The organism is Pseudomonas sp. QD4 (genome assembly GCF_049199125.1).
Classification (GTDB): domain Bacteria; phylum Pseudomonadota; class Gammaproteobacteria; order Pseudomonadales; family Pseudomonadaceae; genus Aquipseudomonas.
On record NZ_JBLZOM010000001.1, the window covers coordinates 751,549 to 809,219 of the forward strand.

The following is a 57,671-nucleotide window of genomic DNA, read 5'->3' on the forward strand; positions in this document are numbered from 1 at the left end:
CCAGCGATGGCCCGAAAACCCTCAACGGCCTGGTCACCGAAGCCCTGGAAACCATCCCCGACAGCGCGCCGCCCGTCTCGATGCCTCAGGCGAGGACGATGCCCGCGCCGTTCAACTGCTCCAGGCCCACACCCACCAGGGTCACCGAAGCCTGGCCAAAGCTCAGCAGCGTGTCATTGCCCACCGCCGTGGCGTGGGCACGGTAGCTGTCGTTCGGCGCCACCCCGGCCACCCCCATGAACACCAGGCTGTCACTGGCCTGGTACCCCAGCAGCCGGTCATGGCCGAAGTCGCCACTGAAGACAAAGGTGTTGTGGCCGCCCCCCGCCTGCAGCAGGTCATCACCGGCGCCGCCGACAAACACGTGATGGCCGAGTTCGCCCAGCAGATGATCGTTGCCCCCCAGGCCGAACAGCCAGTCACCCACGCCGTCGGCCCGCACCTGGTTGGCGCCGGCGTCGCCACTGTGGGACTTGGCGTAGGCGGTCAGCACCGAGCCCGCCAGCAGGCCTTTGTCCGTGACCTGGTGGCTGACCTCATCCTTGAACAACCCCCACAACGCGCCTGACTCCTTGCTGGTCAAGGTGCCGATATCCCGGGTGATGCTGATACCGCCCTGGGCATCGCGGATGTACAGGCTGCCGGCGCCATCGTTGGCAAATTCCAGGTTGTGCACCGACTGCTGCAACTCCAGGGTGTTGTGCCCCTGGCCACCGAGCAGGATGTTGTAGCCGCCGCCATCACGGAACGTATCGTTGCCCGCGCCGCCCTCCAGGTAGTCATTGCCCTTGCCGCCCTGGATCAGGTCGTTACCGTCGCTGCCGATGATAAAAGTGCTGCCCTGGTGCGCCTCGGCATTGCGGTTGAGGTCCTGGACCCAGGTGCCGGCCCGTGCCGGGTCAGACAGGTTGGCGACGATGATGGTCGAGTCCTGGTGGGTGAAGTCATAGAACGCCGAGTTCAGCACCCGGGTCATGCCGGAGTCGTAGCCACTGGGCAGGTGGGACAGCCAGGTGGGCACATTGAGAATCGAGAACGGCAGCAGGTTCCAGGCGCTGGAGGCGTAGAAGTCGTTGAAGCTGACGATGTTGTTGGTCGCCGACTCATGAGGCGCATCGTGCACCCCGAGGGACGACAGGTTGAAGGTGGAACCGTCCAGGGCGCGAAACACCGGGTCGTTCTCATAGCCGATGTTCAGCACTTTGTCGCCGGCGCTCTGGGTCGGCGAAGCGTAGGCCAGGTACTGGGCATCCTTGAAAAACCCGTCCCAGCGCCCTTCGCTCAGGTCCGCCAGGCTATTGACCGCCAACCCGCCCAGGCTATGGCCGCTGACCACGATATCCGAGCCGCTCAGGCCATTGGCCCGGGCAAAGGCCGCGACATCGCCCAGCAGGCCGCCGAACGCTTCGCCGCTGTAGTTCTTGGCGTAGTCCTGGGGCCCCAGGGCCGCCAGCAGGTCGTTGAGCACATCGCCGATGGAGTCGCTGATCACCGATTCGCGCGGGCCGCTGGTGCCGCGAAAGGCAATGCCGATCGAGGTCAACTGGCCATTGGCGTCGTACTGGCCGAGGACTTCGGCCTGGGCCGTGGTGTAGCCGGCCTTTTCACCAAAAAAAGTGCCGCGCACATCGACCTTGCCGCCATACCCCAGTTGGGCGGCGCTGATCGGTGTCCAGCCGGCCTGGTGCAAGGCGTCGAGGGCGGCCTTTTCCGAGTCGGGGTTCCACGGCACGCCGGGAATCACCCCCTGGGAATCGCTGCTGCCGATCAGCGCGCTGACCAGGGTCGCCGGCAGGCCGAGGCCGAAGCCGTTGTGCTGATAGCCCACGGCAAAGCCGTTATCGAGGTTGTGGTAGGAATACAGGGTGATTGCCAGGGCATCGGCGAACAGCGCCTTGCTGCCTTCGCTGCCGAGGTTTTTGTAGTCATAGACCGCCATGATGGTGCCTCTCTTTTGGGAAAACCGGGCTGGAACCGGCGCCGCCAGCAAGCCGACGGCGCACGCTTGCACTGCCTGCTCAGGCGAAGACCAGCCCCGCGCCGACCAGGCTATCCGGGGCGATACCGACTAGGGTCACGGAGTAGTCGCCCACACTCAGCACCGTGTCCTGGCCGCTCTGCGTCAGGTGCTGGCTGTAGTCGTAGCCCTGCCCGGCACCTTCGACGCCGAGGAACACCAGCCTGTCGCTGCCCTGGTAGCCGTGCAGGGTGTCGAAGCCAAAGGCGCCGTTGAACAGGAAGGTGTTGCCGCCGCCGCTGGCGTACAGCTCATCGTTGCCGGCACCGCCGACGAAGGTCACCTGGCTGTGCTCGCTGCGCAGCAGGTCATCGCCGCCAAGGCCGAACAACCAGTCCCCCTCGCCGCTGGCCACCAGTGAATTGCCGTAGGCATCGCCGTTGAGCGAATGGTTGTAGGGCGTCAACTGGTCACCGGCCAACAGCCCGGCAGCGGTGACCTCGTGACTCACCTCTTTGCTGAACAGGCCCCAGGCAAAGCCCGGCTCCTTGCTGACCAGGGCACCGATGTCCCGGGTCAGGCTGATGCCGCCGTAGGCATCGCGCACATACAAGGTGCCGTCGCCATCGTTGGCCAGGGTGAAGTGATCGAGGGGCTGGCGCAGTTCGAACACGTTGTGCCCCTTGCCGCCGAGTATCACGTTGTAGCCGCCGTCATCGCGAAAACGGTCATCGCCATCGCGGCCTTCCAGGAAGTCATTGCCACGCCCGCCCTTGAGCAGGTCGTTGCCGTCACTGCCAATGATAAAGGTGCTGCCCGTATGCGCCTCGGCATTGCGATTGAGGTCTTCGACCCAGGTGTTGCAACGGCTGGACGACGACAGGTTGGAAATGACCAGGGTCGAATCCTTGCTCGTCAGCCCGTAGAAGCTTGAGTCGATCACCCGATTCAGCGCATCGGCATACCCGGCCGACCCGTGGGCCTGCCACGACTGCGGGTTGAGAATGCTTTGCGGCAGCAGGTTCTCCAGGGTGCTGGCGTAATGGTCGTTGAAGTTGACGATATTGTTGGTGGCCGAGGGCTGTGGCTGATCGTGGCTGCCCAGGGAGGTCACGCTGAAGCGGGTGCCGTCGAGCACCCGGAATACCGGGTCGTTTTCAAAACCGATGTTCAGCACCTGGGGCGTGGCCGGGCTCTGGGTCGGCGAGGCAAAGGCCACGTAGTTGGCCTGCTGATAAAACCCGCCCCAGTGCTCGCCACTCAGGGCCGCCAGGCTGTTGACCGCCAACCCGCCCAGGCTGTGGCCGCTGACCAGCACATCCTTGGCCCCAAGGCCCTGGGCCTGGGCGAAAGTCGCCACGTCCTGCAGCAGTTGGTTGAAGGCGTTCTGGGTGTAGTTCTGGGCGTAATCCACCGGACCGATCGCCGCCAGCAGGTTGTTCTTGATATCACCCAGGGTGTCGCTGAAACCCAGGCCACCGGTGCCGCGAAAGGCAATGCCGATCGAGGTCAGTTGGCCATTGGCATCGTATTGGCCAAGGACCTCGGCCTCGGCGCTGGTGAAGCCGGCCTGCTCCCCGAAAAACGTGCCCTGGGGACCGACCCGGCCCTGGTAACCCAGGGCCTCGGCGCCAATCGTCAGCCAACCGCCGGGCTGGGGTTGGCCGTCGGGGGCGTAGGCATAGAGCGCCAGGGTCATGGCGGCGCTGTACTGCGCCTTGGCCTCCTGCTCGGAGAACTGCTTGTAAGCAAAAATGCCCATGGGGGTTTCCTCTCGTGTGCTGATCGTGTCTGCCCGGAGCCCGTCAGTGCGAGCTGCGCGGCACAAAGGCCTCGTCGACCCGCGCCAGGTCCGCTTCGCGCAGAGTGCCGGCGTAGTAATGCAGCTTGGTCCAGGCCATCAGGTAGTCGTAGCGCGCCTGGGCCAGGTCGCGCCGGGTGCTGTAGAGCTGTTGCTCGGCGTTCAGCGCATCAAGGTTGACCCGTTCGCCGCCGAGGATGCTTTGCCGGGTGGAGACCACCAAGGCCTCGGCCGAGCTCAGGGCTTTCTGATAGGCCCGCAGTTTGTTGGCGCCCGACAGGCAGGCACTGAACTGGCGCCGCAGCTCGATCAGGGTTTCGCGGGTCTGTGAGTCCAGTTCGTACTCGGCCTGCTCCATGGAGCGGCTGGCCTGGCGGGTCGCCGCCGACACCCCGCCGCCGGCGTACAGCGGCACGCTGACCTCGATACCGATGGTGTTGGTGTCATAGCGCTGGTTGTAGGTATTGCCGCTTTCCGACTCGTTCTGGCGCACCGAGGCATAGGCGTTGAGCTTGGGCATATGCCCGGCGCGGTTGCGTTCCACCTCGTAACGCGCAACTTCCAGGCGCTGGCGACCGGAGGCCAGGTTCGGGTTGTTGCTCAGGGCCAGCTCATGCCAGGTGGCGAAATTGGCCGGGGTCAGGGCGAACACCTGGAACCCCTGGTCCAGCGGCTGCAAGTCGCCGATATCCACCGCCGGCACCCCGATCAGCGCCCCCAGTTCCCGTAGCGAGGCATCCTGTTCATCCCGGGCCTCGATCTCTTCGGCGGTGGCCAGCTCATAGCGTGACTCGGCTTCAAGGATGTCGGTGCGGGTGCCTTCGCCCTGCTGGAACATGTGCTGGTTCTGCTGGAACTGCTGCTCGAACGCGCGCTTCTTGGCCTGGGCAATGTCGATCTGGTCCTGGGCGAACAGGGCCTTGGTGTAATAGGTCAGCACCCGAACCAGCAGCTCCTGGCTCTTGCCGCGAAAGTTCTCATCGGCAAACAGCGCCTGGGCCACGCCCTTGCGGTAGGCAGCGTAGGCTTCGTAGTCGATCAGCGGCTGCTGCAGGGTGAAGGACGAGCCATAGCTGCTGTAGTTGCGGTCCTCGTGCTGGGTGCCGCGCACGGTGTCGAGGTAGGTCACCTTGGAGGTGTTGCGGCCCTTGTTGTAGCTGTAGCCCAGCTTGGGCAGCAAGCCGGCGCGGCCGATGGCGCGGTTTTCCAGGCCGGCGTCGCGTTCCTTCATGGCGCCGAGGAACACCGGGTCGTTGCGCAGCGCCTGCTCGTAAATCTGAAACGGTCCCATGGCCCGGGCATTGCCACAGGCCAGCAGCAGGACGGCAGCGAAGATGGAAAGCTTACTCATGCGACGCAACATCCTTATTCTTCGGTCAACGCGGAACCTGCCCGGTCGAGCAGTGGCTTGAACAGATAATTGAGCAGCGAACGCTCGCCGGTGCGCACGAACATCTCGGCCGGCATGCCGGGTTTGATCACCAGGCCATTGAGCGCTTCCAGCGCCTGTTCGCTGACGCTGCTGCGCAGCACGTAATAGGGCACGCCGGTTTTCTCATCGAGCATCTGGTCGGCGGAAATCAGGCTGACCTCCCCCGGCACCCGGGGCGTGCGGCTCTGGTTGAAGGCGGTGAACAGGATATCCACCGGCAAATGGCTGCCGACCTTGTCCACCAGGTTCACCGGCAAGCGCCCTTCCACCTCCAGCCGCGTGCCCTGGGGCACGATCTCCAGCAGGGTTTCGCCGGCACGCACCACCGCGCCTTCGGTGTGCACCCCGAGGTTGACGGCGATGCCAGCGGACGGGGCGACAATTTCGCTGTGCTGCAGGTCAAACCCGGCCGAGGCCAGTTGCTGCTCCAGGGTCAGGCTCTTGAGCTGGGCATCGGCCAACTGGCTGCGCACCTCCTTCTGGTACTCCTCGGCGTGCTGCTGCAACTTGAGCCGCGACTCGCGGATACCCTGCTCCACGCGTCCGCTTTCGCCGCTGTTCTGTGCCAGTTCCTGCTGCACTTGCGACAGTTGGCGCTGGTACTCCAGCAGGCGATTGCGCGGGATATAGCCGTTGTCGGCCAGGGGTTGCAGGTTGCCCAATTGCTGGCGCAGGGAGTCGGCCTGGTTGTTCAGGTCGTTGCGCGCGCGGCGCATGCCGGCCAGTTGCGCACTGGCGCCTTCGATATTGGCGCCGATGGCCGCCTGCTCGCGGGAGAATGCCTCGCGCCGGCTGCTGAACAATTGCCGCTGGCCTTCCAGCACCAGGCCCAGGCGCGGGTCGGCATCGCTGCTCAACTGCGGCGGGAAGTCGACCTGCTTGAGGTTGTCGCGCTCGCTCTGCCAGCGCGCCACGCTGGCCCAGGCCATGCGGTACTGAGCCTGGAGCGACTGCACATCGGCGCCGATCTGGGTCTGATCCAGGCGAAACAACGGCTGGCCCTGGCGCACCGCCTCCCCCTCGCGCACCAGGATCCGGCTGACCACCCCGCCGCTCATCGATTGCACCGCCTTGCGTTTGCCCGACACCACCACCGTGCCCTGCACCGGGATCCCCTGGTCCAGCGGTGCCAGGGCCGCCCAGGCAAAAAAGCTGCCGGCGCCGAACAGCGCCAAGGCCCAGCCCAGGCGTGCAAAAAACCGCGCGTCGCGCTCCGGGCGCGGTGCCGTGTAAGTGCTGTCATTGATCATCTGCTGGTCCTGGCTCATGGGCCGTTACTCCGGTTCGGCGCCTGGTATTGCCGGCTCATGCTCAAGCCGGCCGGGGTCGCGGCCGGTGCGGGATTGGGCGTGCGGGCCGCTTCCTGGGCACCGGCCAGGGCCTTGAGCACTTCCTGGCTCGGGCCAAAGGCCTGCAAGCGCCCTTCGTTGAGCACCAGCAACTTGTCAGCCTGGGCCAGGGCCGAGGAACGATGGGTCACCAGCACCACGCTGGTGCCCTGGGCCTTCATCTGGGCGATGGCGGCGGCCAGGGCGCTTTCGCCCACGGTGTCGAGGTTGGAGTTGGGCTCGTCGAGCACCACCAGGCTCGGCTTGCCATACAGCGCCCTGGCCAGGGCCACCCGTTGCTTCTGGCCACCGGACAAGCCGCTGCCCTCATCCCCCAGCAGCGTGTCGTAGCCCTGGGGCAGGCGCAGGATCATCTCGTGCACCCCGGCCTGCTGCGCCGCTGCCACCACTTGCTGCGGGTCGGCCTCGCGAAAGCGCGCGATGTTGTCGGCGATGCTGCCGCTGAACAGCTCGATGTCCTGGGGCAAGTAGCCGATATAGGGGCCCAGTTGCTCCCGGTCCCAGCGATGGATATCGGCGCCATCCAGGCGCACCGTGCCCGCCAGCGTCGGCCACACCCCGACCAGCACCCGGGCCAGGGTCGACTTGCCGGAGCCCGAGGCGCCGAGCACCCCCAGCACCTCGCCGGCCCCCAGGCTGAAGCTGACCTGTTGCAGGGTCGCCAGGCGTCGGCCCGGTGGCCCGGCGCTGACCTGCTCGAAGCTGACCTGGCCCTTGGGCGCCGGCAGCGCCATGGCCCTCTGGCGGCTGCCGAACTCCTGCAGCAGCGCGTCCAGGCGCTGATAGGCCAGCTTGGCGGTGCTCCACTGTTTCCACACCGCAATCAGTTGATCGATGGGGCTCAATACGCGCCCCATCAGGATCGAGCCGGCAATCATCATCCCCGCACTCATATCCCCCTTGATCACCAGCAAGGCCCCCAGCCCCAGCACCAACGATTGCAGGCACAGACGCAAGGTCTTGCTCAGGGAACTGATGACCGCGCCGGTATCGCTGGCCTGGTTCTGCAACCCGAGAAACCGCGAGTGCACCTCGAACCAGCGTTTGCGCAGTGCCCCGAGCATGCCCATGGCCTGGATGGTTTCGGCGTTGTGCAAATGGCTGCTGGCCAGTTGCGTGGAGCGTTGGGAATAGCCGCTGGCCTGGCCCAGGGGTTGCCGGGTCATGGTTTCATTGAGGCAGGCCAGACCGATCAGCAGCACGGCCCCGGCCGAAGCCAGTACACCCAGCCAGGTGTTGAACAGGAAAATCACCAGCAGGTAGATGGGAAACCAGGGGGCATCGAAGAAGGCGAACAGCGCCGGACCGGTGACGAACTGGCGAATCTGGGTCAAATCGCCCAGTGACTGGCCGGCATGGCCTTCACCACGCGCCAGGTTGCGTTCGAACGCCGCCTGATAGACCTGCAGGTTGAAGCGCCGCTCCAATTGGCTGCCGATGCGAATCACGATAAAGCTGCGCAGCACTTCAAGCAGGCCGATAAACGCAAAGAAGCCGACCACCATCAGGGTCAGCATCAGCAAGGTGGTCTGGTTCTGCGAGGTGAGAACCCGGTCATAAACCTGGAGCATGTAAATCGATGGCACCAGCATCAGTACATTGATCAACGCCGTGAAACACCCGACGCTGATCAAAATACCCTTGTAATCACCGAGCGCCTTGAATAAGGGTGCGGCTTGAGTGGTCTTCGCCATCTTGGTTGATCTTCCCTGAACTAATAACCTGAACCTTGCGGCGCAGGAAGACATGCATCGCCCGACGCAATACGGGCGCTGTTTATATATAAAGCGGGCACACAACAACAGGCTCTACTTGTAGACGAGTCAGTGTTGTCCTTATTTAGCAGTCAAGGGTCAATGACTGACAGCCTTGTATGACTTGCGCCATTGACGCGGGCTCTTTTGAACTAAGGCTAGTGCCCTGCGCGCTGCAGTACGATCACCAGTCCGGAACTCAAGGTGCTTTGATAAAGCCCCTCTTTCTGTCGACTCAGGAAGATGATCTTCGATCCTTCGGCGCCGGTGACGGCGATACCGTCGGGCTCGGGAAACCAGCCGATGGCGGCCGCACCCAGCCACTGGGTCAGGCAGTCGGCGCCCGCCCCTAGGGTGCCGTTGGGCAACAGTTCAAGGGCACATTGCTGCGCCGGTTGCGCCGGCTGTTGCAATTGCCACTTTCCGGCCAGTTCAGAGGGGTCGGCCAATCTCAGGCTGCTTGCCATGGTTACATCTCCAAAAAACATCATCAGCGTCGTGAACAGCCACGCGCGGGGCTTGCAGGTCAAGGCTTTGCGGGTCATCGGGGGCTCCATTCGCGGGCTAGCCTCGCTCAGGCGCCCGGCCATTGCAACAACAGAGGGCGACGCTTTCGCGCCTCCCTCCTTGCTGCTCAATTACGCAACGATATCGCTGAATGCCGCCTGGCCCACGGTGCTGACCAGGAAGTCCGCCACGCCGTGCCCGGAGAAGTCCACCGACAGGGTGCTGATGCCCCCCGAGGTGCTGAGCACGGCGTCGCCGGCAGCACCGGTGAAAGCGTTGACGAAGTGCAGGCCAGCGCCTTTGGTGATGCCCGTCAGGTCAATTTTGTCCAGGCCGCTGACAAAATCCATGATCTGGTCGGCGGCACCCGGCCTGGAATCGGAACTGGCGGCAAACACGAAGGTGTCGGAACCGGCCCCACCCCAGAGTTTGTCCGCGCCACCGGCGCCGTAGAGGATGTCGTTGCCGGCACCGCCACGCAGCTCGTTGGCCCCGTTGTTACCGATCAGCAGGTCATTGCCCGAACCGCCGATGGCGTTTTCGACACTGACACCCTTGGCGATGGAGACGTTGCCCACCAGGCCGCCAACGTCGGAGAACGAGGCTTCATTGAGGTTGATCTTCTGGTTCTGGGTGAAACCGGAGAAGTCCAGGGTGTCGTTGCCGCCCCCGTCCCAGACCGAGAACACCAGCTTGTCCGACGCCGAAGTGGCGCTGAGAAAGTCACGCCCGGTGTTGGAGTTGAAGCCATAGGTGGTATCGCCCGCACGGGTGCTGGTGTTGGCGCCGTAGAGCTTCTGGATCGCGGCAATATCATCCATCAGCGGGCCGGACGAATAGGCTTCGACCCCGCCCTTGCTGAAGTTCTGGTTGGTATTGCTTTCACTCCAGTAGCTCATGACGCTGTAGCCACGGGTGTCCTGGCCATAGGTCGCGTCGCTGTAGGACGGGTTGCCGTTGCCCGCGTTGTAGTCGCCGGGGTGCGCCAGGCCCAGGGTGTGGCCGATTTCGTGAGTCAGGGTCTGACGGCCGTAGTTGTTCAGCTCCGGGTTCTTGTTCTGGGTGTAACTGCTGTTGGTCAGGTACCAGGAGGTGCCGTCATAGCCGGCGCCGGTACCCGGCAGGTAGGCGAAGGCCGCCGCACCATCCTGGCCGCCGCTGTAGTTGCCGAAGGTCATGTGACCATCGCCGCCGGAGGCTTTTTCAGTGAAGGTGACATTCGCCACATCCGACCAGGACTGCATGGCCAGCGCGGCCTGGGCCTTTTGCTGGGCGCTGAACTGGCTGAACCCGGAGATCCCGTGCTTGTACAGCGTGCTCGAGGACGCCGACGTCAGGAAGGTGTAGGTCAGCTCGATCTTGCCGCTGCCGTTGAGGTCCTGGTAGGCAGCGCCATCGCGCAGCAACTGGGTCGCGGCCTGATCGACCGTGTAGGAGGGTTTGCCATTGACCGTCAAGTTACCGCCACGGTCATACTGATGGCTGAAGCTATTGATCTGGTTATACGCCGAACTTGCAGCAGCCAATGGCAGCAGCGCTTGTTCAGCAGCAGTAATAGCGTTGTCTTGTACTTTCGACATGAACACTTCCTTGTAATCAATGGAGCAGTTTTTTTCGATAGCAACAATCCCTGGCGAGATCGTCCTATCACTCGCCCAATGCAGGCGCAAGAAAACTGACACAATTTTAAACAAGACGTCTAGTACTTTTTTGGCGTCAAACTTTGCTGTCCAGACAAACTCCCGCAAACAATGATCGGGCCGGTAAAAGATTATTCTTAAAAGCCAGCCCGACAACTAATTGTCCGACAATCGACAATTTAATAATTAAATAATCGACACTAAATAGAGCACCCATCGGCAACTTGAGAGTTGCATTAAGTTGCTTTCCAGCCGCTGCATTGCAATGCCTCCAGCAGGGTTTGCGCGTGCAACGCCGGCACCAGGGTGCCACTGCGGGTGGTCATCGGCTCACCCGCCAGCAAGGCATTGATGATCGCCTCTTCCACCGCTTCCGCCGCTGCGCTGAACAAGGGTGAAATGTGATCGTTGTTGAGCATGGCCAGCGGCGTGCTCAGGGGCAGGTCCTTGCGCCCGTAGTCGGCGGCAGGCAGGTCCTGGTTGCCGGTGGCGAAGGCCAGGAAGATATCGCCGCTGGAATCTTCGGTGCCGCCCCCGGTGCGCGCGATGCCGATCGACGCACGCTGCGCCAGGCGTTGGCACTGATGGGGCAGCAAGGGCGCATCGGTGGCCAGGATCACCACGATCGACCCCATGCCCGGGGTGCCGCCCTCGTCGAAAGGTGAAGCGATGCCCATCAAGTGGCGCCCCACCGGATAACCGTCGACCCGCAACTCCTGGCGCTTGCCATGGTTGGCCTGCACCAGTGCACCCACGGTAAAGCCACCCTGCTCCGCCGGCAGCCGCCGTGAAGCGGTGCCGATACCGCCCTTGAACTCATGGCAGATCATCCCGGTGCCACCGCCCACCGCGCCCTCTGCGACCGGCCCCGACTCGGCCAGGGCCAAGGCCTCGCGCAGGTGTTGCGGGCCTATATGCTGGCCCCAGATATCGTTGAGCAGGCCGTCGTAGGTTTCCATCACCACCGGCATGCACCAGTACACCGCCGGGTCCGCCAAGCTGTCGCGCTCGGCGGCAATCAGGGCATCGCGGACCACGCCGACGCTGTGGGTATTGGTGATCGCCAGCGGCGTCGCCAGCAGTCCGGCCTCGCGGATCCACTCAAGCCCAGTGGCGTCGCCGTTGCCATTGAGTACGTGGCAGCCGGCGAAACAGGGTTGTTGGCGAGCGTGGCCGGCCCGCGGCTGGATCAGGGTCACGCCACTGCGCACCTGCTTGCCGTCGACCTCGGTCTTGAGCGTGCTGTGACCGACCCGCACCCCCGGAACATCGGTGATCGCATTGAACGGGCCAGGTGTGCCCAGGCCCAGGCTGATCCCCAATTGACGTGCGCGCATAACCACTCCTTACAGTTTTTGAAAGGCCGGACTGAACCGACCGTTGGTGCCATACAGAATCACCGACAGTGCCAGCAGGCCGATGATCACCATGATGTCCCTGAGCGACGCTTCAAGGAACAGACTGACCAGCAAGTAGCCGGCGCCCAGTACTGCCAGCAACGCCGGCAGCGGCCACAGCGGCATGCGGTACGGATGCTCGCGATCGCGCAGCAGCACCCGGCTGAGCAAGGCGCACAGCGCCACGATCAGGTACACCAGCATGATCAGCAGCACGCTGAATGACGTCAGGTCCGCCAGGTTGGAGCTGAAACTGAGAATCGCCGAGGGCACCGCCAGGAACAGCGTGGCCATCCACGGCGAGTCCCAGCGCGGATGAATGCGGGTGAACAGGCGATTGATGCTCGGGGTCCAGAGCGCATCGCGACCACTGCTGAACACCACCCGGCCAATCTGGATCACGATGGCGACAATGGCGTTGAACACGGAAAGGAAGATTCCGGCACTGACCACCCGCGACAGGGTTTCATTGCCATGGCTGGTCAGCAGATAGCCAATCGGGTCGGGGCTGGCGAGCATCGCAGTGAGAGACGGCGCACCGATCAACAGCGCGGTGAGCGGCACCAGTTCAATGATCACCACCAGCACCAGGGACCACAGCACCGCCTTGTGCACGCCACGGCCCTGGCATTTCATGTCTTCGGCCAGCAGCACTGCCGGACCGTAACCATTGTAGGAAAACAGGCCAATGCCCACGGCACCGATCACCAGGGCCCAGGGCGCCATATGCAAGACGCCGTTTTCGACGATTTGCGGATGCACCAGGATGCTCAATGGTTGTGTGGCGTTACCGAAGCCCAGGCACACGATCACCAGCAACGCGGCAATCTCCAGCAACAGACAGGTCCCGGTGATCCAGGCGTTGAGCTTGATATTGAGGATGCCCAACAAATAACTGCAGACCACAATGACCAGGGCGACGGTCTGGGAATCGTACTGGGTGCCCAGGGCATTGTTCAGGTAGGTGGCGGCACCGGTTGCCAGCACCGGCGGGATAAACAGCAACATCACCAGCACCGTGAGAAAGGTCGCGTAACCGGCCATGCCGCCGAACACCCGCTTGGCATAGACGTATTCACCGCCGGCGCTGTTGTGGGCGCGGCCCAGTTCGGCGTAGCAAAAGGCGAACATCAGGGCCAGTAACCCGGCCATCACGAAAGCCAGGAACACCCCGCTGCCCGCCTGGTGGATGGCAAAGGGCGCAATCACGAACACGGAACTGGCGGGGGTCACACCGGACACGGTAATGGCCACCACATCGAACACACTCAGGGTCGGTTTCAGTGCGCCATCGGGCGCAGCGGGAGAGCTCATATCGTTATCCTCGTGGTTATTTTTGGTCTGAGGCAGAAACGAAAATAAATCGGCTGGGTGCGTTCTGGGCCGCACTTGATGGACGCTACTCTAGAGCGCCCGGGTGGCCCGACCAATTCCCCTATTGGAGTACTCCCCCTTGACGCCGTGGCGCAAATGCCCGAAACCCTGCACCAACGTCCATCACCGCATCCCCTGAAGTGGAGCCACGTATTTGAGCACTCTGTTCCGCGAAGTCGGCATGCATGCCGCGCTGGGCCGTACCCTGACGCAGATCGGCACGCCTCGCTTCTGGAAGCAACTGATCCTGCTGCTGCACCAGGCCTCGCCGTTCGATAACGCCCTGGCGATTTTCTACCCCCGCGATGGCCTGCCCCAGGCCCTGGAGGAATACGACGCCGAGCCCACGAGCAAGCCCGCATCGATGCTCAGCTACCTCAATGGCTTGTACCTGCTGGACCCGTTTTTCCAGGCCTGTCGCGAGGGTTATCCCAGCGGCCTGTACCGCCTGGAGGAAGTCGCCCCCGATCACTTTCGCCAGAGCGAATACTTCCTCAACTACTTCCACGACAACGTGCTCGAAGACGAGCTGCAGTTGATCCTGCAGATCCCCGAGGGCGGCACCCTGTCGTTGTCCCTGGGCATGCAACGGCTGTTCAGCGCCGAAGAAGTCGGCCAATTGACCACGTTTGCGGCCTGGGTCCTGCCGCTGATGCAGCAGCACTGGCAGCAAAGCGCAGTGCGCGCCCTGCCCGCGCCCGCCGAGGAAATGGCCAGCCAGATCCGCGATGCGCTCAGTCATTTCGGTTGTGGAGTGTTGTCGGACCGGGAGCTGGAGATTGCGCGTCTGATCCTGCGCGGGTTTTCCTCAAAGGCCATGGCCGAGCGCCTTAAAATTTCCCCGGACACCATCAAGGTTCACCGGCGCCACCTGTACGCCAAGCTCGATATTTCCTCCCAGCCCGAGCTGTTTTCGCTGTTTATCCAATCTCTGGGGCATGACCTGGAAAACCCCTGAAGCCAGGGGTTTTCCGCAACAGCAGACACGGGCCAGAGGTCGACCTGGTGTCGGGAACCGCGCCTAGCCGTTCAATGAGTGGGCCCGGTAATCCCGTGGTGACTGGTCAAAGTGCTTTTTGAAGGTACGGCTGAAATGCGCCGAATCGGTAAAGCCCCACTTGAAGGCGATATCGGTGATCGACTCATTGCGCAGCCGCGGGTTGCTGAGGTCGGCAGCGCTGCGATTGAGCCGCGAACGCTGGATGAATCGGCAGACGCTGTCACCCTGCTCCTCAAACAGACGGTACAACTGGCGCACGGAAATATTCATCTGATTAGCCAGGGACACCGGGCTCAGGTTGGGCTCGTTCAGCGACTGCCGGATCAATTGCTGTGCCTGGCTGCACAGGCTGCCCCCGTGCAGGCTGTCGTAACCGTCCAGGCTGTGGCTGCTGGCATGGCGCAGCGTGGGGCCGAGCAAGGCAATCAAGGCTTCCTGCAACGCCTCGCCCTCCTGCTGGGCGGCGCAGCCTTGCAGCTCGCCGGCGCAGATCTGCTCCACCAGCATGCGCATCAGCCGGCCGCTGGCGCAGTTCTGCGACAGCTTGCCAAACTTGCGCTGATGGGCCGGAAGGTGGCGATACACCTCATCCCGGGACAGGTGGAACGAAGAGTGCTCAATCAGGCCGTGGGGCACGATTTCACAAGCGCCGGCCGAGTCCAGCAGCGCCATGTCTCCAGGCGCCAGCTCGATCGTCTCGCCGCCCTGGCGCAGCTGGGCATGGCCGCTGCGCTGCATGATCAGGAAGCAGTGGCGATCGTCGTCCTGATCGACACTGGTGCTCTTGCGCGAGATCAGCCCGGCATTGGTGCGGATCTGTGCGACTTCCAGGCCTGCGTAATCCAGCAGCCCGACCTCACCAATAAACAACGCCGAGTTCAGCGCCGGGCGTGCGTCAAAACGACCGCACACACCCTGCAGCGCGCCGACCCAGGAACCGAAACTATGCGAAGCAAGCATGTGCACCTCCAGAAGCCGGTTGAGACCGCCTTTGTTGTTATGGCGATATCATTAACATGTTATCTATTTGCCAGGCAAGGAGCCTTGGCACCATGGATAGTTTGTTATGGCTTAAGCACGGCGTATGCCAGCAGAGACGGTTATGGTTGTCAGAACTCTCCTAGAAGGCTGTACAACCGGGTGAAGGTGGCCAGCAACGCGGCGCGCTGCTCGTGGGTCAGACGGATGTAGCGACGAAACCCGGGCAGACGATTGACCACTTCACTGGCACCGAAGTGTTCCAGGCGTACCTGCCAGCCCTGTGCGTCGCGTTGCAGCTCCAGACGCTTGAAGTCCAGGGGCAGCAGCGCAGCGAGCAAGGGCGCATCGGCGTGCAAGCGCTCCAGCAGTGGTGCCATCGCCTGCGCAGAACCCTCCCTCAGCCGCGCAGCCACACCCTGGCGACGGATCGCCCCGGTGTGGCGCAGCACGATTTTCGTCGCCTCGGTCTGCTGGCTGGGCACCCGCAGCACGAACTCGCACACCACGATGTGCATCAGCAACTGGGCCTGGGCCCGCTCCTGCACCTCAAACTCCAGGCCGCCCGTACTGAATTGCATTCCAGTCGGGCTTGCGACCTCACATTCCAGACCTGTGAGATCACGCCGCAGTTGCCCCAGGGTAACGCCCGGGCGATAGCCGGAGGGCGGCCGGTCCCAGACATCAGAGAGGTTTTGCAGCCAGCTTGAACTGTTCATCAGGCATCGCTCCCGGCGCGTTGTGCACCTCTGATTGCAGGTTGAACGCTTTCTCCAGCACCTCTTCCACCGGCACCGGGCGGAATGGATTGACCTTTTGCACAAACACGGTCCAGACCAGGGCATAGACCGCCGTCAGGCCGAGCATGCTGCCAAATGGCACATAGATATCACGCGGATTCATGCCCGGCGGGGTGATAAACCAAATGCCCAGCAGAATGCCCACCGAAGAGACGATCTGCGGCAGCGGGAACCACGGCGACTTGTAGGCCCGTGGCAAGTCCGGCCGACGAATGCGCAACACCACCACCGACAGCGTGACCAGCAGGTAAGCCGTACTCCAGGCGCAAACCGCCGCCAGTACCAGGTGCATGATGTTGTCGGTACTGCCACCCAGCCACCAGGCGTGCAGGCACGGAATCAACACCGCCACGGCAATGCACAGCAACGGCGTCTTGAAGCGCGGATGCAGGTAGGTAAAGACTTTGGGCAAGGCGCCATCCAGGGCCATGCCGTAGAGAATCCGTGGCAGGCCGGCCATCAGGGTATTGATGGTCGCAGCACCGGCGAACAGCAGGCCGACACCCAACCAGATACGCCCGAAGGGCCCCATGATCTGCTCGGCGAACTGCGGGATGGCCATAGGCGTATCCAGCAGATGCACGCTGCCGTCTGCGGTAAGGGGGATATTGGCCACCTGGCGTTTCATCGCCGCGCCGTAGATGAACATGCACGTGGCCACACCCACCAGGCCCAGGGCCATGGCTCGTGGAATGGTCTTGGCCGCCTTGCGCACATCCGGGGTCAGGGGCGTGACGAACTCGCAGCCGACGAACATGAACATCGCCATGCCCACCAGTGACAGGATCGTCGGCAGGTCGGTGCCGACCATGGACTCGCCAAACCAGCCATTGAGTTCCACTGCCGGTGCCTTGATCACTCCAACCACGCCAAAGATGATCAGGGTGGTCCACATGCCGAAGGTCAGGATCACCTCGGCGCGGCTGAACGCGGTGATGCCCACGGCATTCAGCAAGCCGAAGAAAATCACCAGCCCGACCCCGACCAGCCAGGCGCTGCCGCTTTGCTCGAGCATGGTGTTGAGTGACTCGAAGTTGACCAGGGCCATGATGCCGCTGAGGATGGTTTCCGCCGTGCCGGCAAACACATGCACGATCAGGTAGGCGGAAATCGTCCCGGTGATGGCAAAAAACCGTCCCAGGCCACAGGCCAGGTAGTCATAGACCGAACCGTTGGTGGGTAGCAGGCACGCGGCTTCGGCGAAGGTGGTCGACTGGGCGAGCATCATCACCATGGCGATCACCATGGCCACGGCAAAGGCGCCGCCGCCCAGGCCGAAGCCGGTGGTGGCGGTGAGGATCACCGGGCTGGCCATGATCAGGCCGACCGCACTGGCCAGCGCCGTGGGGAAACCGACCACGCCCTGGTTCAGGTGTCGGGTGAGTTTGTCGTTGAATGACATGGTTCTGGACCTCGAAAGCATGCGTTAGTGATTGTTGTTTTAGGCATTTCAAGGGCGCACCCGAAGGTGCGCGAGTTGCTTTGCTGTCTGACGCAGCTTGAACGGAACCAGCTCGACTACCCGAGCAGGCACTGTCGTGCAACAGGGCCATCGACGTCTCCATCGTCGAACTGACGAGGCCTGCAGCCAATCAGTAGGCGATGCATACCGACTTGTTCTCGGTATACGCCTCGATCGCCGCATGGCCCATCTCGCGACCGATGCCCGATTGCTTGTAACCGCCGAACGGCATCGACGGATCGAGCATATTGTGGGTATTGACCCAGACCGTACCGGCCTTGATTCGCGGAATCAGCGCCATGACCTTAGCCAGGTCGTTGGACCAGATGCTCGCCCCCAGCCCGTATTGATTGTCGTTGGCCAACTCGACCACTTCATCCAGGCTGTCGAACGGGGTGGCCACCACCACCGGACCGAAGATCTCCTCACGCACCACCTGCATATCGGCAGTGACATCGGTGAGCACTGTCGGGCGCACGTAGAAGCCCTGCTCGCCATGGGCAACGCCACCACAAACCACCCGTGCGCCTTCGGCCACACCACGCTCGATCATGCCCAGCACGCGTTTTTGCTGTTTTGCCGAAATCAGCGGGTTGATCTGTGCCTGTTCATCCAGCCCCGGGCCAATGTTCAGCCCACCAGCGATGGTCGCCAGCCGCTCCAGCACCTGGTCGAAGATCGCGCGCTGGATATAGAGGCGCGACCCTGCGGTGCACACCTGGCCCTGATTGAAGAAGATGGCCCCTGCAGCGCTGGCGGCCGCCACCTCGGGAGAGCAATCATCGAGCACGATCACCGGGGATTTACCACCCAGCTCCAGGGAAAACCGAGTCATGTTGTCGACTGCGGCATGCCCGATGACCTTGCCGATCTGGGTCGAGCCAGTGAACGCCACTTTGTCGATCCCCGGGTGCCCGGCCAACGCGGCACCGGCGACGGCGCCAGTACCGGTCACCACGTTCACCACGCCTTCAGGGATGCCTGCTTCCAGGCACAGCTGCCCCAGGCGCAAGGCCGTCAACGGTGTTTCGTCCGCCGGCTTGAGCACCACCGTGCAGCCACAGGCCAATGCCGGGACGATCTTCCAGATCGCCATCAGCAACGGGAAATTCCACGGCACGATGGCCCCCACCACCCCCACCGGCTCCGGCACCGTATAGGCGCGGTACTTGGCTCCGGGCACCGCGGCGATCGAAACGTCCAGGCTCTTGCCCTCGATCTTGGTCGCCCAGCCCGCCATATAACGGGTGAATTCCGCTGCGGCGCCGACTTCCAGGGCGCGGGCAAGGTGGATCGACTGGCCGTTGTTGAGGGTTTCGAGCTGGGCCAGGTGTTCGCCATTGGCCTCTAGAAGGTCGGCCAGCTTCAGCAGCAGACGCTCACGGTCGGCCGGGCGTTGCGCTGCCCAACTGCCGCAGAAGGCCCGGCGCGCAGCGGCAACGGCGAGGTCGACATCCGCCGCGGCAGCCGCGGCCACCCGGGTCAGCTCCTCGCCGGTGGCGGGGTTGAAGACCGGCATCTGCGCACCGGATAGCGCTGGCTGGCTGTGACCGTCAATCAACAGTCCATGCTGACTGTCTATAAATGCAGCGACACGTGGGTCGATGGCAACGCTCATCTGGAATCCTCGGAAATAGACCTAGTTCGAGACAGACTCTGAGCGCAAAGCCGAACGTCGTCTTGATCCTGGCTGCCGGGAAACTTGGCACTGGCTGCCAGCCCATCGATGCCCTGCACAATCCGTCACCAATGATCGCTGCGCGCGGCGTCATGCCTTGCATCAGTCTGGCAGTGACGATCAAGAAGCCTGGCACACAGAGGCAAGCGCCAGGGGTATAAATGACGCACTAATAGACCCACGCTGTCCGTGCGTTATCAGGAGACTCAACGTGAGCGAACAAAGCCGCTTCTGGCACCCCATGCTGCACCCCAACGAAATGAAGCAACGCGAGCCGATTCGTATTGTCCGTGGCGATGGCTGCTATGTGTATGACGACAAGGGCCACCAACTGGTGGATGGCGTTGCCGGGTTGTGGAACGTCAACGTCGGCCACAACCGCAAGGAAGTGAAAGCGGCGATCACCGCGCAGCTGGATGAGCTGGAGTATTTCCAGTTGTTCGACGGCGTCAGCCACCCTCGTGCCGAAGAGCTGTCACGAGTGGTGATGAACCTGCTGGAGCCCGAAGGGATGCGCCGCGTGGCGTTCAGCAGTGGCGGTTCGGACGCCATCGAAACCGCCCTGAAGCTGGCCCGCCAGTACTGGAAACTCGAAGGTCAGGCCGATCGCACCAAATTCATCTCCCTGCGCCAGGGCTACCACGGCACCCACTTTGGTGGCGCCTCGGTCAATGGCAACACCGTGTTCCGTCGCAACTACGAGCCGCTGCTGCCAGGCTGCTTCCATGTCGACACCCCATGGCTGTACCGCAACCCCTACAGCCAGGACCCGGAAGAACTCGGCAAGATCTGCGCCGACATTCTCGAACGTGAAATCCAGTTCCAGAGCCCCGACACCGTCGCGGCCTTTATCGCCGAGCCGATCCAGGGCGCCGGCGGCGTCATCGTGCCGCCCGCCAACTACTGGCCGCTGATCCGTGAAGTGTGTGACAAGTACGGCGTGCTGCTGATCGCCGACGAGGTGGTGACCGGTTTCGGCCGCAGCGGCTCGATGTTCGGCAGCCGCCTGTGGGGCGTAAAACCCGACATTATGTGTTTGGCTAAGGGCATCACCTCGGGCTACATCCCCCTGGGCGCCACCGTGGTCAACGAACGGGTCGAAGCGGCGTTCGAGAAGAACAGCAACTTCACCGGCGCCATCATGCATGGCTACACCTACTCCGGGCACCCGGTGGCCTGTGCTGCGGCCCTGGCCTGCCTGGATATCGTGGTCAAGGATGATTTGCCGGCCAATGCCGCGAAAATGGGCGACTACATGCTCAAGCGCCTGCAGCCCTTTGCCGAACGCTTTGACAGTGTCGGCGAAGTACGCGGCAAGGGTCTGATGGTCGCCCTCGACCTGGTGGCCGATAAAACTACCCGCGAGCCAATCGACCCCATGAGTGGCTACGCCAACCAGGTGGCACAGATTGCCCGCGACAACGGCGTCATGGTGCGCCCGGTGGGGACCAAGATCATTCTCTCGCCACCTCTGGTGATCCAGCAGGAGCAGATCGACGTGATCGTCAATGCCCTGGAACTGGGCCTGTCCCAGGCGCGCCGCTGACGCTACCCAGCGGTTGCTGCGCTCGATAAGGCCCCTTCGGGCCTTATCGTCCCTTTGAGCGGTTGCCTCAATCCAAGGAGTCATCGATGAGCCAGTCACCCGCCCTGCCCGATGCCCTCGAACTCGGCCAGCGCTGTATCCGGGCATTTACCCAGGTCGTGCCGGCCACCCTCTGTGCGTTCTATCGCATTGACGAGCAACTGCAGGCCCAACACTTTTCGCTGCATCGCATGACCCCGCACATGCACGACGCTTACCTGCAACGCTACCGTCACTACGACCCGTTGCGGCCCCGCAACTGCGCCGCGGCAGGCCGCCCGGTGCTGTCGCTGCACATGGGCATGGCCCAACAGGGCCGTCACGAGACCGAGGTCTACCAGGGCTTTTTACAACGCAACGGGGTGTGCGATGTAGTGGAGATCCTGGCCAGCGACGGTCAGCGGCCGATTGCCGGCTTGTCGCTGCTGCGTGATGCCAGCCTCGGGCGTTTCAGCCCTGATGAGCTGACAACCCTGCACGCCCTGCAGGGGCTGCTGGAAATCGCCGCCCAGGCGCCCTACTCCCAATCCGACCAATGCCTGGCCGCACTCACCCCAAGGGAGCAGGAAATCGCCTGGCTGCTGCGCGAAGGCGCCAGCAACAAAGTCATTGCCCAGCACCTGGGCCTGGGCCTGCCGACCGTCAAGACTCACCTGATCAACCTGTTTCGCAAAGCCGCTGTCGGCAACCGCACCGAGCTGGTCAAGGCGCTATTCCTCTAGAACTCAACCATCCGGTTGATGGGCGACGCGGGTCGATGGGATGACTATGGATATCTTCCCTCAACCGACAAGACCCAGCCCATGACCACCCACACACAACCAGAATGGATCACCGTCGGCGCCCTGGCCGATGGCTTTGCCAGCGACAACCACATCCTTCCGGCACTCGATGACCTGAAGGGCCGTAGCCTCACGCTGCACTTCGCCAACGGCTGGTTGATCGAGCACCAATTCGGCGCCGAGACCCTGCACTGGCAAACCGCTGATAACGACGCCAGCGGCGATGCGCCCTATCGCGCCAGCTCAATCCGGCCGGGCATCTATCTGGTGGACTTTCTCAAGCAGGAAGACGGCCGGACCCACTCGGTCAGCCTGGTGCTGGACTTGATGCACAACCTATTCACCGCCGTGATCGGGCAAATGCCGACCCAGGCCGAAGCCGCAGTCGACCTGTTCAGCCGCGCGTTATCCGGCCGGGAGCTGACGGCGGTCAGCGCGCAGTTCCTGCATGGCAGCATCGACTCGCCCTTCACCCCCGATACCCCTCGACACGCGCCGACCCTGGAGCTGGTTGGCCTGCGCAACCAGTACATCTACAGCGCCACCGAAGCCTATGAACATGTGTACCTGAACTCGAACTTCTACAGCTGGCAGTGCCTGGAAGGCGTTGAACAGGGGCTGGCGGATACCGACCGCTGCCACTACTACAAGGTCGCCGATCAGCTCTACCTGTTTGTCTGGCGGGAAAAGATCGTCCCCACCCTGGGCCTGGTATTGATTGACCTGGCAGCCGGCAAGACCGACGGCAAGATCTTCGGCTACCAGGGCGACGACTTCAGCAGCGCCGCCAACTTCCCGGTGGGCGCCCTCGCCTACGTGCTCAATCGCACCGAATACCGTTAAGCCCCCTTTGAACTGGAGCGTTACCCATGACCCTCGGCCTTGATCTCGAACGTGTCGCCAGTTGCTACCAAACCGAGCTGCGACAATTCGCCGAACGCCATCCCCGTTCCGGCGAGTACTACCAGGAAAACCTCAAGCATTGGCTGTACGGCGCTCCCCTGCACTGGATGCAGCAATGGCCGGGGCTATATCCGATCCTGGTCGCCGATGCCCAGGGCGCGACCCTGACCGACTGCGACGGGCACACCTATGTCGACTTCGCCCTGGGCGATACCGGCGCCATGTTCGGTCACAGCCAACCGGCGGTCGCCAAAGCCATTGGCCATCAGGCGCTCCACGGCTCGACCCTGATGCTGCCCACTGCCGATAGCCTGTGGGTCGGCCAGGAACTGGTGCGCCGTTTCGGCCTGCCGTACTGGCAGGTCACGACATCGGCCACTGACGCCAATCGCTTCGTCCTGCGCCTGTGCCGGATGATCACCGGTCGCGAAAAGGTGCTGGTGTTCAACTGCAATTACCACGGCAGCGTCGACGAGTCCCAGGTGGAGTTCGACAGCGCCGGACAGATGATTCCTCGCGAAGGGGTGCACGCCAACGGAATCAAACATGACACCACCACGCGACTGGTGGAATTCAATGACCTGGCCGCCCTCGAAGCCGCCCTGGCCCAGGGTGACGTGGCCGTGGTACTGACCGAACCCTTCATGACCAACGTCGGCATGGTGCCGCCGGCCCCTGGCTTTCACGATGGCCTGCGAGCACTGACACGACGCTTCGATGTGCCGCTGATCATCGATGAAACCCACACCATCTCCTGCGGCCCTGGCGGCTACAGCGTCGAACACGGCTTGCAGGCGGACTTCTTTGTGCTCGGCAAATGCATCGCTGGCGGTATTCCCGCTGCGGTATGGGGCTGCAGCCAGGCCATGGCCGAGCGGATCTGGCGGGTGCTGCCGCATTTCCAGCCGGGACAGGCGATCAACCATTTCGGCTTCGGCGGCACCCTGGCCGGCAACGCCCTGCAAATGGCCGCCATGCGCGCGACCTTCAGCGACGTGATGACCGAGGCCAACTATGCCCACATGATCACGCTGGCCGAGCGGCTGCGTGAGGGGGTCCAGCGCATCATCGACACCCATCGCCTGCCCTGGCATGTGACTCGCATCGGCGCGCGGGTCGAATACCTGTTTATGGACCACGCCCCGCGCAATGGCGGCGAAGCCCATCACGCGCGCCATGGGTTGATCGAGGCCTACCTGCACCTGTACCTGCTGAACCGTGGGGTGTTGCTGACGCCCTTCCACAACATGGCCCTGATGTGCCCGGCCACCACCGCGCAGGACGTCGACCTGCACAATCGCTTGCTGGACCAGTGCCTGAGCCAGGTCCTTGCCCAGCCCAACCTTCCAGGAGCTGTTTCATGAGCCAGGACCTGACAGGACGTATCGCCCTGGTCACCGGTGCCGGCCAGGGCATTGGCCGGGCGATTGCTCAGGTGTTTGCAGCACAGGGGGCCAAGGTCATGCTGGCGACCCGCTCCCGGGACAGCGGTGAACAAACCCTGCGCCTGATACACGAGGCCGGGGGCCAGGCCGAGTTGCTGACGGTCGACCTCGGCAGTCGCAGCGCCGCCAATCGGGCGGTAGAGGCCACCCTTGAAACCTTTGGCGGACTGGACCTGCTGCTGCACAACGCCGGCGTGTTTCCGATGCAGAAGCTGATCGACCTGAGCGATGACACCCTGGAGCAGACCCTGGCGGTCAACCTCAAGAGCTGCTTCTGGCTGACCCAGGCCGCCTTGCCAACGCTGCGCCTCGCCCAGCACCCGCGCATCGTCATCACCTCCTCGGTCACCGGCCCACGCACGGCGATTCCCGGGCTGGCCCACTACGCCGCGTCCAAGGCCGGGGTCAACGGTTTTATCCGCAGCGCGGCGCTGGAACTGGCCGAATATGGAATCACGGTCAATGGGGTCGAGCCCGGCCTGATTGCCACCCAGGCCATGGCCAACCTCGGTGACTCTCCGGAGTTGGCCGAGCATATCCCGCTCAAGCGCCTGGGCAGCCCCGAGGACATTGCCTATGCCATGCTGTTTCTGGCGTCGCGCAACGCCGGCTATATCACCGGGCAAACCCTGGTTGTCGATGGTGGTGCGCTGTTGCCGGAGAATGCACAACTGAGCTGAGGCAGTCGCCGTCCGTGGTGCAAGCCCTGGAGTCGTTAGGGCGCTGCCGAGGGCCAGCGCAGCCTGCGGCAGCGGCTACAGAAGGTTGTAGCCGCTGCCGAGCCGCGCGTGGACGCCAGGATCCAAGGGCAGGTTCGGCACTCCTGCTCAACTCGCCCGCCGCCCTCAACTGCCGGTGCGGATCTTGTTCCACAGCCGGGTACGGATCCGGTCGATGTTCAGCGGCATGGCTTCCAGGGCAAACAGTTTGCCCATCATGTCCGGGCTCGGATAAACCTTGGTGTCGTTCTTGATTGCAGGGTCGATCAGGCTGTCTGCCTGCTGGTTACCGTTGGCGTAATGCACGTAGTTGCTGATAGCGGCCATGACGTCAGGGCGCAGCAAGTAGTTCATAAAGGCGTAACCCGCCTTCTCATCCGGAGCATCGGCCGGCATCGCCACCATGTCGAACCAGATGGCTGCGCCCTCCTTGGGAATCGAATAACCGATTTCCACGCCATTCTTGGCTTCTTTGGCCCGGCTTTCGGCCTGCAGGATGTCGCCGGAGAATCCCACCGCCACGCAGATGTCACCGTTAGCCAGGTCGCTGGTGTATTTGGAGGAGTGGAAGTAGCTGATGTAAGGCCGAACTTTCATCAGCAGTTCCTCGGCTTTTTTGTAATCCGCCGGGTTCTGGCTGTGGTGCGGCAACCCAAGGTAGTTCAAGGCTGCTGGGAGCAACTCGGGACCGTTATCGAGGATCGCCACCCCGCACTTCTGCAACTTCTGCATGTTTTCGGGCTTGAAGATCAGGTCCCAGGAGTCCACCGGCGCATTGTCGCCCAGCACCGCCTTGACCTTCGCCATGTTGTAGCCGATGCCGGTGCTGCCCCACAGGTAAGGAAACCCATGGGCGTTGCCCGGGTCGTTGGTTTGCAGGGCCTTGAGCAGTACCGGGTTGAGGTTCTTCCAGTTCGGCAACTGGTCCTTGTCGAGCTTTTTCAGGGCGCCACCCTGGATCTGCCTGGCCATGAAGTGGTTTGACGGAAACACCACGTCATACCCGGATTTGCCGGTCATCAACTTGCCGTCCAGGGTTTCGTTGCTGTCATAGACGTCGTAGCTGAAACCGATGGCGGTTTCCTTCTGGAAACTCTTCATCGTGTCCGGTGCGATGTAGTCCGACCAGTTGTAGATCTTCACCGTCTCGGCGGCCTGGCCGAGTGCAGCGACAAGCAGCAGGGGAGCGAACAGCAGCGAAGCTGGGGTCATGCGGGTCATGGGGCGATTCCTGGGTATGGGCTATTTTTATTGGCAGGCAATCAAGGGATCAGGGATCAAAGGATCAGAAAATCAATACATAGCTCTTGCGCACGGTTTCCTGGATATCCCAGATTCCGGTGCTGTTGGCCGGCAACATCAGGGCATCGCCGGCTTCTATGGTCAGGGTTTCACCGTTGTCTGGAGTAAAGGTGCAGCGGCCTTGAATAAAGTGGCAGAACTCCTGGGCCACGATCTGCCGCCGCCAGCGCCCCGGCGTGCACTCCCAGATGCCGGTCTCGACCCCGTCGTTACGCTCGACGCAGGTCACCGACGTGACGGCGACCGGGCTGCCCAGGGGCACGGCGACCGGGCTCGATTGATCGAGGACAGCCGTGGCGGTGTTCTTGAATTGAGTGATGCTCATGGTTCTACCTATGGGTTGGAAATCGCACAGTCAGTGCATGAAACCTTCCATGAAACCGGCCACGCGACTGGCCAACTTGCGCCGCCACGGTGGGCTGGCCGGGTTGGCCAGGGTCTGGTCTTCATGGACAAAACTGCGAATGATCGCGTTGTAGCCCAGCCAGCGACAGGGTTCAGGCTCCCAGGGGCGCAAGCCATCCACACGACCCTCGGCCATGACCCAGGGCTGGCGCACCAGCGGGCTGTCGCGTTCAAGAATCAGATCGGCCAGGGTGCGGCCGCCGAGGTTGCTGGCTCCAACCCCTTCGCCACCGTAGCCACCGGCCAGGGCAATGCCATGGCGCCGGTCGCAGAGCATATGGGGCTTGAAGTGGCGGGACATGCCCAGGTTGCCGCCCCAGGAGTGGGTGATGCGCACATTCTTCAGCTGTGGGAACAGCTCGCCGAACAGATACCGGCGCAACCCGACTTCGTTGTAGCTCAAGGTGAAGTCATGCCGCAGCTTGCCGGCAAAGCGGTATCCGCCACGGGCACCGAACACCAGGCGGTTATCCAGGGTGCGCTGGCCGTAGGTGACCTGACGGCTGCTTTCACTGAACGCTTGCCCGTGCTCCAGGCCGATCTCGTCCCACAGTGCCTGGGACAGCGGCTCGGTGGCCACCAACAGGCTCTGCACCGGCATCTGATAACGGCCCAGGGGCGGCAAGGTCACCGAATAGCCTTCTACCGCCGGTACCGTCCAACGGCTACGCACTTGGGCCTTGACCGTTTGCAGCCCGCCAGACTGCCAATGGGTGACCGGGCTGTTTTCGTAGATCTGCACGCCCATGCCTTCAACCACCCGCGCCAGGCCACGTACCAGTTTGGCGGGATGGATGGTCGCGCAATGAGGGGAATAGATAGCGCCGTAGGCATTGGCGATACGCACCTGCTGGCCCAGTTGCTCAGGGCTGAGCCAGTGGTAGTCGGCATCGGTAAGGCCCTGGGCATGCAGCTTGGCCAGGTATTGACGCAGGCTGGTTTCCTGTTCGGGATAGCGCGCCGCGCAGTACAACACCCCGCTCTTGCGGTAATCACAGTCGATGGCTTCACGTTCGATGACGTTTGCCACTTCATCCGGAATGCTGTGGAGCAGATCAAAGGACGCCCGACGCTCTTCGCTCGACAACCCGGCCAGCAACCTGTCCTCCCCCAACAGATTGCCCATCAGCCAGCCACCATTGCGCCCTGAGGCACCGAAGCCGGCGGTCTGGGCCTCGACAATGGCGATGCGCAACTGCGGCGCCTGGCGCTTGAGGTAGTAAGCCGTCCACAGCCCGGTGTAACCGGCACCGATGATGGCTACGTCAACATCCAGATCCTGCTCAAGAGACGGCCGCGCCAGCAGCGGCTCGTCGAGCTGGTCCATCCACAAACTGATAGTGCGCCATGCTGGCATGCAACAACTCCGCAACCGAGTTTTCGATAGCGGCGATCCTAGTGGCTGGGGTCAGGCGTTGTCTTGCGCGCGTGCACGCAAAGAAATTTGCTTGGCGTAAGCCTTGGGCGACTGGCCGGTGTGCTGGCGAAAACAGCTGTAGAACGCCGACAGCGAATTGAAGCCGGCGGCAAAGGCCAACTCATCGACACGCAGCGGAGGCGTCGCCTGGTCCAACGCCAGCAGCAGATGCTGCAAGCGCGCCTGATTCACGTAGCGGTAGAAGCTCTGGCCCAGCACTTGGTTGAGCAGGTAAGAAATCTGATTGCGGCTGTAACCGCACTCCTTCGCCACCCGTTGCAAATCCAGCTCAGGATCCAGATACGGCTGTTGCCGCTCGAAATACTGCTGCAAGTCCTCGGCCATGAAGCTCAGTTGGCGCGGCGACAATCCCAGGCGGCTCGCAGCTGGGCGCATGCTGTGGCGCGCTTTGTCGGGCAGGGTCTCGTGCACCAAAGAGGCGTATTCATTGACGCGCCAGATCAGACCGTCACGCACGGTAATCGCCTCGCTGGCGCGAAATGACACCAGGCCGCGGCCGCCACGCAACGTGACCTGGTACTGGATAAACGCAGTATTGCCATCCACCCGGATGCGATCGCTGTGCTCCAGGGCTTCGTCCGCGTCGCGGGGCATGCTGCTGGCCACGTACTCACGCAATTGATCCAGGCCCAGGGTGCGGTTCTGGAAAAAGTCGTTGTATTGAATCTCGGGATGGTAAAGCGCCATCACGCCATCCAGATCCCGGTGCTTCCAGCACAGGTGATAGCGCATCACGGTTTCGGCGGTGGCCTGGGTTTGCTGCGGGCCGTCATCAAAGGCGGACATAGGGCACTCGTCAAAATAAAAACCGAGCTTGCCGAAGTTGGCAGGCGGCTTCAATGGGCAATCCCGGTCGCGCGAATACTGGCATTGTGCCCAAAAATCGCGAGGACATGATCTGCATCAAAATTCTGCAAGGCAATCGCCAAACGGCCTGAAAAAAAACCGCGGACTGTCACAAGCGGGTGCTATTTTTACAAGCTCCACAGGAAGGACCATCGACGGTCCATCCTTACCTACCGCGAGCAAAAGGAAGCGCTCAATGATCCAGGTGGGCATCTCATGAATAGAGTTTCCGTCAGCAAGGTCACCTTTCCCAACGCATGTCAGTTGATGCGCTGGCATTTTCACCCCATGGGTTTCGAGGCCAGCATGGATGCGCCCGGCAGCATGATCGCCCGGCTCTTCGATCGCGTCAGTGGCGAAACCATGATCGCCATAGCCGGCATCCCCTGCGCCACCGTGATGAACGCCACCGACGTCGAGCGAATAATCGAGGCGGTGGAAGATGAACTTGAGTCCTTCACGCCCCCTTTGGCACTCAAGGCCTGACTACCCAACCTTTTGAACCAAAGCCCGCTTATGCAGCGGGCTTTTTCATGCACGCAAATCGTTGAAAAACGCTTTGCCCCGCGCAACCCGATCAGACGCCTTGGGTGCATTGGCAGCCGCAGATTCCTGCCCATCGACGTACCAGTAGCAGTGCTTCACCGCACGGGTGATACCGACATAGGCCAGGCGCAGGATTTCATCCTTCTGTGCGCTGTCGTAGGGCTCGGCGTCGCCGTCCTTGCCCAGGCCGGCCATGCGATAGACCTGATTCTTGTAGGGCGAGCTGGTCAAGTGTTGACAATCACCCAGCAGGAACACGGCATCCGCCTGCAAGCCCTTGGAGCTGTGATAGGTCAGTTGCTTAAGCCTGCGGGCTTCGATCGGCAACCTAGAATCAACATTAACTATTTGATTAATATGCTCCTCAATCAATAACTTATCGCTACTTTTTCGAAAGAGCATCAAGATTGAATCGCCCTTCTGATAGTGCTCGGCCAGGCGCTTGCCCAGACCTGCGTCATCGCGGTCCAGCACCTGCACCGGGCGCAACTCCTGCTCGGCCCCACTGGCCTTGGCTTTTTTCCCGCTGATCGCCGGCGCCGCCCGGACAATGTGTTCAGCGGCGTCAATGATGTGCTGGTGGCTGCGGTAATTCTCGCTGAGCATGACCCGGGTGGTGCTGGGCGACGGGAACTCCTTGTTGAACTCCATGAAGTATTTCGGCGAACTGCCACGCCAGCCATAGATCGACTGCCAGTCGTCGCCCACACAGAGCAGGGACGACCGCTGGGCGCCGCGCCCTACGTGCATGGCCGGGCCGCGACTGCGGATTTCCCGCAGGCAAGCGCGAAGCCAGGAGACGATCTGCGGCGAAACATCCTGGAATTCGTCGATCATCAGATGTGATAAAGGGCGCAGGCGCTCATTGCTCAACAGCTTGAGGTTCTCCGGCGAATGCTCGCTGAATAAGGCGAACATGCGGTTGTAACTCATGATCGGCGGCGACTGGTCCAGCAAATGGTCTTCCAGGGCCCGCCAGAACAGGCTGAGCGCTTCGAAGAAATACCGATCCGGGTCATCCTTGACAAAGCTCATGCGCCCAACCGCATCGCACACATCCAGCCCGAGGTTCTCGATAAAGCCTGCGGCACCGACAAAACAATCCAGTAATGGCGCCGAAGCCAGCTCACCCTTGACCTTGTAGTCGAAACCCGGCCCCGCGCTGGCATCTCCGGCCAATGACGACAGGACGCGCTTTGCTGAATCATAAGAATCAAGCCATATCAAAGGCTTATGGCAAAAAGCTTGAAACAGGGTGCGTTTGACCGCCCATTCCGCGCGCACTGTGAGCTTGGCCCCGGGACGGCCGACCTGGGGGTTTTCCCGCGGGTCGAAGCCCAGCACCACCCAAGCATCCAGCTCGGCCGCATAACCATGGCAATGGAAGCGCGAGCCGTTGATTTCGATGCTTTGTCGATTGGGCTCGATACCCTTGATCGGCCAGGCGCCAGCTCGAAACCACAGGTCTTCCAGGGTGTCGCACAGCTCTTCGTCGCGCTTGGCGGCCAATTCGGTGACCGCCATGCGCTTTTGCACATCAGGGTGATCGCGCTCCAGCTCCTTGAGCTGCAAGGCATGGCGCAACAGCGGCTTGATCGCCTGGCGAAAGCGCCCATCGCGGCCATGCAAGACGTGGTAGCAGGCATTCAGGTGACGGCGTTGGGCGTCGTTGATGCGCAGGTCGAACGGATTGCTCTCCACCTCCTCGTCCGCGCCCGGCCCACGCTCACTGAGGTTTTCAAACGCCTGCAGGCGTTCGAACCCCGGCAGGCTGCGCACCATCGGCAGGATCCGCGAGTGAAAGGTGCGCACCACTTCCCGCGCGTCGCGCAAGCCCAGACTAAGGCCCCAGAGGCTGAACACCTGGATCAGTTTCTGGATAAAGTCCTTGCGCGACTCACGGGTAAAGGTCACCACCGTCAAGGAGTCGAGCTCAAAGCCCAGGTAGTGATGCAGCAACAGGATGCGCAGCACTAGGGAAGTCGATTTGCCCGCCCCGGCGCCGGCGATCACGGAAGTGGACGGGGTATCGCTGAAAATCATCTTCCACTGCGCCGTGCTCGGCTGGGCATGGGCCGGCAGCAAGCGGGCGACATCGGCCTTGATGCGCTTCTTCAACTCCGTACTCAGCGGCAGGCGCCAGTCATCGAACAGCAGGTCATCTACGCCAGGAGCACGGTGCTCGGTATTGCGCGTATCGCGGATCAACAGCACCTGACGGCCCTCCTCGATGCCTTCGAGCTTGCCCTCCTTATAGCCATACTCGACGCCTGCGGTATGCCCGCTGCGAAAGCCATCCGCCTGGCCATGCAGCCAGGAAGCCCGATGCTGAGCGCGTAGACGGGTAAGGCCATGTCCGAAAAACCTGGCTGCCAGCCGCTTGAACAGCGGCATTTCGGCCAGTGGCAAAAGCTCGGGAGGAAGATCGGGGGTGTGTTGCGGCACGCTGACTCCAGGGTGTGAGGCTGTGTGGGCTATGGTCGCTGCATTTGCCGCTGACTTCTAGCGAAATGCTTACAGGTCATCCACTTAAGCGATGAATTGAAGATTCGACAGCAGCAACGGGCCCGTATAAATATCTAATTTATAGATTGGATTACGGCATTTTTTGCGCTTTTTATCGATGCATAGCTGATAGATGATGCTCACCATCAACCGGGATTGGCGCTCTATGGCAGCGACCAGGCCGATCCCTTACAGGAGACGATCATGCTTGAACTCAGACCTTTTGCATCCCTGGGCGGCGCCCATCATGGCTGGCTGGATGCTCACCACCACTTTTCGTTTGCCGAATACCACGACCCGGCACGCATGAACTGGGGCAACCTGCGGGTGTGGAACGATGACGTGATCGCCCCTGGCACCGGCTTCCCTCAGCACCCGCACCGCGACATGGAAATCATCACCTATGTGCGCGAAGGCGCCATCACTCACCAGGACAACCTCGGCAATAAAGGCCGGACCGAAGCCGGTGACGTGCAGGTGATGAGTGCTGGCACCGGGATCGCCCACAGCGAGTACAACCTGGAATCGACGCCAACCCGGATCTTTCAGATCTGGATCATTCCCAACCAGGCCGGCGCAGCGCCATCCTGGGGCGCCAAGCCTTTCCCCAAAGGCCAGCGCGAAGGGTTTGTGACCTTGGCCAGCGGCAAGCACGGCGATGACCAGAGCCTGCAGATTCGCGCCGATGCGCGCCTGGTGGCGGCCAACCTCAAGGCTGGCGAATCAGCCGAATATGCACTGGACCCGGGCCGGCGTGCCTACCTGGTGCCCGCTACCGGGGTGATTGAAGTCAACGGCTTGCGTGCACAAGCTCGAGACGGTGTGGCGGTTGCCGAGGAAAGCGTCTTGCGAGTGACGGCGATCGAGGACAGTGAAATCGTGCTGGTGGACCTGGCCTGATAAAACAGAAGCCATAAAAAAGGGCGACCCTGGGGTCGCCCTTTTTTTACCTGCCTGTCAGTTGCCGCTGATGGCGCCATCCACCAGGGTCTGGGCTTCCTGCACCAATTGCTTGAGGTGGTCATCACCGATAAAGCTTTCGGCGTAGATCTTGTAGATGTCCTCGGTGCCCGAAGGTCGCGCGGCGAACCAGCCGTTGGCGGTCATGACCTTGAGCCCGCCGATGGCCTGATCATTACCCGGCGCGTGGCTGAGGATCTGCTCAATTGCTTCACCAGCCAGTTGGGTCGAGGTGACCTGCTGCGGCGAAAGCTTACTGAGCAAGGCTTTCTGTTGCGGATTGGCCTTGGCATCGACCCGTACCGAAAAAGGTTCGCCCAGCTCATCACACAGGGCACGGTAGGCCTGGCTCGGATCGCGGCCAGTACGGGCGGTCATTTCTGCTGCCAGCAAGGCCGGGATCAATCCGTCCTTGTCAGTACTCCAGACACCGCCGTCCTTGCGCAGGAATGAGGCGCCGGCGCTTTCTTCGCCGCCAAAACCCAACGAGCCATCGAACAGGCCGTCGGCAAACCACTTGAAGCCTACTGGCACTTCATACAAACGGCGGCCCAAGCGCTTGGCAACCCGGTCAATCAGGCCACTGCTGACCACAGTCTTGCCAACGGCGGCATCGGCGCGCCATTGCGGACGATTCTGAAACAGGTAGTCGATGGTGACTGCCAGGTAATTATTCGGCGCCAGCAGGCCACCGCTCGGGGTGACGATGCCGTGGCGGTCGTGGTCAGGGTCGCAGGCGAAGGCCACATCGAAGCGATCCTTCAGGCCGATCAGCCCCTGCATTGCGTAGCTGGAGGACGGGTCCATGCGGATCTGCCCGTCCCAGTCCACCGACATAAAGCGGAAAGTCGGGTCGACCTGCTTGTTCACCACGTCCAGGTCCAGGCGATAGTGCTCGGCGATTGCCGACCAGTAGCGCACCCCTGCTCCACCCAGTGGATCGACGCCCAGATGCAGCTTGGCGCCACGGATGGCATCCATGTCGATCACATTGATCAAGTCGGCGACATAGGTGTTGAGGTAATCGTGACGGTGGGTGGTATCGGCTTTCAGCGCCTGCTCGTAGCTGATGCGCTTGATCCCGGCGAGCTTGGCCGCGAGCAACTCGTTGGCCTTGGCTTCGATCCACTTGGTGATATGGGTATCGGCCGGACCACCGTTGGTGGGGTTGTACTTGTAACCGCCGCTTTGTGGCGGGTTGTGCGATGGGGTGATGACGATGCCGTCCGCCAGGCCCGAAGTGCGGCCGCGGTTGTAGCACAGGATGGCGTGGGAAACGGCCGGAGTGGGTGTGTACTCATCCCCGGCGGCAATCATGACCGTCACACCGTTGGCGGCAAGCACTTCCAGGGCACTGGCACCGGCAGGCGTGGACAGCGCATGGGTGTCGATGCCGACAAACAGCGGGCCATCGATACCCTGGGATTCGCGATACAGGCAGATGGCCTGACTGATGGCCAGTACATGCCATTCGTTGAAACTCAGATCGAACGAGCTGCCACGGTGCCCCGAAGTACCAAAGGCAACACGCTGGGTAGAAACCGAAGCATCGGGCTGGCCGGTGTAATAGGCCGTTACCAGTCGCGGGATATCGACCAACAATTCAGCTGGTGCCGGCTTGCCCGCAAAAGGACTGAGTGTCATGCAAAACCTCTGGAAAAGGATGATTCGGGAGTGGAACGCAGTCTACTGGCAGTTTGACCATCGCGCGACGGGATCTATCCCGTGGCATGAGCGGAACTTGCAGAATTTGCACAACGAACACGCAGGCGCCGCCCGGGACGGGCTGGAGTGATCGGGAGGGAAGATGAAAGACCGGCGCTTGAGGCACCGGTGCGATAAAAAACGCCAGGGTTCGTGGTGGCGAACCCTGGCGTGGGGATCAGGCCGATTCGACCTGCAACGCAACCCGCTCGCGGCATGGACACTCATCCATGTAACGGTGCGCCTCGACAAACTCATTGAACGGGAACACCCGAGTCTTCAGCGGCAGCAGCACTCGGTCCGCGGTCAACTGGTTGATGTCACGCAAGGCTCGCTGCAGTGCCACCTGGTCCTGGACGATACCCAGCTCCGGCTTGCCGGTGAAGTTGCCGATGCAGTGCACAAAGAACTGGATGTTCTTCTGGAACGCCGCGCAGGCCGGGAATGGCGTCTGGTTACCGCCCTGCAGGCCATACAGGACCAGGCTGCCACGCGGCGCCAGGACATCGCCCAGCAGTGACATCTGCGGGCCACCCAAGCCATCGAACACCACGTCCACGCCACGGCCGTCAGTGAACTTGTTGATCTGCATCAGCAGGTCCTGTTCCTCGGTGACGATCACTTTCTCGGCGCCCAGGGACAGCAGATACTCGCGCTCTTCCGCGGTCTTGGTCGCGGCAATCACCCGCACCCCAAGGGCTTTGCCCAGCTGGACAAAGGATGGGCCGGCGCAATGGCTGGCATCGGTAACCAAGGCGAACTGCCCGGGTTTGACTCGGGCCAGATCGGCGTAGGCGAAATAGGCAATCAGCAGCGGCGTGTAATGCACGCTGGCCTCGATCGGGCTGAGAATGTCCGGATAACGGGTCAGGGCCGAGCGCGGCAATACGATCTGCTCGCCGTATACCGGGTAATCATTGGGGCTTTCGGCAGGGAAACTGGCGACTTTGTCACCCACTGCCAGGTCGTCGACGCCATCACCGACTGCGGTGACCACACCGGCCATCTCATGCCCCAGGCCTGAAGGCAGGCGAGCATGGGACGAGGCCAGGTTCTGGCGCCAGAGAATGTCATACCAACTGATGCCAATCGCCTCGACGCGCACCTGCACTTCGCCTGGCGCAGGCAAAGCGGCCGCATGCTCTTCGCATTTGAGCACCTCGGCCGAGCCAAACTTGTGAAAACGGATCGTGCGGGACATCGCAAACCTCGTCAAAGTAACCTCTAATGCCCTGAACTTTATCTGGGCTTTTACAGCAAGACCATCAGTGGCTATTAATAGTCGACATGCCTGTCATTGATTCCGCAGCTCCGGCAACCCTTATAAACCGCGTGCCAGAGCGAACTTGCCTGGCAGGAAACTGAATTAGCCGGTGCAGAGTAGCAGCCTTTCCCCGTAAGATTCACGCCGGCCATTGTTCTTATATGGCCGCTCTCGTCAAGTTTACTGACTCTGCCAGGACTCCAGATGAATCGTAATGACCTGCGTCGTGTCGACCTGAACCTGTTGATCGTGTTCGAAACATTGATGCATGAACGCAGTGTGACCCGTGCCGCCGAGAAATTGTTCCTCGGCCAGCCCGCCATCAGCGCGGCGTTGTCGCGCCTGCGCAGTCTGTTCGACGACCCCCTGTTTGTACGCACCGGCCGCAGCATGGAGCCTTCGGCGCGGGCGGTGGAAATCTTCGCCCTGCTCTCGCCGGCCCTGGATTCGATTTCGACCGCGGTCAGCCGCGCCGCCGAATTCGACCCGGCCACCAGCACCGCCGTGTTTCGCATCGGTCTGTCGGACGATGTCGAGTTCGCGCTGCTGCCCATGCTGCTCAAGCGCCTGCGCGCCGAAGCTCCCGGAATCGTGCTGGTGGTACGCCGCGCCAACTACCTGCTGATGCCGGCGTTGCTGGCCTCGGGCGAAATCTCGATTGGCGTCAGCTACACCACCGACCTGCCGGCCAACGCCAAGCGCAAGGTATTGCGCCGCAGCCTGCCCAAATTGCTGCGCGCCGACACCGTACCCGGCGCCTTGAGCCTGGATGACTTCTGCGCCCGCCCCCATGCCCTGGTCTCGTTCGCCGGCGATCTCAGCGGTTTTATCGATGAAGAGTTGGAAAAACTCGGACGCAAGCGCCATGTGGTGCTGGCCGTACCGCAGTTCAACGGCTTGAGCACCCTGCTGGCGGGCACCGATATCCTGGCCACTGTTCCGGATTACACCGCCGAAGCCCTGACCGCCGCTGGCGGCGTGCGCGCCGAAGACCCACCGCTGCCGGTACGCGACTTCGAACTGCACATGGCCTGGCGCGGCTCCCAGGACAACGACCCGGGAGAGCGTTGGTTGCGGTCGCGGATTCAGATGTTTTTCGGCGACCCTGAGAGTCTTTAGACGTAGTCTGGCAGGCTGTTCGGCTGATCATTTCTGCCTTTCCACAAACCATGAAGCTCCATCCACTTCCAGTGGATTGCCACACCCGGAGGCAAATCTGAGGACACGCGTTGGATGGTTTGCAAAGAATGCCCCCCCAGCCTAAGGCCAAGCGGGCTAATGATGAGGATGGCTCCGAGGCCTGAGGCTTTCAGCGATAAAAACTGCGTATATCGGCCGAGTGAAAGCGGTGAGTGCTCACCGTTTTCATTCGGGTTGGGATCCTAGTATTTGAAACGCCCCACCAGGCCTTTGAGCTGACCAGAAATTTCTATCAATCGACCCGAGCCAGTCTGTGAGGACTGGGCAAAGCCTTCGACCAGTTGGGCGTCGGCATGGATCTGCGCGATGTGCCGATTGATCTCTTCGGCCACCTGGTGCTGCTCCTCGGCGGCGGTGGCGATCTGGGTATTCTGGTCGCGGATCGAGTCCACCGAGCCACGGATCTTGTCGAAGCTGTCACGTGCCTGCTGGATACGTTCCACGCTGGTGTGGGACACCTGCAGGCTGCCTTGCATCTGCTGCGTGACTTCCTGGGTGCGGCGGGAGAGATTGCCCAGCAAGCTGTCGATCTCGCCGGTGGAGTCGGCTGTCCGACGGGCCAGGGCGCGGACTTCGTCGGCGACCACGGCGAAGCCTCGGCCTTGGTCTCCGGCGCGCGCTGCTTCAATTGCTGCGTTGAGCGCCAGCAGGTTGGTCTGCTCGGCAATCGAGCGGATGGTGTCGAGAATGGTGTTGATGTTCTGGCTGTCCTGCTCCAGCAACTGCATGGTCTGGGTCGACTTTTGCAGGTCTTCGCTGAGCTTGAGCACGCTGCCGGTGGCTTCGCCGATGTGCTGCTGGCCGTCATGTACGTCGCGGTAGCCTTCGTCGGCACTCGACGCGGCGGCACTGCACGAACGCGCGACTTCGTTGGCAGTAGCGACCATTTCATTGAACGCGGTGCTCACCAGCTCCACGGCTTCACGCTGGCGACCTGCGGCCTGGTTCATGTTGTTGGCCACTTCGCTGGTGTCGGCGGCGGCGGTCTGCAGGTCAGATGAGGCGTTGCCGATGCGCTGCACCAATTGCGCGATCATGCCCAGGAACTGGTTGAACCAGCCCGCCAGGCTGGCGGTTTCGTCCTTGCCCTGCACCTTGAGTTGGCGCGTCAGGTCGCCTTCTCCTTCGGCGATTTCTTGCAGGCCGTCGGCCACGCCGCGAATCGGACGCACGATGACGCTGGCAAAACTGGCGCCAACTATCGCGAACACCAACGCCAAGGCCGCCGCAATGGCGGCGATCAACCAGGTCAGGCGGGTGGCGTCGGCCAGCACTTCATCACGCTTGATCAGGCCGATAAAGCGCCAGCCCAGGTCTTTGGAGCTGACCACGTTGGCCATGTAGGGCACGCCATCAATCTCGATCTGCGTCACGCCGTCGCCTCGCTTGGCGAGCTCGGCGTAGTTGGGGCCCAGGTCGGCCAGGGGTTTGAAGTTGTGCTTGGCGTCGCTGGGGTCTACCAGCACGTTGCCGTTGGCTTCCACCAGCATCAGGTAGCCGCTGTCGCCCAGCTTGATGTTGCGCACCAGTTCGGTGAGCTGTTTGATCGACACGTCCAGGCCAACCACTCCCAGGATATTCCCGGCGGCGTCGGCGACAGTGTGCACGGTGCCGATCAGCGTCACATCGTCCGGCGCCCAATAGTAGGCACCGGTGCGCACGGTGGCGCCTGGCGCGGCGATGGCCGCTTTGTACCAGGGACGTACGCGTGGGTCGTAGTTGTTCAGTTTGCTGTCGTCCGGCCAGCTGGCGTAGCCGCCATCGCTCAGCCCCAGGGACAGGTAAGCGGTACTCGGATGGCTTTTGGCGAACTGGTCGAATATCGCCAGCAGCTCTTTGTTGGTCTGAGTGAGCGGAATTTGCGCTGCTTCGGCGCCAGCGTAGCTCTTGAGATCTTTGGCCGCGACAACGCGCGGGTCCTTGGCTACGTAGTCGACGTTTTGGCTGATGCCGTCAAAAAACTGCTTCATGCCATTGTCGATCTGGCGGATCTCGCGACCGCTGCTGTCGAGGAAATTGGCCAGGGCCCCTTCTCGCAGATTCAGCACTACCAAAATGGCGACCAGGATGACCGGGACACACGCGATAGCCGCGAACGCCCAGGTCAGCTTCTGCTTGATATTCATGACTTCACCTGCGGGTATTTATAGTTTTGGCAAGGGGAAACGCTAGAGCCGAACGTCGCATGTGTTGTTATGAGGAGATAGAGCCCATGCGTACTCTGAATTATCGACCGCGACGGTGCGCACTTTAGAACGATACTGAAAGCTTTTGCGCGGCAAACATCCAGGCAGAAAGCAATGTTGGCCAATGCGTAACCTGTTTACTGACTGGGTTTTACGAGAAACTCCTTGAGCCGAGGTTAAGAAAAAGAGGTATCAGGGTTGTTCTAGAGCCCAGTCAAAAGTGTTCTTGGGCGATCCAGAGAGTTATTAAAAAAACCTCAACAGGCCGGTCAAAAAATACGCATAAAAAAGGCGCCTTCTCAGGCGCCAAAGCGCTACCGCTCAATTTCATGACCTACCAAGCACCTGCATGCTCCCGTGAAAACCGGCCCAGTCCGCCTACCCGACCGCTTTTTGGAAGCGCGCAGGCTTGCGAAACAGTCGGAAGTCATCGAATTTCTGCCCGTAGACAAACGGCAGGTAAGCCTCTGCATCCGGCAGTACATCCAGCCGTGGGACCGTCCAGCTCGACTCACCTTCCGTGTAATAAGCCGCTCCAACCGACACCACGGGAATGGTGTGCAGGGGGTCGAGGGCCGTACCACCGAGCTTCAGGGTTCCAGCGCCGATACGTTTTACCCGCAGGTTTTCCTGGTTCTTCATGCAGTTCAAAATCGGGTCGTGCTGCAGGCCGTAACCCGAAGAGTGAGGCACCGCCTTGATTTCGAAGTCGTAGCCCTCAGAACTTGAAGGCCCGATGTTGTCGCCAAACTCGGCTTCGATCTCGATCAGGCGTGCACCGTTACGCTCACAAAAGCCGTAGGCCTCATGGCCGTCGAGATAGACCTGGGCAATACCGGTTTTCTTCGCCTCCCCCCACATTTCCCGACCGATCGTGACCGGCATGTCGCCGCTGACAATCAACACCAGCATGGTTGTGCCCTCAAGCTCTTGATATCGGCACCTGAGAGAAATGATGCCGCAGTCAAACTCACCACAAAGCTCGCTCTGCCAACGAGAGACGCTGGCGATGGCGGTAGGTGTTTCGGGCAGCTCAAAACATGGCGGCAGCACCGAGCGCAGGAATTCGAACGTTGTTTCGAACTCAATCGACAACGCCTCAATGGTGCAGCGCCCCTCGGACAGAATGCGTTGAATTTCCTCAAGCTCTTCTTTGGTTTTTACAAAACTCATGGCCGTCGATCTCCCTGGATTCAAGCGTTCAATTGTTCGATAACAGCTTCGGCTACACCTTGTGAGGACGCTGGATTTTGACCGGTGATCAACGCGCCGCTGACTACCACGTGACGTTCCCAATCAAGGGTCTTGGAATACACCGCGCCCAGCGCCTTCAACTCGGCCTCGACGAGGTAGGGAACAGCCTTTTCCAGGCCTACTGCGGCCTCTTCACTGTCGCTGAAGGCCGTGACCTGCACACCTTCGACCCAGGGTCGACCGTCACGCTTGCGTGCATCCAGCAGCGCGCAACCTGCATGGCAAATGGTTGCAACAGGCTTACCTTGGGCAAGGAGTGACTCGATAAGCGCGATGGAATCGGGCTGGTTACGCAGGTCCCACAGCGGGCCGTGCCCGCCGGGATAAATCAGGGCACTGACCTGCGAATCGACGATAGCCGACAGTTCGAGGGTCGAAACCAGGCGTTCCTTGAGGGCTGCATCTGCCCCAAAGCGTTTATAAAGTGGATGATCCTTGAAGGCGTCAATCGACAGCGGGTCAATGGGCACACGGCCGCCTTTGGGCGAAGCGAGTCGTACCGGGTAACCCGCGTCTATTAAGGTGTAGTACGGCACGAGAAACTCTTCGAGCCACAGACCGGTGTCGCGGCCGGTATCGCCAAAGGCATCATGCGAAGTCAAAACGAACAAAATACTCATCAAGCGCACTCCACAACGTATTCATTGAAGGCCGGGAATCAGGCAGCGGTTTGCTGTTCCCAGAGGGCCTGAGCGCTGGACCAGGTTTGGTTGACGTCCTGGCCGTCGGCTGTTTTCCAGGTGATGGGGCCGACCATTTGCAGAATGAATGTGGTGTCGGCGAGCATTTTGGTTTCATCGTGTTCAGCGCCTGTTGCCTCATACAGGAACCCATGCTGGACACAGAGCGCCCCCCCCTTCTCCGGCCCGCCCCGCAACTCGAGAATGCCCTCGAACACGTAGCCTTCCGCGGGCCCATGGTGAATATGCGGCAACAGAATCGAGCCGTTGGGGCAGTAAAACATGACGGTCCAAATACCTAACTCAGGCGACACGTGCAGCAGTTTCCACTTCACACCACCGGTATGAAATTGCTCGGGAAACGCCTGCCACTTGAATTGGTCAACCTGCACATAAGCGTCTTGTGGTTTCTGGATAAGGTTCATTTCAGGCCTCACGGTTTGTGGCTATCGGTGGCCACACGCTACAGGCGGAGCTCGGTTGGCCCTATCCAGAATCGGCAACGCACGCGCCAGGCGACGTACCGAAACAAACAAAAATGAAGTTGCCGAAAATGGCTATCGACTTGGGAGTTCAGCCCTTAGCGTTCGGGGTGTAGATAACCCGGCGAGTGCGTCTCGCCCCTTCGAGGAATAAGAAGATGGCTAAAACAATATCGGTTATAGGCACCGGCCTGATGGGCTCTGGATTGGCCAGCACGCTGCTTGCGGCAGGCCGTAAGGTCACGGTGTGGGACGGTCGCCCGCAGGCCGCCCAGCGCCTGGTGGTAAAGGGCGCCACTCTCGCCCCCTCGTTTGTAGACGCCGTTCATGCAAGTGAGTTGACCATCATGATTATCAGCAGTGCGGCGGGCGGTGCGTCACTGATTGAAAGCCACAGCGAGAAGCTGGACTTGAGGGGGCGCTTTGTGGCCAATCTCAGCACCTCCATGCCCGAAGACGGACCACGCTTTCGCGCCGTGGTTGAGCGTCGCGGCGGGGCCTTTATCAATGCCGCCATTTCCTCCTACCCTGACCTGATTGGCGGGCCTTACACGGCGATCCAATACGCCTGCGCGCCGTCAGTCTGGGACGAAATTGCGCAAACCGTCACCCCGATGGCGCCTCAGGGCACCATTTACACAGGTGAAGACCTCTCGGTACCGCCCATCGTCGATGCTGCCATGACCGGCAGTTTTTACGCAGTAGGCCTGGCGGGATTCCTGGAAGCCGCGGCCTATGCCAAGACCCAAGGCGTGAGTGCCGGCCAATTGGCGGAGTTCGCGGACAAGATGCTCGACCTGCTGCGCTATAAAGTGCAAAAAAGCATCAAGGAAATCGAGGCCAACGATTTCAGTACCATCCAGGCAACAGTCGACGTGTACCTGGACGCCGTCTTGCAATGGCGCGACGCACTCAAGGCCAGCGGTCTGCGCGCCAGCCATATTTCAGCGCTCGCCGACGATCTGAAAACAGCGCAGGACGCAGGCCATGGCGCCTTGGGCTTCAACTCCCAATACCTGGTAGCCGGCGCATAGGCCTCGGCGCAGCTAAACAAAAGCCGGCTCCAACAGAGCCGGCTTTTTCATGTCCACCGGTTTAATGATGGCGTTGATGTGCGCCCAAACGGCTGACCGTCTCGGAAGGCAGCTCGCCGAAAAAATCCTGGTAGTACTTTGAGAAACGCCCCAGATGGCTGAAGCCCGAATCCATGGCCGCGCCCTGGATCGTGTCCTTGGGTGAGGACATCAGCAGCTTGCGGGCCGTGTTCAAGCGCACCGACCTCAAGTAGTTCAGCGGTGTCATGCCCAGGATGTCTTCGAAACTGTATTGCAGCGTACGGCGGCTGATCCGTAGATGGCTGCAGAGATCCAGCACACCGATATCCTCATCCTGAATATGTTGCGCGAAGAACTCACAGCTCCTTTCGACGATGTACGCCCTGGTCGACGGTGGAATCACCAGATGGCTGGACCGCTCGTAATCAAGAATTTCCTGCACGCAGTCAAACACCTTTCCCAGGCTGGTGCTGAAAGGTGTCAACCCGATGCCGGCCTGGGCACCACCGAGGTGAGACTTGAGGTTCGACTCAAAATCGACTTGGGTCTCTCTGGTGGGCTGAATGAATCGTTCGAAAGGCTTGGACTCGCTGTTCAAGAACGTTTCAGTGTTGAAACTCTCAAAAAAAGCCGCTTTGCTGACCGTCAACATCAGCGCTTCGATGGGAGCTTTGGCGACTGCATGGAAAGAGCGTCCCGACGAAATATGGAAAGTGTTCGCATTGACATATCGGCCGTTGAGCAAGACATCTTCGTCCGAGCGCACGTTGACAATGACGATTGAATCCAACGGAACATGACAGATCTGCTCGACGCAGGGGCTGTCCATGGTCTCGCGTGTAATCAGCATCTTCCCTGCAATGGAGTGGCTGGCGATGGCACCGTGAAAATGTGCCTTTTTCTCCAACTGATGGTAACGGTTGTCATCCCATTCGCTCAGGCATCCCGCGTGCTCGAACGCGTCGTGGCTTTCCATGAATCGAAACTGGGCAGCGTGTGGGGAGGTAAGTGTAGCCATCATGCAATCTCGCAGTCTCTCGGGTGACACGGGACTGAATGCAAGCTTTGCGCCGCTCCTGTATCGCCAACTCTCGGAGTTCGACCCACAACACATGCAGCTGTCTAGAGCGCACTTTCCAGGCCGAACAAAAAAAGCCGCTGGAGGCACTCGGAGGCTTGGCTGATTGTATCGACGGTCGATATGCCCGCTACAAACTGGGTCATCCGACCCATACTGGTGCGATTTTACCCAGCCCACATCGAATCAATCGAGAATAAACTACCCACCCCCAGGCTCTCAGGGCCTAGCCGAAATGCCCGGCAGTGGCCCCGCCATCTAATGAATAGGCGATCCCGTTGGTGTAGCTCGCCTGGTCCGAAGCCAGGTGAAAGATTACCTTCGCGACTTCATCGGGTCGGGCAAATCGTGCCAGTGGTACTTCCTTGGCATAGGCCTTCATCTCGGCGTCCGGGTCATCCGCTTCGGCAAACAGGCTCTCCATCATTCTTGTCTGAACAAAGCCCGGGCATACCGCATTACTGCGGATGCCCCAAGGCCCGTAATCAAGGGCCAGGCACCGCACCAGCCCGAGGACACCGTGTTTGGACGCGCAATACGCGGCGTATCCCGATGCTCCACGCACCGATGCATCAGAACCGACTGCCACAAACGCCCCACGCTGCTGCACCATGAAAATCGGCATTGAATACTTGGCCATCAACCAGGTCCCGGTGAGGTTCACCCCCATCATGAATGCCCACTCCTGGCCCGACAGCTCGTGAACCAAGCCTGTTCGAGCTACGCCCGCACAAGCCACTACAGCATGCAATGCCGACCTGATGGATTTCACCCACTCAAACAGTGCATGCACTTCGTGCTCTTGAGAGACATCGACAACCCGGGAAAGGAACCCTCCCCCCTCGACTTTTTTTGCGGTCTCCTCCAGCCCGGCCAGCGATAGATCACAGCCGATGACGCTGTAACCGTGCTCGGCGAAATGGATTGCGGTTGCCTGGCCGATACCGGAACCCGCTCCGGAAACAACCACAAGGTGCTTTTCATTGTTCACAGGTGTGCTCCACGTTGCCTTGAGGCTGAGCGCCTAACGTAGCGTCGAGCAACTCACTGGCTGTAGCCAATATCGGCAAGCGGACGGCTTGCCAAAAACGGATACGGGGTCGCAACCGCCCGGCGTAGGCTCAATACAGGTCGCAGTTACCCGCGGCCGGCAAGACTGAGTAATGCAGCCATAATAATTCTCTAAAACAGCCAAAGCGGACGCCCTCGCAAGCACACGTCCGGAGAGCAACGACATGAGCAAAGCTGACGTTGGACACGGCACAGGAATGATGACTACAAGCGAAAGCTTGAACACGGATCTGTTGAAACAACTGGAGGCCATGAATCAGCCTGAACACACGAACTCCGAATGCTGGAGCAGTGCTGCCCCGCTCGTTCGAGAGGCTTCTTTCTGGATTCTCCTGGGGGCTGCTCTGTGGATCGGCACCTTGCTGGCTGTAGGAGCGACGGCATGAGCACATCAAGTAGCGTCGAACAAGAAGCCCTCGCGGGCCGGCTGCCGGTTCTATCGGGCAACCGCGTATACAAATCCTATGGCTCGTTCCTGTGGACCTGCTGCGCATTCAGTGCAGCCACCTGGGCGTTCCTGATTGGCAGCTACCTGCCCTATGTCGGGGACTGGCGGCTCGGTGTCATGGGCTACGTGATTGGCCTGATTATCGGCATGGCGCTGGTGTCGCTCGCGTCCGGAGTACCCAGCTACAAGTACGGCACCGACCCGATCGATACCGCCAAGGCATCTTTCGGTTATCGCGGCATCGTGGTGCCGCTGTTCGGTCTGATGGCGACATTGATCGGCTGGTCTTATGTGGTCGAGGCGCTGACTGCCAGAGGGGCGGCAAATGTCGCGGCGACCGTTACAGGCACCCAGGTCACCGGCGACTCACATGAACACCTGGTCATAGGTGTGGCGTTGCTGGCGTTGTTGGTTGTGTGGTTCATCGCCTGCAAGGGGCCGAAATTCTTTGAGCGCCTCAATGGCTATATCGGCCCGTTGCACATGCTTATCACATTGGTGATGTTCGGCATCCTGGTGCACAAGTTCGGGCTCGACAATCTATGGCACAACCAGGTGCCACAGGATCAGATGCTCTCCCATGACCCGGTACAGGGCTTGGCCCTCGCGGTCGAATTTGGCGTCTCCAACTCAATGACGTGGTGGCCGATCATGGGTGGCCTGACCCGCCTGGTCAAAAGCAAACACCATGTCATGGGCCCCTCGATCATTGGCGTGGGCATCCTCGGCGCTGCCGTTGTCTCAACCGTCGCGGCCCTCGCCGCGATCAGCGCCGGGACCTACGACCCCACCATCTGGATGATTGCCGTGGGCGGCCCGGTGTTCGGATCTATCGTGATGAGCATCGTCCTGACGGCCAACATTGCGACCATGGTGGTGATGATGTACCTGGCCGGGGTTTCCATTCAGCAGGTGAAATTCTTCGCGCGATTGAAATGGGAGCTGCTGCTCGCGCTGCTCCTGCTGCCCGGGGTGTACTTTGCCTTCGAGACCGAATGGTTGCTGTCCAAGGTGATGAGCTGACTGTCGTACAACGGCGTGATGTTCGTCGGCATCTCGGGCATCACACTGGTGGACTATTTCATCCTCAGACGCGAACAGCTCGATGCGCCCAGCCTGTTCGCCTCGCGCAACAGTCACTACGCCTATTGGGGCGGCGTCAATTGGCTCGCCGTCGGCATCAGCATTGTGGCGGTGGTGGGCTACCTGGCGATGTACGATCCGGTGACGGTGGCGATGAGTGGGTGGTTCCGTTACCTCGGCGCGGCCATTCCGGTCATCGCCCTCTCGGGCGCCGCGTATTACCTGGCGGTAAGGCTCGTCGTGGCGCCATTGGGCAAAGGTCATTACACCAAAGGAACGGCGATCAGCAGCCGGCCCACACTTGACCCCATCCCCGGGCCCGGCGCCATGAAGGTCAGCCTCTAACCGACCTGCTGCAATCCTGCCGATGCCCAGCTCCCGCTGACCCAGCATCAGCCTCCCTCTCGGGGCGTCTTAACAGGCGCCCTTTTTTTGCCCTGTACATAGCCCCCATGCGCAAAGAAGGCGCTGCGTAGGCCAAGGTCGGCCACCCATGGCAGCAGATGAGTGTCGGGGTCGAGAAAACCCGCGATTTGTCGCAAGCGCCACCGAAGAGCGGAGCAATATAGCGCTGGCGGGGACTTAAGACTCGGCGGTCGTCGCGGGCATCAGAATACTCGTCCATAACGCGATCGCCGTTTCGACCATTTGCTCGCGAACACCGGATACCGGGCTTAGCTGGTCCTGATAAAAGAAGATCCCATCGATCTGCGTCGCGATCAACGCGGCGTAAGTTCGAACCTGATCATCAGGCAATTGCGGGCTGATCTCGGAAATCAAGCGGCAGAAGCCCATCAGAAATTGATCGTACTGCTCAACCATCAACGCCTTGATGGACGGGTCGTGACTGGCCAGCGCGCCCATCTGGAAAAAGAACTTGCCCGTGGCGGTATCCAGCGTCGCTGCGGAGTTTTCGCGGATGGCCACAGCCAACCTTTCAATGGGAGTCTCGGCGCGGGCATGTTCGACCAATTGATTCACTGATTCGACATACTGGCCCAGCTTTGCCGCGATCATTTGCCGGCAAAGATTCTCAGTGTTGCCACAGTAGTGTTGAAGGTTGTTCAAGCTGATCCCCAATTCCTTGGCGACCTTGCGCGCGGAGAACTGGGCATAACCGTCCTGGACGAACACCCTCGCGGCGGCATCGTTAATGTCTTCGATCTTCTTCAGCCGCCTGCCGGCACGGCTGTAGGGGCTGACCTCCCCAACTTTGATTTGACCCTCTTCCGATAGCACGCGCTGGCGGCTCCTTTGTCGCGTTACGTCACTGGATACGTCGGCATCTTACGCCTGGACGACGCACTCATTGCAGGCGCGGGTGAGCAGCACCTGTCGAGTTGCCGATTCCGGATAAGCCGTACTCGCCTTCAAGCGTACATTTCGCTGCAAACCACAATCAATGCGATTACCTCAGGGGAATATCATGGTTCAACAACTCACGCTGCTCGGTACAGGCCTGATGGGCTCTGCTTTAACGAACCGTTATCTGAATCGCGGCGTGGAAGTGACGGTGTGGAACCGTTCCCCTGAGCGATCCGCGCCGCTGGTCAAAAGCGGCGCGCGGGCAGCGCTCAACCTCCCATCGGCGCTTGAGGCAAACGCCCTGGTACTGGTCGTGTTGCTGGATTACAGCGTTTTCAGAAGTGTCATGGCCGGTCATGAACCTTTGATCTCAGGGCGCGACTTTATCAATTTTATGACCGGCTCGGCCAAAGACGCCACCGAACTAGCGGCTTACATCAGTTCCCACGGGGGCCGTTACCTGGAGGCTGCAATAGAGGCCTACCCTGACGACATTGGCCAGGAAAGCACGTTGATCCACTACTCGGGCCCTGAGGACATCTGGTTGCGGCACGCAGCGCTGCTGCGATTGCCAGGCGCTGCTTCGCGCTGGATCGGCGAGTTGATCAGCGCGGCCAATGTGTTGGATGCCGCCATGGCGGGTGCGTTTTACAACACCGGTATCGGTGCCTTTCTGGAGGCCGTGGACTTCGCCAGGAAAGCTGGGGTCGGCATCGAACCACTCGAAAACTGTCTCGTTTACTTCCTCGACCTGCTGAAAACCGAACTCACTGCGGTCATCAATCACCACAAGTCTGATGACTATCGAACGGACCAGGCGACCCTCTCCATTTATGTGGCGGCAGTGAAATCCTGGCGCCAGACCATGCTCGATAGCGGGCAGCGCGCCAGCCTCTTCACCGCCAACCTCCATTGCATGGAAATGGCCGTGGCTGAAGGGCGCGGCCATCTCGGGATAGCCGCCACCTACGCCAGCCACCTTCAAGTCCCGGGTCAAAAACAATGAACCGGCTTAAGGGTAAAGTGGCACTGATTTCCGGCGCTGCATCGGGCATCGGCGCAGCCAGCGCCATCCGTTTTGCAGAAGAAGGCGCCAGGGTTGCCTTGTGCGATGTAGATGGCGTGAGGGCTGGCACCGTTATTGAAGCCATACATGCAACAGGTGGCGAAACGCTATTTATCCCGCTGGATGTGCGGGATGAAGAGCAATGGATCAGCGCATTCGAAGCGGCCGTGGCGCACTTCGGAGTTGTCGATGTGGTGATGAACTGCGCGGGCATTGCGCTGGCTGGCAACGTCGAAACCATGCGTTTTGAAGAGTGGAACAAAGAATTGTCGGTGAATCTGCATGGCACCTTCTTCGGCATAAAACATGGGTTTAAGCACCTGAGAAAGCGTGGTGGCTCGATCATCAATCTGTCTTCGATCGAAGGCATGGTCGGCCATCCCGAATATGCCGCCTACTGCGCCGGCAAGGGTGCCATTCGCAACCTCACCAAATCAGCGGCACTGCATGCGGGCCGAAGCGGCTACAGGATCCGAGTCAACAGCATCCACCCTGGGTACATCGTTACACCAATGATCGGGAACGATCCGGTCGAGCTGGAGCGGTTGGCAAAGTTGCACCCCATCGGTTTTTTGGGCGAAGCGGTCGACATCGCCAACATGGCGCTGTTTCTCGCCTCGGATGAGTCTCGCTTCGCAACAGGTGCTGAATTTGTGATCGACGGAGGCTTTATCGCGCAGTAGCGAGCCGGCGCGGAGCATGCCTATTCGCCTGCTGCGGTCGGGGCGGCATAGGTTGGGGCACAACCGGAGATTTCAGTGCTGAATCAGAGCCCTGATCAGAGGTCTGCGGCGCCCCCCCCTGAAGTCTGTGACTGATACTTTCTGGAAGCGTGCGAGGGCGTTAAATCACGGCGATTCAACTTCTGACAGCCTGGCTTAGGGATGCATGTGCGCCCAGCCACACCTGTACCTTCTCCATTGTTTTTCTTTCCTGCTCCCCTTCCATCACAACGCCTTCTACAAGCCGAGCCTTGGGTGCGTGCTGCGCAAGCACGTCCAGGCTGTCACCCAGGCCTTAGCCTCTATGAATGCCCGGGCCTGACCGGGGTAACTGCTGAATTGAGCTCACAAGGCCACGCACTGCTGGAAGGCTAATAATCAAGCGCTGTACACCCCTAAAGTGACCTCACACCCGCCCAGGAACATAAAGATGACCGAGGTCACTGTAGTTATCGGAGCCGGCTCGATCGGCCAAGCCATCGCTCGGCGCGTCAGCGCTGGCAAACATGTGTTGCTGGCAGACTTGCAGCAAGCAACTGCAGATGCTGCCGCAAAGGTCATGAGCGACGCAGGTTTCCAGGTTACGACAGCCAAGGTTGATGTCTCATCCCGCGAGTCGGTCCAGGCACTCGTCGCCCAGGCGACGTGTATTGGCGACATCACCGGCGTCATCCACGCCGCAGGCGTTTCCCCGTCTCAGGCCGCGCCTGCCACCATCCTCCAGGTCGATTTATATGGCACCGCCCTGGCGCTGGAGCTGTTTGGCGAGGTCATCGCCAAAGGGGGATCGGCCATCGTTATCGCCTCGCAGTCAGGCCACCGCTTGCCGGCGCTCAGCGTCGAGCAGAACCGAGCCCTGGCGTTGACCCCGACTGAAGCACTTCTTGCGCTGCCGATGCTGCAACCCGAGCGGGTAACCGATCCCCTGAACGCCTACCAGATCTCCAAGCGTGGCAACTCGCTGCGCGTGGCGGCGCAAGCCGTTCGCTGGGGCAAGCGTGGTGCACGTGTCAACACCATCAGCCCGGGCATTATCTTCACGCCCCTGGCCCGGGATGAACTCAAGGGCCCGCGTGGGGATGGGTATCGGCGCATGATCGAATCCTGCGCGGCCAAGCGTGGCGGTACGCCCGATGAAGTCGCGGCGGTCGCGGCGCTGCTGATGGGCCCCGAAGGGACATTCATTACCGGCAGCGACTTCCTGATGGATGGCGGTGTGACCGCTCAATACTGGTACGGCGCTGACCAGTAGCGTCACAGGCCGGCCGCCGCGGTTCTAGCCTGGCTGGCGCGCCCACTCGCGCACCGCTTCCGCGAACATCCGCAAGGCCATCGGTGGATGTCGGTTGGCCGGGTAGTAGAGGCAGGCACCGGCATAGGAAGGGCCCCAGTCAGGCAGCAGATGGACCAGGCGCCCGGCCTGCAGATGCTCCTCGACCTGATGTTCAGGCACCCAGGCGATGCCGATACCCGCCAACGCCGCGTCCGTCATCAGGTTGATGTTGTCCATGGTCATGGGGCCGTCGACATCGAGGCTGGATGATCGGCCCAGGTGATCGAGGTCCCAGCGAAATAGCGTGCCGCTGGCAAAGCGAAAACGGATGCATCGATGCGCCTTGAGGTCATGGGGTGCCATGGGCGCCGGGTGCCGACTCAGGTACTCGGGCGACGCCACTGCGGCAAATCGCACGTCCGGGCCGAAACGCACCGCGATCATGTCCCGCGGGACATCGTCGAACAACCGAATGCCGGCATCGAACCCATCGGCGACGATATCGACCAAGCGGCTATCCGCCACACACTCGATATGGATCTGCGGGTTGTCCTGGAGAAACCGGGGCATGACATGGCGGATCAACAGCTTGAATGACGATTCGGATGCGCTCAGGCGAATCAGGCCCGAGGGCGTATTGCGCTCCGAGGTGACGTCGTTGACGGCGCATTCGAGCTCACCCAGCAGCGGCTGCACCCGCAGGAAGAGTTGCTCACCCGCCTCCGTCAAGGCAACCGAGCGGGTTGTCCGATTGAACAGGCGCAGTTCAAGGCGTGATTCCAGGCCACGCATCGAATGGCTCAGCGCCGAGGCCGAAACCCCCAGCATCCTGGCCGCGCCGCTGAAGCTGCGTTGTTCAGCGATGGCGACAAAAGCGGTCAACTCGGGAAGGCCGGCCCGGATCATTAGTGAATACTCCTCAACTATCTATGAAGCGTGGTGCCAATTGTTGAGCAAGGCACAGGAATCTAAAGTGTACCGGTCCCCCAATCCTTGCGAAGGAGAAGAAACATGCAGAAACGTCAGCTCGGCAAAAGCGGCCTGGAAGTGTCCTCCATCGGCTTGGGCTGCATGGGCCTGAGCTTCGCTTATGGCCCTGCCCTGGAGCAAAAGGCCGCCATTACCCTGATCCGCGACGCCTTCGACAAAGGTGTCGACTTCTTTGACAGCGCAGAGGCCTATGGGCCCTACACCAACGAAGCACTGCTGGGCGAAGCCTTGGCCCCGATCCGGGATCAGGTGGTCATTGCGACCAAGTTCGGCTTCAAAAACGGCCGGCCGGATGATGGTCTGGACAGCAGCCCTGAAACCATCAAGGCCGTGGTCGAGGCGTCGTTGAAGCGCCTCAAAACCGACCGTATCGAACTGCTCTACCAGCACCGCATCGATCCACAGGTACCGATTGAGGAAGTTGCAGGCGTCGTGAAGCAATTGGTCGAAGCAGGCAAAGTCCTGCACTTCGGAATGTCGGAGGCCGGGCCCGACGCAATCCGCCGCGCCCACGCCGTGCTGCCAGTCGCCGCCCTGCAAAGCGAGTACTCGCTGTGGTGGCGCGAGCCGGAACAGCAGATCCTGCCGGTACTGGAAGAGCTCGGAATCGGCTTCGTTCCATTCAGCCCCCTGGGCAAAGGCTTCCTCACCGGCGCCATCGACGCGAACACCCGGTTCGCGGAGGGCGACTTCCGCAATGTGGTGCCGCGCTTCACCGAAGAGAACCGCAAGGCCAATGCGCAATTGGTCGAGGTGCTCGGCCAGATCGCCGAGGGTAAAGGTGCAACCCGGGCGCAGGTGGCCCTGGCCTGGCTGTTGGCACAGAAGCCCTGGATCGTCCCCATTCCAGGCACCACCCGGTTGCATCGGCTGGAAGAGAACACCGGCGCTGCCGACCTCCTCCTGACCCCGCCCGATCTGGCTGTCATCGCCACGGCGCTGGAGCAGATCAAGGTGGTGGGTGATCGTTATCCGGCTCATCTGCAGAAAAACGTTAATCGCTGACGGCCAACCCCCTCGCCCACTGCCGGCGCCCGTGTAAGGGCCCTGGCAGTGTTGTTTCATCCTTGCAGATTCCGAGAGCCTCTCTCTCCCCGCATTGGGGCTCGCAAGCGAAGGCCTCTCAAGCTGCAGTGAGCGGTTACCGCTTTTCCCCAGGAAACAACGCCCGGCTGATAAACCCTGACGTGCTGCTTAGCGCCTCGCCCAGAGCCTCCAGTTGGATTCGATCGTACTGGGCGCTGATGCCAATACCGGAAACCACGAAACGCGGTTGGTTGTGGTGGTCAGTCACGGCACTGGATACCACGCTGACGCCGCGATACAAGTTGCCATCATCAATGGCCCAACCGGTGTGCAAGGTTTGACGAGCTTCGTCCAGATAGCTCTCGAAGCTCGGCGGGCTTTCCCAATGCAGGCGGGCGAAACGGCGGCGTAGTTCGTCTTCGGGCAGATTGCGCAGGCCCGCAATACACCGCCCGCTGGCACCCAACAGCTCTGGCATACGGGTTTTGAGATTAACGTCGATATGCGCCACGGCCGGGATGGCACGGGCGATGGCGTGCATGTAGTTATCGCCGGTGACCTCCCACAGCAAGACCATGATGCGGTGGTTCAGGCTCAGGCGTTCAAGCTCTGGCTGGATAAGGTCAGCGTAGCTGCGACCGATAAAACTGACTGCCAGTTCGGAAAGCCCCAACCCCAGACTGTAGGTCTTGCCGCTATCGCTGAAGGACACCCACTGTTCATTGGTCAGGGTGCGCAGGATGTTGAAAGCACTGCTGGGGCTGATACCCGTTGCCCGGGCAATAGCCGCAACGCCTTTGGGCTCGGTGCATTGGGCGAGATGACGGAGGATTTGAATGGCGTTGACCACCGCGCCGACTTCTTTAGGACCGGGGGCGCTCGCCGTCGCGGTGTTGCTTTCTTTTTCTGAAGTCATATTCACTATTCGAATTAATATTCTTTATGGCGAATGAATTCTAAGGGTTACTGAACCTCAGTCAACGGGCGCAAGCGCGCCTAGCGCTTTCACGCATCAAGGGCCACCACGGCTTCACCTGACAGCTTAATTTCACCTGCCTGGTTTCGGCTGGTGATCTCCAGGCGTGCGGTGCCGGCAGCCATGTCTATCTCCACTACTTTGCCGGAACTGCTCAGAGCATCGCCGACCTGGGTCACCGCCACGAACCGCACCGAGAACTGACGCAAACGCTCCTGGGGCACCCAGCGTGTCAGCACATGGCCCAGATAGGCCATGGACAGCATTCCGTGGGCGAACACATCGGACCTCCCGACCTGCTTGGCGTAGTCGATATCCACATGGATCGGGTTGTGATCGCCAGAGGCGCCGCAATACAACGCCAGTGTCAATCGGCTGATGGGTTCGGCAGTCAGCGACGGTAAACAGTGGCCGATTTCGATTTCGGAAAGTTTCACCTACGGCTCCTCAATGGCATATGACCAGGCTATTGCGCATTAGCGCGACCAAATGCCCAGCGGCATCGGTGACACGGGTCTCGCGAACCACAAACTCCAGCGCGCCCTCTTTCTTGTCATAGATGTCGACGATCCTGGTCTCGAAACTCAGGCATTCGCCGGCAAAGACCATGCGGTGATAGGTAAAACCCTGTTCGCCGTGCAGTATTCGCCCGTTATCCAGACCCAGGTGCTTGAGGGTGGCGGCTGAGCCCCCAGCTTCCATATCCAGGCAGAAGAGGAAGGTCGGTGGCACCGGCAATAGCGGATAACCCGCGTCGAGCGCTGCCGCTTCGTCGCTGTAACACGCATCCTGCTGCTGGGTTGCCTTGGCAAAAAAACGCAGGCGACCGGCTTCGACCACTTGCGTGTGGCTGGAAACCAAGGCGCCGATATGACTTTTGTCGATCATTTACGGTACTCCTCGGCCATCGCTGACCTTAAAACCGGGTGGCTACATCGCCACCCGCGCTTGATGTTCCTGCCGCCTGCCATTGAGCAGCAATCGGTTGATCGCCACTCGCCCCTCAACTCGGTAGCTCCAGAACCGTGCGCGCCAGAATGTTGCGCTGCACTTCGTTGGAGCCGCCGTAGATCTTCGCGGCACTGCCGTTGTAGAGCGCGGCCAGCAGGTGTTGCTGCCCGTCCCCCGTCGCCGTCGCCCCGGCCAAGGCGCCCAGGGACCCGGCACTGCGCACGATGACCAGGCCGATGCGCTGGTAAGTCTCAGTCGCCCAGATCTTGAGTATCGACACCGAGGGCGGCAAAGGCTCCCCGCGCTTCACATAGTCGGCGTACTGGGTGTAAAGCGCGGTGAGGTTCGCCACATCCAGGGCCAACTCGGCATAACGGGTACGGAAGGCAGAGTCGCCCATCAAATCAAGCTGCTGCCCCAGCGCCTTCAAATGCCCCAACGCATGCTGCGACTGCTTGGGGCTCCCCAAGTGCAAGCGCTCGAACCCGAGCAAAGCCTTGGCAATGGTCCAGCCTTGGTTCACCTGCCCTACCAGGTTTTCATGGGGCACACGCACGTTGTCGAAGAACACCTCACAGAACTCACAGTGCCCGGCGAGATCACGTATCGGACGCACGCTGATACCCGGCGAGTTCAGGTCACAGAGCAGGAAGCTGATACCCGCCTGCGGTTTGGCCGCCTTGTCGGTGCGCACCAACAGGAAAATGTGGGTGGCATCCTGGGCCAGGGTGGTCCAGGTTTTCTGGCCCGAAACAATGAAGTGCTCGCCCTCAAGCAGCGCCTCAGCACGCAGGTTGGCAAGGTCCGAGCCGGCATTGGGTTCGGAATAACCCTGGCACCAGATGTTCTCTCCGCTCAAGATTTTCGGTAGAAAACGCTGTTGCTGCTCGGCGGTTCCGAACCGCATCAGAACCGGCCCCACCATCAAAATCCCCTGATCCGGGGATCTTGCTACGCCGTAGGCTTCGAACTCCTCGTGCCAGGCGATCAGCTTGGCGGCAGGCAACCCCATGCCGCCATGAGCTTCAGGCCAGGCAGGGGCGATCCAGCCCTGCTGGGACAGGCAGCGGTACCAATCGCCGATTTCGTGCCAATGCACCCGGCGCGGCATATGCCGCAGGGGCGTTGGATAGTGCCTGATGAGAAAAGCGCGCAACATGCGGCGAAATTCGCCGTCTGACCAACAATCCCAATCGCCACGCCTCGGAAACTCACCGCTCCAGTCGCAAACCACCTGGTCCCGGGGGTTGTCATTTCGCGTCAGCTCGAGCCAGCGCAGCTTCAGGGTCTGCTCCGACCCGAAACGTGGCAGTAGCGCCAACACACGCTTGAAATAAAGCCCTACGTCGCACTCATCGGTCACGCCCATGGCGCCATGGAGGTGGACTGCCGCCTGACCGGCCTCCATGGCCGCGTGGCCGGCGCACAAATTGGCTTGCAGCGAGGCGATATTCAGCGCCTGATCCGTGGCACTAGCGACAGCCTGGCGCAGGCTGGCACGGGCCAGCTCGATCTGAATCAGCACATCGACACAGCGGTGCTGCAATACCTGGAAACTGCCGATCGGTTTGCCAAACTGGTGACGTTGCGAGATGTAGTCCCGGGTCAGTTCATGCATCTGCTCGGCAGCGCCCAGCAACTCGGCGCCGTACAACAGGCGACCGATGGAGGCGGCTCGGCCCAGCAGCTCGGCGACCTCCGGCCCCTGGGCAACAATCGCCGGCCGCGACAGGCAAACACCGTCGAAGCACAAGCGGGCCCGACAGCGCCCGTCGGCCTCGATCTGCGGCTCGACCCGAAGGCCTGCATTGTCGGCTGCCACGTACAGCAATATCGGCCCCTCTTGCTCATCCAGAGCAACGATCAGCCAGCCATCCGCCGGGTCGACAGGCACCACATACGGCGCCATGCCATACAGACGACGCTCACCCTCCACCCCAACTTCGATTCGACAGGCCATGGACGACGCACTCAGCCGCTCATCCAGATCCAGAGCGACGCCGACGATACGCTCGCCGCTTAACACCCACTCCAGCAGTTCACGAGCAGCGGCGGATGACGCACCGGCCAGCAGCGTCACCACCACGCCAGCAACTGCCGTGAACGGTTCGGGCGCCAGCCAGCGCCCGACTTTACGCGCCACCGCCGACGCGGCATCAAGGCCCAGCCCCAGCCCGCCGAGTGCCTCGGGCACCAGCATGGCCGGCCAGCCCAGGGCGACGATCTGCTGCCAGTCGTCACGGCCAAACTCCTGTTTTGGCAGCTCCTGGGGCTCGAATATGCGGTGCTGCCGGGGCACATTCAGGCCTCCGCGGTCCTTGAGAAATTTTTCTGCCGAATCCTCGATCGCGACCAGTACTTCTGTCATTTCTGCCTGAGGGTTGTGCATAGGGTGTGTCATGGTTACCTCGCTTTTTTAGACGCCTTTATCGACAGTTGCGCTGAGCACCATCGGCCCAGAAAGCCGGCCTTGCGAAAACTGTCGACCTGTTCGGTGCCTTTTTATTGTTCGATCGGCCACTGCCTGACCGCCCTTGACTCGTCTGCCGCCTACCTATGCTCAAGGTTCCTGGGTCAACAGGCCGCGGCCGATGACCTGGGCCTGAATTTCCGCAGCCCCCTCGAAAATGCTGAGGATCCTGGCATCGCACAGCACGCGGCTGATTTCGAATTCCAACGAATAGCCATTGCCACCATGGATCTGCAAACCCGCGTCGGCGTTGCTCCACGCCACCCGGGCAGCCAGCAACTTGGCCATGCCAGCCTGGATGTCACAGCGCCGGCCCTGCTCCTTGGCGGTCGCTGAAAACACCGTGAGCTGACGGGCCATGATCACTTCGGCCAACATCATCGCGAGCTTGTCCGACACCCGTGGGAACTCGATAATCGGTGCCCCGAACTGCTGGCGGTCGAGTGCGTATTGCCATGCCAGGTCGAACGCGCGCCACGCCACGCCAACCGCCCGGGCTGCGGTCTGTATCCGGGCCCCCTCGAAGGTTTGCATCAGTTGCCGAAAGCCCTGGCCCTGCACTCCACCCAGCAGCCCGTCAGCGTCGACTGCAAAACCATCAAAACCGATTTCATACTCTTTCATGCCCCGGTACCCCAGGACCTCGATCTCCCCACCACTCATACCCGCCGCAGGAAACGGTTCGGCTTGAGTACCTCGGGGTTTCCCCGCCAAAAACATCGACAGGCCGGCATGCCCCTCAACCCCTGGTTCGGACCTCGCCAGCAAGGTCATCAAGTCGCTGCGGGCGGCGTGGGTAATCCAGGTTTTGTTGCCATCAAT

The 57,671-nt window shown here is 61.2% G+C and carries 49 protein-coding genes and 2 pseudogenes (1 of these 51 running past the window's edge); 17 read left to right on the top strand and 34 right to left on the bottom strand.

Annotated features, from left to right (window positions below; all coding sequences use genetic code 11):
• Positions 1-85 precede the first annotated feature (85 nt).
• The 9 genes from ACOZJV_RS03380 to ACOZJV_RS03420 all read right to left on the bottom strand — a co-directional run bounded on the left by ACOZJV_RS03380 (position 86) and on the right by ACOZJV_RS03420 (position 13,151).
• Positions 86-1,939 carry a polyurethanase gene (locus ACOZJV_RS03380; RefSeq protein WP_421546830.1) on the bottom strand — a complete coding sequence of 618 codons (1,854 nt, stop codon included), beginning with the start codon at positions 1,937-1,939 and terminating at the stop codon, positions 86-88.
• Between the two features lie 79 nt (positions 1,940-2,018).
• Complete coding sequence (locus tag ACOZJV_RS03385) at positions 2,019-3,719, bottom strand: polyurethanase (RefSeq protein WP_421546831.1); 1,701 nt, start codon at positions 3,717-3,719, stop codon at positions 2,019-2,021.
• Positions 3,720-3,762: 43 nt separating this feature from the next.
• A complete protein-coding gene (locus ACOZJV_RS03390; RefSeq protein ID WP_078473424.1) occupies positions 3,763-5,121 on the bottom strand; it encodes a TolC family outer membrane protein in 1,359 nt (452 codons plus the stop codon).
• Between the two features lie 2 nt (positions 5,122-5,123).
• Positions 5,124-6,458: an HlyD family type I secretion periplasmic adaptor subunit gene (locus ACOZJV_RS03395; protein ID WP_201130934.1), complete on the bottom strand. Its 1,335-nt coding sequence runs from the start codon at positions 6,456-6,458 to the stop codon at positions 5,124-5,126.
• Positions 6,455-8,233 carry a type I secretion system permease/ATPase gene (locus ACOZJV_RS03400; protein WP_421546832.1) on the bottom strand — a complete coding sequence of 593 codons (1,779 nt, stop codon included), beginning with the start codon at positions 8,231-8,233 and terminating at the stop codon, positions 6,455-6,457. The genes ACOZJV_RS03395 and ACOZJV_RS03400 overlap by 4 nt, the downstream gene beginning before the upstream one ends.
• Positions 8,234-8,451: 218 nt before the next feature.
• Positions 8,452-8,838, bottom strand: a complete 387-nt coding sequence (locus tag ACOZJV_RS03405) for an AprI/Inh family metalloprotease inhibitor (RefSeq protein WP_421546833.1) — start codon at positions 8,836-8,838, stop codon at positions 8,452-8,454.
• A gap of 93 nt (positions 8,839-8,931) precedes the next feature.
• Positions 8,932-10,380, bottom strand: a complete 1,449-nt coding sequence (locus ACOZJV_RS03410; RefSeq protein WP_078473429.1) for a serralysin family metalloprotease — start codon at positions 10,378-10,380, stop codon at positions 8,932-8,934.
• Positions 10,381-10,676: 296 nt separating this feature from the next.
• Positions 10,677-11,777, bottom strand: coding sequence for a P1 family peptidase (locus ACOZJV_RS03415; RefSeq protein WP_421546834.1), 1,101 nt, complete (start codon positions 11,775-11,777; stop codon positions 10,677-10,679).
• A 9-nt stretch (positions 11,778-11,786) separates the two neighbouring features.
• Positions 11,787-13,151 (bottom strand): APC family permease, encoded by a 1,365-nt coding sequence (locus tag ACOZJV_RS03420; protein WP_078473431.1) that lies wholly within the window; start codon positions 13,149-13,151, stop codon positions 11,787-11,789.
• Positions 13,152-13,365: 214 nt separating this feature from the next.
• Between ACOZJV_RS03420 and ACOZJV_RS03425 the strand changes: the two genes are divergently transcribed.
• Entirely contained in the window at positions 13,366-14,169 is an 804-nt protein-coding gene (locus ACOZJV_RS03425; protein ID WP_421546835.1) for a response regulator transcription factor, read from the top strand.
• A gap of 63 nt (positions 14,170-14,232) precedes the next feature.
• Here ACOZJV_RS03425 and feaR read toward each other — a convergent pair whose 3' ends face one another.
• The 4 genes from feaR to ACOZJV_RS03445 form a co-directional block, all read right to left on the bottom strand.
• Complete coding sequence (feaR, locus tag ACOZJV_RS03430) at positions 14,233-15,171, bottom strand: transcriptional regulator FeaR (protein WP_421546836.1); 939 nt, start codon at positions 15,169-15,171, stop codon at positions 14,233-14,235.
• 149 nt (positions 15,172-15,320) lie between these two features.
• Positions 15,321-15,908, bottom strand: coding sequence for a DUF3156 family protein (locus ACOZJV_RS03435; RefSeq protein WP_421546837.1), 588 nt, complete (start codon positions 15,906-15,908; stop codon positions 15,321-15,323).
• Entirely contained in the window at positions 15,874-17,391 is a 1,518-nt protein-coding gene (locus tag ACOZJV_RS03440) for an APC family permease (protein WP_421546838.1), read from the bottom strand. Before ACOZJV_RS03440 ends, ACOZJV_RS03435 begins: the two co-directional genes overlap by 35 nt.
• A 190-nt stretch (positions 17,392-17,581) precedes the next feature.
• Complete coding sequence (locus tag ACOZJV_RS03445) at positions 17,582-19,069, bottom strand: aldehyde dehydrogenase family protein (RefSeq protein WP_421546839.1); 1,488 nt, start codon at positions 19,067-19,069, stop codon at positions 17,582-17,584.
• 271 nt (positions 19,070-19,340) lie between these two features.
• Between ACOZJV_RS03445 and ACOZJV_RS03450 the strand changes: the two genes are divergently transcribed.
• From ACOZJV_RS03450 to ACOZJV_RS03470, 5 genes are all read left to right on the top strand, one after another.
• Positions 19,341-20,675, top strand: coding sequence for an aminotransferase class III-fold pyridoxal phosphate-dependent enzyme (locus ACOZJV_RS03450; RefSeq protein ID WP_201130927.1), 1,335 nt, complete (start codon positions 19,341-19,343; stop codon positions 20,673-20,675).
• An 86-nt stretch (positions 20,676-20,761) separates the two neighbouring features.
• A complete protein-coding gene (locus ACOZJV_RS03455) occupies positions 20,762-21,436 on the top strand; it encodes a response regulator transcription factor (protein WP_421546840.1) in 675 nt (224 codons plus the stop codon).
• A gap of 81 nt (positions 21,437-21,517) precedes the next feature.
• Positions 21,518-22,339, top strand: coding sequence for a molybdenum cofactor biosynthesis F family protein (locus ACOZJV_RS03460; RefSeq protein WP_421546841.1), 822 nt, complete (start codon positions 21,518-21,520; stop codon positions 22,337-22,339).
• Between the two features lie 26 nt (positions 22,340-22,365).
• Positions 22,366-23,763, top strand: a complete 1,398-nt coding sequence (locus ACOZJV_RS03465; RefSeq protein ID WP_421546842.1) for an aspartate aminotransferase family protein — start codon at positions 22,366-22,368, stop codon at positions 23,761-23,763.
• Positions 23,760-24,524 (top strand): SDR family oxidoreductase, encoded by a 765-nt coding sequence (locus ACOZJV_RS03470; protein WP_421546843.1) that lies wholly within the window; start codon positions 23,760-23,762, stop codon positions 24,522-24,524. Before ACOZJV_RS03465 ends, ACOZJV_RS03470 begins: the two co-directional genes overlap by 4 nt.
• A gap of 165 nt (positions 24,525-24,689) precedes the next feature.
• On the opposite strand, the gene ACOZJV_RS03475 is transcribed toward ACOZJV_RS03470, so the two are convergent.
• The 4 genes from ACOZJV_RS03475 to ACOZJV_RS03490 form a co-directional block, all read right to left on the bottom strand.
• The gene (locus ACOZJV_RS03475) at positions 24,690-25,775 is read right to left on the bottom strand and encodes a polyamine ABC transporter substrate-binding protein (protein ID WP_421547575.1); all 1,086 of its coding nucleotides are present in this window, start codon (positions 25,773-25,775) and stop codon (positions 24,690-24,692) included.
• Between the two features lie 73 nt (positions 25,776-25,848).
• Positions 25,849-26,190 (bottom strand): cupin domain-containing protein, encoded by a 342-nt coding sequence (locus ACOZJV_RS03480; protein ID WP_078473442.1) that lies wholly within the window; start codon positions 26,188-26,190, stop codon positions 25,849-25,851.
• Between the two features lie 30 nt (positions 26,191-26,220).
• The gene (locus ACOZJV_RS03485) at positions 26,221-27,627 is read right to left on the bottom strand and encodes an NAD(P)/FAD-dependent oxidoreductase (protein WP_421546844.1); all 1,407 of its coding nucleotides are present in this window, start codon (positions 27,625-27,627) and stop codon (positions 26,221-26,223) included.
• 51 nt (positions 27,628-27,678) lie between these two features.
• Positions 27,679-28,494 (bottom strand): helix-turn-helix domain-containing protein, encoded by an 816-nt coding sequence (locus ACOZJV_RS03490; RefSeq protein ID WP_078473484.1) that lies wholly within the window; start codon positions 28,492-28,494, stop codon positions 27,679-27,681.
• Between the two features lie 276 nt (positions 28,495-28,770).
• Between ACOZJV_RS03490 and ACOZJV_RS03495 the strand changes: the two genes are divergently transcribed.
• Complete coding sequence (locus ACOZJV_RS03495; protein WP_078473444.1) at positions 28,771-29,040, top strand: DUF1652 domain-containing protein; 270 nt, start codon at positions 28,771-28,773, stop codon at positions 29,038-29,040.
• A 45-nt stretch (positions 29,041-29,085) separates the two neighbouring features.
• On the opposite strand, the gene ACOZJV_RS03500 is transcribed toward ACOZJV_RS03495, so the two are convergent.
• A complete protein-coding gene (locus tag ACOZJV_RS03500; RefSeq protein WP_421546845.1) occupies positions 29,086-31,545 on the bottom strand; it encodes a UvrD-helicase domain-containing protein in 2,460 nt (819 codons plus the stop codon).
• Positions 31,546-31,809: 264 nt separating this feature from the next.
• Here ACOZJV_RS03500 and ACOZJV_RS03505 point away from each other — a divergent pair, with 264 nt between their 5' ends.
• Entirely contained in the window at positions 31,810-32,505 is a 696-nt protein-coding gene (locus tag ACOZJV_RS03505) for a pirin family protein (protein ID WP_078473446.1), read from the top strand.
• A 57-nt stretch (positions 32,506-32,562) separates the two neighbouring features.
• Here the strand turns inward: ACOZJV_RS03505 and pgm are convergent, their stop codons facing one another.
• Both pgm and ACOZJV_RS03515 read right to left on the bottom strand, forming a co-directional pair.
• A complete protein-coding gene (gene pgm / locus ACOZJV_RS03510) occupies positions 32,563-34,209 on the bottom strand; it encodes a phosphoglucomutase (alpha-D-glucose-1,6-bisphosphate-dependent) (RefSeq protein ID WP_421546846.1) in 1,647 nt (548 codons plus the stop codon).
• Between the two features lie 238 nt (positions 34,210-34,447).
• Entirely contained in the window at positions 34,448-35,470 is a 1,023-nt protein-coding gene (locus tag ACOZJV_RS03515) for a zinc-dependent alcohol dehydrogenase family protein (RefSeq protein WP_078473448.1), read from the bottom strand.
• A 267-nt stretch (positions 35,471-35,737) separates the two neighbouring features.
• Here ACOZJV_RS03515 and ACOZJV_RS03520 point away from each other — a divergent pair, with 267 nt between their 5' ends.
• Positions 35,738-36,652, top strand: coding sequence for a LysR family transcriptional regulator (locus ACOZJV_RS03520; RefSeq protein WP_242487507.1), 915 nt, complete (start codon positions 35,738-35,740; stop codon positions 36,650-36,652).
• A 263-nt stretch (positions 36,653-36,915) separates the two neighbouring features.
• On the opposite strand, the pseudogene ACOZJV_RS03525 reads toward ACOZJV_RS03520, so the two are convergent.
• From ACOZJV_RS03525 to ACOZJV_RS03545, 5 genes and pseudogenes are all read right to left on the bottom strand, one after another.
• Positions 36,916-37,431: pseudogene (locus tag ACOZJV_RS03525) on the bottom strand (methyl-accepting chemotaxis protein); the annotation flags it as partial.
• 345 nt (positions 37,432-37,776) lie between these two features.
• A pseudogene (locus ACOZJV_RS03530) lies at positions 37,777-38,859 on the bottom strand (HAMP domain-containing protein); the annotation flags it as partial.
• Between the two features lie 438 nt (positions 38,860-39,297).
• Complete coding sequence (locus ACOZJV_RS03535; protein WP_421546847.1) at positions 39,298-40,092, bottom strand: acetoacetate decarboxylase family protein; 795 nt, start codon at positions 40,090-40,092, stop codon at positions 39,298-39,300.
• 20 nt (positions 40,093-40,112) lie between these two features.
• On the bottom strand, positions 40,113-40,793 hold the full coding sequence (locus ACOZJV_RS03540; protein WP_421546848.1) for a type 1 glutamine amidotransferase domain-containing protein: 681 nt from the start codon (positions 40,791-40,793) through the stop codon (positions 40,113-40,115).
• Between the two features lie 38 nt (positions 40,794-40,831).
• Positions 40,832-41,278 carry a cupin domain-containing protein gene (locus tag ACOZJV_RS03545; protein ID WP_421546849.1) on the bottom strand — a complete coding sequence of 149 codons (447 nt, stop codon included), beginning with the start codon at positions 41,276-41,278 and terminating at the stop codon, positions 40,832-40,834.
• Positions 41,279-41,463: 185 nt separating this feature from the next.
• Here ACOZJV_RS03545 and ACOZJV_RS03550 point away from each other — a divergent pair, with 185 nt between their 5' ends.
• Entirely contained in the window at positions 41,464-42,369 is a 906-nt protein-coding gene (locus tag ACOZJV_RS03550; RefSeq protein ID WP_421546850.1) for an NAD(P)-binding domain-containing protein, read from the top strand.
• A gap of 61 nt (positions 42,370-42,430) precedes the next feature.
• Here ACOZJV_RS03550 and ACOZJV_RS03555 read toward each other — a convergent pair whose 3' ends face one another.
• A complete protein-coding gene (locus tag ACOZJV_RS03555) occupies positions 42,431-43,366 on the bottom strand; it encodes a helix-turn-helix domain-containing protein (protein ID WP_421546851.1) in 936 nt (311 codons plus the stop codon).
• Between the two features lie 328 nt (positions 43,367-43,694).
• On the bottom strand, positions 43,695-44,459 hold the full coding sequence (locus ACOZJV_RS03560) for an SDR family NAD(P)-dependent oxidoreductase (protein ID WP_421546852.1): 765 nt from the start codon (positions 44,457-44,459) through the stop codon (positions 43,695-43,697).
• Positions 44,460-44,703: 244 nt separating this feature from the next.
• Between ACOZJV_RS03560 and ACOZJV_RS03565 the strand changes: the two genes are divergently transcribed.
• The 3 genes from ACOZJV_RS03565 to ACOZJV_RS03575 are packed head-to-tail and all read left to right on the top strand — an operon-like array spanning position 44,704 to position 46,415.
• Complete coding sequence (locus ACOZJV_RS03565) at positions 44,704-44,925, top strand: hypothetical protein (protein ID WP_421546853.1); 222 nt, start codon at positions 44,704-44,706, stop codon at positions 44,923-44,925.
• Positions 44,922-46,010 carry a hypothetical protein gene (locus tag ACOZJV_RS03570; protein ID WP_421546854.1) on the top strand — a complete coding sequence of 363 codons (1,089 nt, stop codon included), beginning with the start codon at positions 44,922-44,924 and terminating at the stop codon, positions 46,008-46,010. Before ACOZJV_RS03565 ends, ACOZJV_RS03570 begins: the two co-directional genes overlap by 4 nt.
• Positions 46,011-46,415, top strand: a complete 405-nt coding sequence (locus ACOZJV_RS03575; RefSeq protein WP_421547576.1) for a cytosine permease — start codon at positions 46,011-46,013, stop codon at positions 46,413-46,415.
• Positions 46,416-46,652: 237 nt separating this feature from the next.
• Here the strand turns inward: ACOZJV_RS03575 and ACOZJV_RS03580 are convergent, their stop codons facing one another.
• Positions 46,653-47,309 (bottom strand): TetR/AcrR family transcriptional regulator, encoded by a 657-nt coding sequence (locus ACOZJV_RS03580; protein ID WP_421546855.1) that lies wholly within the window; start codon positions 47,307-47,309, stop codon positions 46,653-46,655.
• 187 nt (positions 47,310-47,496) lie between these two features.
• Here ACOZJV_RS03580 and ACOZJV_RS03585 point away from each other — a divergent pair, with 187 nt between their 5' ends.
• The 3 genes from ACOZJV_RS03585 (at position 47,497) to ACOZJV_RS03595 (ending at position 50,415) form a co-directional block, all read left to right on the top strand.
• On the top strand, positions 47,497-48,381 hold the full coding sequence (locus tag ACOZJV_RS03585; RefSeq protein ID WP_421546856.1) for an NAD(P)-binding domain-containing protein: 885 nt from the start codon (positions 47,497-47,499) through the stop codon (positions 48,379-48,381).
• On the top strand, positions 48,378-49,124 hold the full coding sequence (locus ACOZJV_RS03590; RefSeq protein ID WP_421546857.1) for an SDR family oxidoreductase: 747 nt from the start codon (positions 48,378-48,380) through the stop codon (positions 49,122-49,124). The genes ACOZJV_RS03585 and ACOZJV_RS03590 overlap by 4 nt, the downstream gene beginning before the upstream one ends.
• A gap of 469 nt (positions 49,125-49,593) precedes the next feature.
• Positions 49,594-50,415 carry an SDR family oxidoreductase gene (locus tag ACOZJV_RS03595; protein WP_421546858.1) on the top strand — a complete coding sequence of 274 codons (822 nt, stop codon included), beginning with the start codon at positions 49,594-49,596 and terminating at the stop codon, positions 50,413-50,415.
• 24 nt (positions 50,416-50,439) lie between these two features.
• Here ACOZJV_RS03595 and ACOZJV_RS03600 read toward each other — a convergent pair whose 3' ends face one another.
• The gene (locus ACOZJV_RS03600) at positions 50,440-51,342 is read right to left on the bottom strand and encodes a LysR family transcriptional regulator (protein ID WP_078473457.1); all 903 of its coding nucleotides are present in this window, start codon (positions 51,340-51,342) and stop codon (positions 50,440-50,442) included.
• A 105-nt stretch (positions 51,343-51,447) separates the two neighbouring features.
• Between ACOZJV_RS03600 and ACOZJV_RS03605 the strand changes: the two genes are divergently transcribed.
• Positions 51,448-52,431, top strand: a complete 984-nt coding sequence (locus ACOZJV_RS03605; protein WP_421546859.1) for an aldo/keto reductase — start codon at positions 51,448-51,450, stop codon at positions 52,429-52,431.
• A gap of 136 nt (positions 52,432-52,567) precedes the next feature.
• Here ACOZJV_RS03605 and ACOZJV_RS03610 read toward each other — a convergent pair whose 3' ends face one another.
• The 5 genes from ACOZJV_RS03610 to ACOZJV_RS03630 form a co-directional block, all read right to left on the bottom strand.
• Positions 52,568-53,368: an IclR family transcriptional regulator gene (locus tag ACOZJV_RS03610; protein ID WP_421546860.1), complete on the bottom strand. Its 801-nt coding sequence runs from the start codon at positions 53,366-53,368 to the stop codon at positions 52,568-52,570.
• Between the two features lie 89 nt (positions 53,369-53,457).
• Positions 53,458-53,865 carry a MaoC family dehydratase gene (locus ACOZJV_RS03615; protein WP_421546861.1) on the bottom strand — a complete coding sequence of 136 codons (408 nt, stop codon included), beginning with the start codon at positions 53,863-53,865 and terminating at the stop codon, positions 53,458-53,460.
• Positions 53,866-53,875: 10 nt separating this feature from the next.
• Entirely contained in the window at positions 53,876-54,316 is a 441-nt protein-coding gene (locus ACOZJV_RS03620; RefSeq protein WP_078473461.1) for a MaoC family dehydratase N-terminal domain-containing protein, read from the bottom strand.
• Between the two features lie 115 nt (positions 54,317-54,431).
• On the bottom strand, positions 54,432-56,747 hold the full coding sequence (locus ACOZJV_RS03625) for an acyl-CoA dehydrogenase (protein WP_421546862.1): 2,316 nt from the start codon (positions 56,745-56,747) through the stop codon (positions 54,432-54,434).
• 192 nt (positions 56,748-56,939) lie between these two features.
• On the bottom strand, positions 56,940-57,671 hold the end of the coding sequence (locus ACOZJV_RS03630; RefSeq protein ID WP_421546863.1) for an acyl-CoA dehydrogenase family protein. Its footprint extends 918 nt past the window's final position; 732 of the gene's 1,650 nt are visible here — the last part of the coding sequence; the start codon falls outside the window, past its right edge; it ends in the stop codon at positions 56,940-56,942.

Coding starts and splice junctions, on each gene's coding strand:
- ACOZJV_RS03540 (WP_421546848.1), bottom strand. CDS start 40,793: ATGAGTATTTTGTTCGTTTTGACTTCGCATGATGCCTTTGGCGATACC.
- ACOZJV_RS03505 (WP_078473446.1), top strand. CDS start 31,810: ATGCTTGAACTCAGACCTTTTGCATCCCTGGGCGGCGCCCATCATGGC.
- ACOZJV_RS03520 (WP_242487507.1), top strand. CDS start 35,738: ATGAATCGTAATGACCTGCGTCGTGTCGACCTGAACCTGTTGATCGTG.
- ACOZJV_RS03385 (WP_421546831.1), bottom strand. CDS start 3,719: ATGGGCATTTTTGCTTACAAGCAGTTCTCCGAGCAGGAGGCCAAGGCG.
- ACOZJV_RS03395 (WP_201130934.1), bottom strand. CDS start 6,458: ATGAGCCAGGACCAGCAGATGATCAATGACAGCACTTACACGGCACCG.
- ACOZJV_RS03460 (WP_421546841.1), top strand. CDS start 21,518: ATGACCACCCACACACAACCAGAATGGATCACCGTCGGCGCCCTGGCC.
- ACOZJV_RS03445 (WP_421546839.1), bottom strand. CDS start 19,069: ATGAGCGTTGCCATCGACCCACGTGTCGCTGCATTTATAGACAGTCAG.
- ACOZJV_RS03600 (WP_078473457.1), bottom strand. CDS start 51,342: ATGATCCGGGCCGGCCTTCCCGAGTTGACCGCTTTTGTCGCCATCGCT.
- ACOZJV_RS03555 (WP_421546851.1), bottom strand. CDS start 43,366: ATGGAAAGCCACGACGCGTTCGAGCACGCGGGATGCCTGAGCGAATGG.
- ACOZJV_RS03590 (WP_421546857.1), top strand. CDS start 48,378: ATGAACCGGCTTAAGGGTAAAGTGGCACTGATTTCCGGCGCTGCATCG.
- ACOZJV_RS03605 (WP_421546859.1), top strand. CDS start 51,448: ATGCAGAAACGTCAGCTCGGCAAAAGCGGCCTGGAAGTGTCCTCCATC.
- ACOZJV_RS03515 (WP_078473448.1), bottom strand. CDS start 35,470: ATGTCCCGCACGATCCGTTTTCACAAGTTTGGCTCGGCCGAGGTGCTC.
- pgm (WP_421546846.1), bottom strand. CDS start 34,209: ATGACACTCAGTCCTTTTGCGGGCAAGCCGGCACCAGCTGAATTGTTG.
- ACOZJV_RS03455 (WP_421546840.1), top strand. CDS start 20,762: ATGAGCCAGTCACCCGCCCTGCCCGATGCCCTCGAACTCGGCCAGCGC.
- ACOZJV_RS03400 (WP_421546832.1), bottom strand. CDS start 8,233: ATGGCGAAGACCACTCAAGCCGCACCCTTATTCAAGGCGCTCGGTGAT.
- ACOZJV_RS03475 (WP_421547575.1), bottom strand. CDS start 25,775: ATGACCCCAGCTTCGCTGCTGTTCGCTCCCCTGCTGCTTGTCGCTGCA.
- ACOZJV_RS03620 (WP_078473461.1), bottom strand. CDS start 54,316: ATGATCGACAAAAGTCATATCGGCGCCTTGGTTTCCAGCCACACGCAA.
- ACOZJV_RS03415 (WP_421546834.1), bottom strand. CDS start 11,777: ATGCGCGCACGTCAATTGGGGATCAGCCTGGGCCTGGGCACACCTGGC.
- ACOZJV_RS03585 (WP_421546856.1), top strand. CDS start 47,497: ATGGTTCAACAACTCACGCTGCTCGGTACAGGCCTGATGGGCTCTGCT.
- ACOZJV_RS03610 (WP_421546860.1), bottom strand. CDS start 53,368: ATGACTTCAGAAAAAGAAAGCAACACCGCGACGGCGAGCGCCCCCGGT.
- ACOZJV_RS03465 (WP_421546842.1), top strand. CDS start 22,366: ATGACCCTCGGCCTTGATCTCGAACGTGTCGCCAGTTGCTACCAAACC.
- ACOZJV_RS03410 (WP_078473429.1), bottom strand. CDS start 10,380: ATGTCGAAAGTACAAGACAACGCTATTACTGCTGCTGAACAAGCGCTG.
- ACOZJV_RS03435 (WP_421546837.1), bottom strand. CDS start 15,908: ATGAACAGTTCAAGCTGGCTGCAAAACCTCTCTGATGTCTGGGACCGG.
- ACOZJV_RS03480 (WP_078473442.1), bottom strand. CDS start 26,190: ATGAGCATCACTCAATTCAAGAACACCGCCACGGCTGTCCTCGATCAA.
- ACOZJV_RS03490 (WP_078473484.1), bottom strand. CDS start 28,494: ATGTCCGCCTTTGATGACGGCCCGCAGCAAACCCAGGCCACCGCCGAA.
- ACOZJV_RS03535 (WP_421546847.1), bottom strand. CDS start 40,092: ATGAGTTTTGTAAAAACCAAAGAAGAGCTTGAGGAAATTCAACGCATT.
- ACOZJV_RS03380 (WP_421546830.1), bottom strand. CDS start 1,939: ATGGCGGTCTATGACTACAAAAACCTCGGCAGCGAAGGCAGCAAGGCG.
- ACOZJV_RS03625 (WP_421546862.1), bottom strand. CDS start 56,747: ATGACAGAAGTACTGGTCGCGATCGAGGATTCGGCAGAAAAATTTCTC.
- ACOZJV_RS03420 (WP_078473431.1), bottom strand. CDS start 13,151: ATGAGCTCTCCCGCTGCGCCCGATGGCGCACTGAAACCGACCCTGAGT.
- feaR (WP_421546836.1), bottom strand. CDS start 15,171: ATGCTTGCTTCGCATAGTTTCGGTTCCTGGGTCGGCGCGCTGCAGGGT.
- ACOZJV_RS03470 (WP_421546843.1), top strand. CDS start 23,760: ATGAGCCAGGACCTGACAGGACGTATCGCCCTGGTCACCGGTGCCGGC.
- ACOZJV_RS03405 (WP_421546833.1), bottom strand. CDS start 8,838: ATGACCCGCAAAGCCTTGACCTGCAAGCCCCGCGCGTGGCTGTTCACG.
- ACOZJV_RS03545 (WP_421546849.1), bottom strand. CDS start 41,278: ATGAACCTTATCCAGAAACCACAAGACGCTTATGTGCAGGTTGACCAA.
- ACOZJV_RS03390 (WP_078473424.1), bottom strand. CDS start 5,121: ATGTTGCGTCGCATGAGTAAGCTTTCCATCTTCGCTGCCGTCCTGCTG.
- ACOZJV_RS03440 (WP_421546838.1), bottom strand. CDS start 17,391: ATGTCATTCAACGACAAACTCACCCGACACCTGAACCAGGGCGTGGTC.
- ACOZJV_RS03570 (WP_421546854.1), top strand. CDS start 44,922: ATGAGCACATCAAGTAGCGTCGAACAAGAAGCCCTCGCGGGCCGGCTG.
- ACOZJV_RS03485 (WP_421546844.1), bottom strand. CDS start 27,627: ATGCCAGCATGGCGCACTATCAGTTTGTGGATGGACCAGCTCGACGAG.
- ACOZJV_RS03595 (WP_421546858.1), top strand. CDS start 49,594: ATGACCGAGGTCACTGTAGTTATCGGAGCCGGCTCGATCGGCCAAGCC.
- ACOZJV_RS03495 (WP_078473444.1), top strand. CDS start 28,771: ATGAATAGAGTTTCCGTCAGCAAGGTCACCTTTCCCAACGCATGTCAG.
- ACOZJV_RS03565 (WP_421546853.1), top strand. CDS start 44,704: ATGAGCAAAGCTGACGTTGGACACGGCACAGGAATGATGACTACAAGC.